Raw genomic sequence first — 57,671 nt, forward strand, 5'->3', positions numbered from 1 at the left:
ACCGGCCAGAGCCAGGACACCGGCGACCACCACGGCCACCGGGCACTCAGACCTGCCCACACCCACACTGACCTGCCGCTATTTACGCGTCAGAGTTTCACTCTCTGGACGGCATGCCACAGTCGCGGCATGCGCGGTGCGGACGGAGTGGTGGACGAGGGTGTCCCGGCACAGTCGGGGACGGGTGCGGAGGGGGCCGGGGCCGAGGGTGGCGCAGCGGTGGTGGGGTGTTGCGCTGGGCGGGGTGTTCCCGGCGCGGTTCTCGGAGCGGGGTGGCGCTATGAGGAGCCGGTGGCGTGCCGTTGTCCGGTCTGCGAGGGGGAGTTGCACGCGCTGCGCAGGCCGTACGAGTCGCAGGGGCGGGTGTACCGGTACGCCGCGCTGGTCTGTCCTGGCTGCCCCACCGCGTTCAGCCTCGCTGACCTGGGGGTGAAGACGTACGACCAGCTCACGGCCGCGTCTTCGGCAGCCGTGTCCGTCCAGCCGGGGCCCTGCCCGAGTGGTCCCGGGGGCAATGTGACCGCGATCCGTGTACCCGGGCAGTTCTCCGGGGCGACGCGCGGGGGACATCCTCCGGCGTGGCCGGACGACCTGGCCGTGCCGGAGCAGGCCGAGCCTCGTGTCCTGTTGTGGTGCAAGGTGACCGATCCGGCGTGGCGCCCGGCCGAGGAGGCGGTCGCGGCGGCCGACGATGTGCGGGTGATTCTGCCCGAGGGCCCGGGGTACGACGCGTCGCGGACGTGGCTCACGGAGCGCGGTGTCCCGTACCGGGTCGGCCGCTACTGGGAAGAGGCCGAAGGGATCGGCACGGTCAATGAGTTGGGCGGCCGTACGGATCTGGTCGTGGCCGGTCCGGGTGGCGCTGTCCCGACGGCGGGTCCCTGGGCGGTGGCGGCCCGGGACGCCTTCGCCGCGCAGTGGGACGCGTTGGAGGAGTTGCCGGAGGACGGACGGGGACGCCTACGTACCCGTGGAGAAGCTGGTGCCCGCCGAGTGGGCCGCGCTGCTGCCGCATCCGTCGTTCAACCCGGCCCAGGCGACTGCCGTTCCCGTCGTACGGGAGGGCACCGGGCATCTGGTGGTGGTGGCGCCCACCGGCGCGGGCAAGACCCCGATCGGTATGGTCGCGGTGCTGGACGCGCACGCCCGGGGCAAGAAGGCCGCCTGGCTGGTGCCGCAGCGCTCGCTCACCGACGAACTCCACCGGGAGCTCCAGTTGTGGCGGAGCCGGGGGCTGCGCGTGGTGCGCCTGACCGGTGAGGCCGCCGTGGACACCGAGCCGACCCGGGCGGCCGATGTGTGGGTGGCGACGACGGAGAAGTTCGAGGCGATCTGCCGGGCGGGATCGCTGCGCGACGCGCTCGCCGAGGTCGGCTGCCTGGTCGTCGACGAGATCCATCTCCTCGGCGATCCGGTCCGTGGCGCCGTACTGGAAGCGTTGCTCGCCCGCGTGCGGGAGGACGGTACGGGCGCACGGATCGTCGGGCTGTCGGCGACGGTCGCCAACGCGGACGAGGTGGCCGAGTGGCTGAGGGCCCGCCTGTTCCGCACCGCCTGGCGGCCCACCCGGCTGACCTGGCAGCTGCCCGTCCTGCCGGCGGCGGACGAGGCGGACTGGGCGGCGCGGGCAGCCGTCCGCACCGAGGCCGCCGTACGGATCGCCCGCGGGGTCGGTGCGGACGGCGGCAGTGTGCTGGTCTTCTGCGGCAGCAAGCGCCGGGTGCGGGCCACCGCGCTGGCGCTCGCCGCCGACCGTGGTGTGCCGACCGCGGGCGTGGACGCGGACGACGTCGAAGTCGTCGAGCGGCTGTGCACCAAGGCCGGGGTGCGGCTGCACTACCGGGACTGGCCCTACAAGCGGGAGGCCGAGCAGGCCTTCCGTACCCGTGAGGCGGACGTCCTGGTCGCCACCTCCACCGTCGCCGCCGGGGTCAGCCTCCCTGCCCGGGCCGTGATCGTCGCCGACACCACCATCGGTCTGGACCGCATCGAGGTGTCCATGGTCCAGCAGATGTTCGGGCGGGCCGGGCGGATCGGTGCCGGGGAGCGCGAGGGCTGGGCGTTCCTGCTCGCCGACCCGGCGGAACGGGCGCACTGGCAGGCCCGGCCGGCCGCCGGATACACGGTACGGTCGCGGCTGGGCGACCATCTGCCCGGCCACCTTCTTGCCGAGGTCGTCCAGGAACGGGTGACCGGTGTCGAGGAGGCGGAGCGGTGGTGGGTGGGGACACTGGCCGCGCACCAGGGACACGCCGGTGTCGAGCCCCTGCGCGAGGCGGCGCCGTTCCTCACCACGTCGGGCTGTCTGCGCGCCACAGCCGACGAGGGCCGCTGGGGGACGCGTCCGCTGGGCAGGCTGACCGGCCGCTTCATGGTGGACGCCTTCACCGCCGACGAACTGGCCACCGCGGTACGGGAGTCCCCGGTACCTGAGGACGCCTTCACCGCCGAGCGGTCCCTGGCGGCCCTGCTCAGCACCCACCTCCCGGTGCTGGAACAGGCACCGTTCACCGACCGGGCCCGCACGGCGCTGCGTCGCGTCCTGCGCGAGGCGGAGCAGGAGCACGAGGAGCCGGAGGAGAACGGGGAGCCCGCGGAGGGCGAGCCGAAGCCGGAGGCCGGAGACATCGCCCGGGCGGTCCTGCATCTCGTCGCCGACCGCCCGACCCTCTTCCGCGGCCGTCCTGGCTACGTCCTCGGTATCCCCGTCGACTCCATGGCCGGCATCCTGGAGGAGGCCCAGCGCTACCTGGCCTGGCTCGGCGTGCAGGGCCCCCTCGGCACGGTCCACCCGTGGGTGGCCGTGGTCGCCGGTGACCTGGCCCAGCGCATCCGTTGGCGCACGCTCGGGCCGGGAAGAGGGGCGGGACGCCTGTTGTGGATGTGCGAGCGGATGGCCACCGCCCCGCTCGCACCCGACCTCGTGCCCCGGATGCGGCGCGCGGCCCGTGCCCGTGGCGTCGACGCCCCGAATGGGGTGGGGCGGCCCCGCCGAACGGCTGCGCCCTGACCCCGGACCGCTACCGCTCGCTGCTAGCGGAGCGCGCCACCGGCGTCCCCCTGGACCTGCGGGAGGACCGGGTCCGGGTGATGGCCCCGCCCGGTTCGGTGGTCCGGCTGTGGAGCGGTGCGACCACCACCCTGGACAGCGGCGACGGTGAGGAGACCACCCTGCTCCTGCCGCCCGACGACCCGTCGGACAACCCGGCGGGCAACAGCGGGGCGGCCGTCTTCACCAGGGGTGGTGACCGGCTGGGGACGGTGTGGCTCGGGGCGTACGCGGCGATCCGCCGCTGAGTCGGCCGCAGGGTGGGTCCCTACGGCGGCGACCGCCCGGTAGGGAGCGTGAAGCGGGCGCACGGTAGCACAAGAGGCATGGGCGGAGGAGCGGCTCACACGCACCGGTTGGGGTGCGGCAGACTGGGGCGGGTCCGCTGGTACACCTCCGCCCGGACGTGTATCCAGCCGAAACAGGGGAGAAGGGAAGCCCACAGCTCCGTGAGTGAAGAGTTCGACGCCCCGGTACCCCAGGTCCCGGCCCCCGTCGACGAGGGCGCGTTCGGTATCGACGCGTTCTCCCTCGACGACCGGCTGCGGCTGTTCCACTTCGCCGCCGCCGAGAAGCGCCACGAGTACCTGTGGCTGCTGCGGGCCTTCGATCGCGGACGTGCCAACTACCAGGTGCTGCTGCACACTTCGGACGCGGTGGGTCTGCTGGAGCGGCTCGCCGCCGACCATCCGGCCGCCGGTGCCGTGGGCGGGGCGGCCGGTGTGCAGCCGCTGCTCGACGTGCTCGCGGAGTGGCAGGTCCTGGACCGGTCGTACGACGGGACCCGCGCCGCGAATCTCGCCGAGTACCGCAACCGGCACTACGTGTACCAGTTCACCCAAGCCGGGTACCGGGCGTACCGGGCGGTGGAGGACGTGCTCGGCGCGAGCCTGGAGGACGCCCAGCTCTCCCGACTCGTCTTCCCCGACATCCTCGGCGACCTGCGCGCGCTGGCCGATGCCAACACCGCGGGAGACGGCGAGGAGGTGTACCGCAAGCTCGGCCGGCTCGACTCCGTGCTGAACGAGATGGCGCAGCGTGCCGCTCGTTTCTACCTCATGCTGGGCGACCTGGCGCGCACCAACGACACCCGGCCCGAGGTGTTCCTCGCCCACAAGGACGCGCTCCTCTCGCACATGCGGGAGTTCACCGCCGAGCTCGGGCGCTACGCCCCGCTGCTCGCCGAGGCGGTGGAGAAGGCCGCGGCCACCGGTGTGGACCGGATGATCGAGTACGCGGCCGAGGCCGACGAGCGGCTCTTCCGCAGCCCCGGCGAGCGCTTGGCGGACTGGCGGCACCGGTGGGACGGCATCGTCCACTGGTTCGCGGAGCGCGAGCACAGCGAGACCGAGCGGCTGCAGGACGCCACCGTCACCGCGATCCGCTCCGTCCTCGCCCTGCTGCGCCGCGTCACCGAGGCGCGCCGGGGCGGGGTGAGCCGGGAGAGCCAACTGCGCCATCTCGCCCAGTGGTTCACCTCCTGCGAGAGCGACGAGGACGCGCACGCCCTGTTCCAGGCGGTGTTCGGGCTCGGCGCGCCGCGTCACGTCGCCGTCCCGTACGCCGACCCCGAGCGGATCCCGTCCCGTACGTCCTGGTGGGAGGCCGAACCGGTCGAACTCGCCCGCACCCTGGTCCAGTCCGGCCGCACCCCCGCCCTGCACGGCCCCGGCCGCATCGAACGCGACGACGAGCGGCGGGCGCTGCTGCGCGCCGAGCAGCTCAAGGAGCAGGCCGAGCGCCGCGGTGCCGCGAACTCCCTCGCCTCGGACGGCGTGTACGGCCGGACCCTCGACGAGCCCGAGACGCGCGCTCTGCTCGCCCTCCTGGACGTGGCCCTCGCCGCCCGTGTCCCCGCCAGCCGTCGGGTCACCGCGGCCTCCGGCTCCGTACACGGGGTACGGCTCACGCTCACCCCCGCTGAGGGCTCCACCACCGTCGACACCGTGCGCGGCCGCCTCCACCTCGACGGGCTGCGCCTGGAGGTCACCGCATGAGCGAGGTCGTCGTATGAGCCGCGTCGCCGAGGGCGTCTCCCTGCTCGAACTCGCCGACTACCAGAAGGCGGTACGGCTCGTCCTGCGGCACCCGCTGGTCACGCCCGGGTACCCGGACAAGGCCGCGCTGGCGACCGTGCGCCGCTGGGCCGACCAGCTGCGCACGGACCTGATGGACGTGCTCGGCTACCGGCTCGTCACCACTGCCGGCACCGCCCGGCTCCAGCGCGCCCAGGACGGCCTGGACGCCACCCGCCCGGCCCTCACCCGCGCGGGACGCCCCTTCGACCGCCGGCGCTACGCCTACCTCGTCCTCACCCTCGCGGCCCTGGGCCGCCACGGCGCACAGGTGGCGCTGGGGGAACTGGCCGACGCGGTCGCCGCCGACGCCGTACGCATCGACGGACTCGGCCTCGACACCGCCCGCAAACCCGACCGGGACGCCTTCGTCGACGCCGTCACCTGGCTCACCGAACGCGGCGCGCTCACCCTCGCCGACGGCTCCGCCACCGCCTGGGCCGGCGACCCCGAGCGCGCCGAGGCCCTGTACGACATCGACCGGGAGATCCTCCTCGCCGTCCACCACCCGACCCGGGTTCTGCAGCACCTGACCTCCGTCACCGCGCTGCTGGACACCTCCGGCGCGCTGGGCCTGTCCGCCGGACGTGCCGCCCAGCGCCGCGACCAGGCACGCCGGGCCCGCCGCCTGGTGCTGGAGAACCCGGTCGCTTACTACGCCGACGCCGACAGCGAACTCCTGGGCCAGTTGCGGGCCCCCGCCCTCGCCGAGGACCTGGAGCGGCTGACCGGGCTGACGGTGGAGCGGCGGGCCGAGGGTGTGGCGCTCGTCGACACCTCCGGCAGACTGTCCGACATCCGTTTCCCCGGTGGCGGTACCGTTGCGCAGGCCGCGCTGCTGCTGGCCGCGCGGATCAGTGCCGCCGTGCAGCGTTCCGGACGGCACGCCCTCGAACTGCTGCCCGCGCCCACCGCCGCCGAACGCCTCGCGGCGCGCGCCCGGCGTATCGACGCGGCTCAGCCGTCGCGCCGGCTGGTCACCGAACTTGCCGAACTCGCGCTACCCGACGAGGAGCCGGCGTACGAGGTACCCGGCGCCGAGGGGCAGGAGCCGGGCGAGATCCGGTACCCCTTCGTCACCGACTCCTGGCTGCGGGGCAGGCTCAAGGAGATCACCGCCGAGTACGGCGCGGGCTTCGCCGCCGATCTGCGCGGCGATCCGGACCGGCTGCTCGGCCAGGCCCTCGACCTGCTGGCCGCCATGTCCGTCATCGTCCGGGTCGACGGCGGAGCTCTCGCGCTGCCCCTGCTTGCCCGGTACCGCGGGGTCACCGCTCGGGTGAAGACCCGTACGGCAGCACAACCACCCGCTCAGACCGCCCTGTTCGCCGCCGACACCGCCGCCGACACCAGCGAGGACCCGACTCCGTGAGCACCCCCGCTCCCACCCGCTCAGCCCGGTTCATCCCCACTCGCGCCGGAATCATCAACCTCTGGGACTACCGGGACGAGGAGTTCCTCTTCGCGGGTGGCTGGCTGGTGCTGCGCGGCCCCAACGGATCGGGCAAGACGAAGGCCCTCGAAGTCCTCTTCCCCTTCGTGCTCGACGGCCGTATCGATCCCAAGCGGCTGAACCCGTTCGCCGCCGAGGACCGGACGATGAAGTCCAACCTGCTCTTCCGCGGGCAGGACAGCGCGCTCGGCTATGTGTGGATCGAGTTCACCCACCGGGAGACGGGCGAGGCCGTCACCTGCGGCATCGGGCTGCACGCCCAGCGGCACCGGGACACGCCCGCCCGCTGGCACTTCATCGCGGAGGGCCGCGTCGGCGAGGACTTCTCCCTCCTCACCGACGACGACCGGCCGATGACGAAGAAGCAACTCGCGGCCGAACTCGGACGCGAGCTGATCGCCTCCACGTCCGACTACCGCGCGGCCGTCGACCAGCGTCTGTTCGGCCTCGGCCCGGAGCGGTACGAGCAACTGCTCACCCTGATCCTCACCCTGCGCCGTCCGCAGCTCGCCAAGAACCTCGACCCGGCCAAGCTCTCCGACACCCTTACCGCCGGTCTGCGCCCGCTCGACGACGACCTGATCGCCGAGGCGGCCCGCTCCTTCGACGACATGGAGTCCGTGCAGCGCACGTTGGAGGGGCTGGCCGCCGCCGACGACGCCACCCGTGTCTTCCTCGCGAGCTACTCCACCTACCTGCGGGTGCACGCCCGCGCCGCCGCGGACCGGCTGACCGCCCGCCGTACCGAGACCGCCGAGCGCGCCGCCGCGCTGCGTGCCGCCACCGCGGACCTGGCGGAGGCACGCGAGCGGCGGGCCGCTGCCGAGACGCGTGCCGAGTCCGCCGATGCGGCGCTCGCTGCCCAGCGTGCCCGTCTCGACCAGCTGCGCTCCTCCGCCGCCTACCAGGCCGTCGAGCAACTGGCCGACCTGGAACGCCTGGTACGCACCTGCGAGCAAACCGCCCGGCAGGCGAGCGCCGAACGCGAACGCCGCAGTGTCGCCACCGGCCGCGCCCGCGCCGAGGCCGAGCACGCCGCCCGGCTCGCCGCCGAACTCGACGCCGCCGTCTCCCGGGACGCCGCCGCCGTCGCCGACCACGCCCGCACCGCGGGCCTGCCCTGGACCCCGCCCGACGCCGAGCCCGCCCACCTCACCGAACGCTCTGCCGCACTCGCCGCCGCCCGTCACGAGGGCGTCCGGGCCGTGCGTGCCGCCCAGCAGACGGTACGCGGCGCCGAGCAGACCCGTGACCTCGCCAGGGTCTCGCTCGACCGTGCGCAGGAGGCCGTCGCCGCGGCCGAAACCGCCGAAACCGCCGCCGAATCGGGCCTTGAGTCCGCCCGCGAACAGGCCCGTACGGCACTCGGCCAGTGGACGCGGACGCATGGCGAGCTCCTGTCCGAGGAGGGGCGCGGGCGGCTCACCGAAACCCTCGAACTCACCGGCGAGGCCGAGGCCGTCACGCTCGCCGACACCTTCACCGAGGCCACCGCCCCCGCCGTACAGGAACTGCGCGACATCCTCGCCGCCCTGCGCGCCCGGCGCACCGACGTCGAGCGCCGCCGCGCCGAGACGGAGGCCGAACGCGACCGGATCGCCGCCGAGCACGACGACGCCCCGCCCCCGGCCCGTGGCCGCACCGCCGAGAGGGCACCCGGCGACGGAGTTCCGCTGTGGCGTCTCGTCGACTTCGACGACGGACTGACGGACCGTCAACGGGCGGACCTGGAAGCCGCCCTGGAGGCTTCCGGCCTCCTCGACGCCCTGGTCACCGCCGAGGAAACCCCTGTGCCGGCCGGGCACAGCGAGGGCTACCTCCGGGTCGGCGTCCCGGTGAGCGGACCCAGCCTCGCAGACCTCCTGCGCCCCGAGGTCCCCGGGACCGGCGGCGCGATCCCGACCGCCGCCCGGATCACCGCCGTGCTGCGCTCGGTCGCCGTCACCGGCGACCTCGACACGGGAATCCCCCAGATCGTCCCCGACGGCCGGTACGCGGCCGGTGTCCTGGTCGGCGCCCACACCAAGGAGCACGCCGAGTACGTCGGCGCCGGCGCCCGCGCCCGGCGGCGAGCCGCCCGGATCGCGGCCTGCGAGACACTGCTGGCCGAACTCTCCAGCCAGCTCGACGAGTTGGGGCGCGCGCAGGCCCGTACGGACGCCGCCCTCGACGCGTACGCCGCCGCCCGCGCCGCCCTTCCCCGCAGCACCGGCATCACGCAGGCGCTGCGTGAACTCGACCGGGCCGCGGCCAGGCTGCGCGCTACCCGCGACGCTGCCGACTCCGCTCAGGGCGCGTACGACGAGTCGGTGGCCGCCTGCTCGGTCGCCGAGCGCGCCCTGCGCCGCACCGCCGCCGAGCACGCCATCGAGACCGAACACGTCGACGCCGTCGAGACCGCCACCCGCGCCTTCGAGACGGCGGTCCGCGAACTCGCCGCCCGCCGCCGCGAACACGCCCGCCAGACCGAGGCCTCACAGGCAGCCGCCGAACGGCTCACCGCCGCCGCCGAGGACGAGGAGGCCGCGGCGGACACCGAGCGCGCCGCGCGCCGCCGGCACACCGAGGAGGCCGCGGGACTCGAGGCTCTCCAAGACGCCGTCGGAGCCGAGGCACAGGAGGTGATGCGCCAGGTCCAGGAGACCGAGGACGGCATCGACGCCCTGGTGGTGGAGGCCGAGGCGGCCCGCACCGCCCAGCACGGCGCGATCGCGGGCACCGCAGCGGCCGAGGCCCGCCGTACGGCCGCCGCCGAGGCCGGAGCGGTCGCCGCGGCGGAGGAGAAGGACACCGCCCGCTCCCTGCGCCCGTACGCCGCCCGGGAACTCCTCGACATCCTGCGCTGCCCGCCCGGCCTCGCCTGGCCCGGCCAGGAGGCCGACTGGGCCGGCGAGACGCTTCCGCCTGCCGTGGCCGCCGTACACGAGGCGATCCTCGCCGCGACCCGCGACCTCACCCCCACCGAGACCAGCCTCAAGCAGTCCGTCACCCGGCTCACCAAGGCCCTGGAGGACCTCCAGGCGCAGCTCGCCGCCGCCGGACAGGACTACCGGCCCGAATGGGACGGCTCCGACGGGGTCATCCTCGTCCGCGTGGCCGACGAGGAGGGCCCGCTGCCGGTGGCGGCCTTCGCGCACAAGATCTCCGCACACCGCCGTGACCAGGCCGAACTGCTCTCCGAGTCCGAGCAGCGCATCCTGGAGGACGCCCTGCTCACCCGGCTCGCCCAGCAGATCCACGACCGCACGGTCGACGCCCGCGACCTGATCCGGCGGATGAACACCGACATGCGCCGGCGCACGATGTCCTCGGGGACGACGGTCGGGGTGAGCTGGCTGCTCGCCGACCATCTAGACGACGAGCAGCGCGCCGTCTGCGGCCTCCTCGACGCCGACGCCGCCCGCCTCGGCCCGGAGGGGCTGGCCCGGGTGCGTGTCCACTTCGCCGCGCAGATCAAGACCGCCCGCGCCCGTCACCGCGACCAGCCCTACCGCGAACTGCTCGCCGAGGTCCTCGACTACCGGCGCTGGCGGCAGTTCGCCTTCCAGCTCGTACGCCCGGACAAGAGCGAGGAGCGGCTCACCCGCGCCCGGCACAGCCGTCTGTCCGGCGGTGAGCAGTCCGTGTCACTGCACCTGCCGCTGTTCGCCGCCGCGCACGCCATGCTCAACTCCGCCCACCCGTACGCCCCGCGTCTGCTGGCCCTGGACGAGGCCTTCGCCGGCGTGGACGACACCGGGCGCGGTGAACTCATGTCGCTGGCCGCACAGTTCGACCTCGACCTGTTCATGACCGGCTACGACCTGTGGGCCGCCCACGCCTCCGTGTCCGCCGCCGCCCACTACGACCTCGCGCACAGCGCAGTCGACCACACCGTCTCCGCGCTGCTGCTCGTTTGGGACGGCACTCGGCTCCTCGCCGACGACACCGGCGACCTCACCACCGCCCTCGGCTCGCCCGGCACCCGGCGCGTCCCGACGCCGGAGGAGGCCCCGGTTGCCGGCTGAGCGTGAGCCGTCGGCGTACGACGAGCTGCGGGGCGAGGGATGGACGCGGCTGCTCGCCGCCGCCCGCCGCAGACTGGAGCGGACCGGCGGCGCGCTCGACGGCGACATCGGGCTGACGGGGCCCAGCGAGGCCGAGCGCCGCACGGTCATCGGCATCACCGGCCGCTACCGGCCCGAGACCGCCAAGCGTCTCGCCGTACCCCTGCGCGATCTCGACACGTATCTGTACGACCGCTGCGGCACCGGTCTCCTGACGACCCTCGGCCTTCTCCACGGCCCGTTGCGCGACCGGCCCGCCGAACGGGCCGACGAGGAAACGCGCCGTGACCAGGCCCTGAAGTCCGCTCACTCCAGCCGACTTGCCGGGCAGGTATGGTTCGCCGCCTGGCTGGAGCGGATCGCAGCCGATGGCACCCTCACCCGTCTCGTACGCCGGGGGGACGCACCGCTCCTCGACGCGGCGGTGCGTGTCCTGGAGAGACTCGTCGGCGAATCGGTTCCCGGGGCCTTGGCCGGTGTCCTGCCGCTTCCCGTCCTCGCCGAGTGGGCCACCGGCGACACCAAGGCCCTTGTTCCCGGCACCCCGCTCGAACAGCTCGTCCTGCGCGCCCTCGCCCGGCGTGCAGGCGACGGCCGCGCCGTACCGCGCGCGCGGGCGGGGCGGCGCGCCCTGTGGGAGAGCGCCGGAGCCATCGCGGACGACCTCGCCAGCCAGGTACTCGTCCTCAATGTCGGGGCCGAGGGCGACACCGTCGTCTGCGACTGGCTGCGGGACGCCGCCGGCTTCGGCATCCCCTTCCGGCTCACCCTCCACCAGCTCGCCACCGACCCCGTCGTCCCCTCCGCCCGCGCCATCTACATCTGCGAGAACCCGGCCGTCCTGCGCGCCGCCGCAGGCGAACTCCAGGAAACGGCCGCCGCCCTCGTGTGCACCGAGGGCGTTCCGTCCGCCGCCTGCCACAAACTGCTCGGCGACGCCGTACGCGCGGGAGCCCGGCTGCACTGGCGCGCCGACTTCGACTGGGCCGGCCTGCGCATCACCACGGACGCGGTGGCCCGCCACGGAGCCCGTCCCTGGCGGATGACAGCCGCCGACTACACCGCGGCGCTCGGCGAGGGCGAGTCCACACCGCTCGCGGGACCGCCCGCGACCAGCCCCTGGGATCCCGGACTGGCCCGTGCCATGCGGGAGTCGGGCAGCGCGGTCATGGAGGAACGCCTCCTGCCCGCACTGCTGTCCGACCTGACCCGGCCGGAGTCCTCTCAGTGAGTGCCGGCTTCCGGCTCCGGTCGGGGGAGCTCGTCGAGGTCAAGGGTGAAGGTGCGGCCGTCGGCCAGCGGGACGGGGAGCTTGCCGGTGCCGTACGCGCGCTTGAGCGCCGTGCTGTAGCCGTTCGCGGTGGGCTCGGTGTGCAGGACGACTTCCTGGGCGTAGGGGTCCACGATCAGGTAGATCGGGATGCTGTAGCGCCCGTACTTGGCGGTGCAGTCGTCGTAGTCCTTGCGGGCGGAGGAGGTGGAGACGACCTCGGAGATCAGCAGGACGTCCTCGAAGCTGTAGCGCTTGCCCTCCTTGCGCGCGTCCTCGCGCAGGATCGCCAGGTCGGGGGCGGAGTTCTCGTCGGCGGGGAAGTCGATGTAGACGTCCGAGGGTGTCTTCGCGTGCCGTCCGAGCGACAGGATCGTGTCGTACTGCATCGACTTGATCGTGCTGGAGTGCTCTTCGCTCTGCGGCGTCATGATGATCTTTCCGTCGGCGCCGAAGAAGACCACGTATCCTTCGGGGAACTCGGTGTGCACGATCGCGTCGACACTCATGGACAGTGCTCCTTCCCGTGTGTCGTCATGATACGGCCGATGGCGCCGTCCCATGGGTGGACTCCTGTGGTGTGCGAGCAGGCCGCAGGGGCGGAACCGTCCGCACGGGGGCGCTGTGGTGCAGGGTGCGTGAGCAGGGCCCGTAGTTGTTCGGATCCAACAGATCCCGTGGGGGGGTGCCCCTATCTGTTTGGTCAAGCCGGGTGAGGATGGGTCGGCATGACGGATCGGGATCGGCTGGATCGGACCGCGGTGCACTATGCGGCTGCCGGCGGGGACGTGGATGGCCTGAGGGCGCTGCTGGCTGAGGGCGCTGACCCGGGAGCTGTCGATGCCGAGGGTTGGACTCCGCTGCATTTTGCTGCCCAGGCGCAAGCTTCCTCGGTCGTCGAAGTGTTGCTGGCCGCGGGGGCGGCGGTCGATGTCGTCGACCGTCATGGCAACACGTCGTTGTGGAGGGCGGTGTTCTGTTCGCGCGGCGAAGGCGGGACGATTCGGCTCCTTCTGGAAGCCGGTGCTGACCCTGACCGGGACAACGCTCATGGCCTGAGCCCGAGGGTGCTGGCGGGACGGATCGCCAACTATGACGTGGCTGCTCACTTTCCGGGCGGGGACGGGACTTCCTCCCAGAGGCCGTCTGTCGTGGCTGGCTGGGGTTCGTAGAAGGTGCCGTCGCGGAGCATGGCGAAAAGGACGTCGGCCCGTCGTCGGGCGAGACAGAGCAGGGCTTGGGTGTGGTGCTTGCCCTGGGCGATCTTCTTGTCGTAGTAGGCCCGGGATGCCGGGTCGCTCAGGGCGGCGAACGCGGAGAGGAAGAAGGCCCGTTTGAGCTGCTTGTTTCCTCGTCGGGAGGGTTGTTCGCCGCGGATCGAGGAACCCGAGCTCCGGGTCGCGGGGGCGAGACCAGCGTAGGCGGCGAGGTGGCCAGCGGTCGGGAATTCGTGGTGCGTGACACGTGGTCGGCGTCCTGCTCGGCCCGTGAGGTGCAGTTGTGGCGTACGAAGGGCATCTCGTCGTCGACCACCTGGAACTCGCTCCTACGGCCGCCGCCTGACCACCACCGACCTCACCGCGAACGTCGCGATCACCGGCACCGGCAAGCCCAACCGCACGGCCCGCAAGGACGGCCGTACGACGACCACCGCCTACAGCCCCGCCAGCGGCTTCCCCACCAAGCTCACCGAGACGTCCCCGCCAGCCACCGCAGGCGCCGCTTCGACGGCGCAGTCCACGGTGACGGAGTTCGAGGCACTGCGTGGCCGGCCGTCCGCCCAGCTCGACCCCAACGGCAAGCGCGCCGAGTTCACCTATGACGCGCTCGGCCGTTCCAGCAGGATCTGGCTGCCCGACCGGCGCACCAGCCAGACCCCGAACTACGCGTTCGACTACCTCACCGACGAGGGCAAGCCGGTCGCGATCCGCACCCGCACCCTCGACAACAACGGCGGGCAGCGCACCTCGTACGTCATCTACGACGGCTTTCTGCGCGAGCGTCAGACCCAGGAACCGGGCCCGGACGGCGGCCGTGTCCTCACGGACGTCTTCTACGACGAGCGTGGTCTGACGACGAAGACGTTCGCGCCGTACTACAACGACCAGTCCGCTCCGAACCGCGCCTTGTTCAAGCCGGCCGACGCGCTCACCGTGGAGACCCGGACCCGGCACACCTACGACGGGCTCGGCCGGGAGACCGAGACCCGGGACATCGCCGGCAACGGTGACGGCGGCACCGTTCTCGATATCACCAGGAAGATCTACGGCGGTGACCGCACCACGGTGATCCCGCCGGAGGGGGCCACCGCCACCACCGCGATCGCCAACGCGCGCGGCCTGGTCACGGAACTGCGCCGGCACCACGCCCGCAGCGCCGAGGCCGCCTACGACGTCACCAAGTACGGTTACACGGCCAGGGGGCAGCTGGAGAAGGTCACCGATCCGGCCGGCAACACCTGGCGCTACGAGTACGACCAGCGTGGCCGTGAGACCCGGATGGACGACCCCGACCGGGGCACCACGATCCGCACCTACGACGACCGCGGACTGCTCACCACCACGAAGGACGCCCGCGGCACCGTCCTCGCGCACGTCTACGACGGCCTCGACCGCCAGACCGAGCTGCGCGAGGGGTCCACGACGGGCACACTCCGCGCGAAGTGGACGTACGACACGGTCAGTGGCGCCAAGGGCCTGCTCGCCGAGTCCACGCGCTACGTCGACGGCGCCGCCTACAGCACGAAGATCACCCAGTACGACCGTCTCTACCGGCCGACGCGGACCGCGGTGGTCGTCCCCGAGAAGGAGGGGGCCCTCGCCGGCACCTACCAGACCGGCACCTCCTACCTGCCCTCCGGGCTGGTCAAGGGCGTGAGCTACTCCGCGGCCGGTTCCCTCCCGGGCGGCGGCTACTCGTACACCTACGAGCCGGACACCCTGCGGCCCGTCTCACTTCTGGGTGACGGCTTCAAGTCGGAGACGAACTACTCCAAGACCGGCAAGCCGCTCCAGTACAAGATGTACGGCACGGCCGTCGGCGCCAAGCCGGTCCAGGTGACCAACACCTACGAGTGGGGCACCCAGCGCCTGGCCACCTCACGGGTGGACCGGCAGGGCGTGGCCGGAGTCGACCGGTACGACACCTACCACTACGACCAGGCGGGCAACGTCCTGTCCGTCTCGGACACCTCCCGCTCCGGCACCGACAACCAGTGCTTCGGCTACGACCACCTCCAGCGGCTGACCGAGGCATGGACGCAGGGCGACAAGACCTGCGCCGACGCCCCATCCGGCACCGCGGTGGGTGGCCCGGCTCCGTACTGGCAGTCCTTCACCTACGACAAGACCGGCAACCGCCTCACCGAAACCCTGCACGACCCCTCGGGGGACAGCGGCAAGGACACCGAGCGGACCTACCACTATCCGGCGCCGGGCAGCGCCCAGCCGCACACCCTGACGTCGGTCACCACCCGCCGCCCTGGCGGCACCACCGAGCAGTCGTACGACTACGACGAGATCGGCGACACCACCGAACGGGGGGACCAGAAGCTCGACTGGGACGCCGAAGGCCACCTGGCCAAGGTCACCGAGTTGGGGAAGAACACCGAGTACCTCTACGACGCCGACGGAAGCCGGCTGATCAGCCGCACCGACTCGGCAGCCACGCTCTACCTCGGCCACACCGAGGTCACCCTCACCAAGGGGGCCGACAAGGCGAAGGCGACCCGCTACACCCCGCTGGGCGGCGGCCACCAGGCCGTCAGGTCCGACGACGGCAGCGTCACCTTCGCCCTCGCCGACCACCAGGGCACCGGTCAACTCGCGGTCGACGCGGCCACCCAGCGGCTGACCCAGCGCCGCACCCAGCCCTTCGGAGGGCTCCGGGGCACGCCACCGACGGCCTGGGCCGGCAGCAAGGGCTTCGTCGGTGGCACGGACGACACCGCCGACACCGGCCTGACCCACCTAGGCGCCCGCGAGTACGACCCCACCACGGGCCGATTCCTCAGCGTCGACCCGGTGATGGACCTCACCGATCCGCAGCAGCTGAACGGCTACGCCTACGCCGAGAACTCGCCGGTCACCTACAGCGACTCCACCGGCCAGTGGAAGTGGTGGGACAAGGTCACCAACAAGGTCAGCAAGGCGGCGAGCGGCTTCAAGAACGGCGTCGTCGACGGCTACTACGACCTCGCCGAGGGCTTCTACTCGTTCACCGACACCATGGGCTGGACCTCAGGCAACGCCCAGAAGATCAGGGACGACCGCGCCGGCAAGGGCCTCGTCAGCGTCTACAAGACCGTCCGGGGCCCGGACCAGGGCGGCGCCTGGTACAACATCTCGTACTGGATCGGCAAGTTCCTCGTCCCCTTCATGCCGGGCGCCGGCGGGGTCGGCGTGGAAGCCAAGGCGGTGTCGAAGTCCGGCACGGTCGCGAGAGTGGTACGGGGCGCGCTCGGCAGACTGTTCTCGGGCGCGGCCAGAAAAGTGGAACAGCCCAAGGTCGCCGAGAGGCTCGCCGTTCGGGTGCCTCGCGTCGCCACACCCAAGTCCCTTTTGGACGACGGGCTCCCGACGTCGGGCGGAGCCACGAGAACGAATGCGGCCTATCGCGGCGACGGTGAAGTGGCTTTTCATGGACACGGCAGCTACCACAGCTCGAACGGGACGGTGCGGATTCCGGAAGGAACGGCACTGGCGTTCTACGGACCGCATGGAAAGCCCATCACTGATCTTCACGGCCTCCGGATCACCGGACCCGGTGGACCCGGTATGGAGCCCTCGGAAATCGCCTGGCCGGGGGATGAGATTCCGAATTACACGCTGGCGCCGCTAGGTGAAGGATTCACCTTCCGTCACGGTTCGACTGTGGTCGATGAAAGGACTCAGCTCAGTGATCTGCTGACGGAGGATATGGGCATGTGCCACTGGGCCGCCTGTCGCAGTGTGAGAGGATAAGTCAGTCGGTGGCTGGTTTCGGGTGGCTTCGGTCTGTGGCTGGAGCCACCCTCTTCTTCTGAACAAGCAATTGGGGTACGACGATGGAACACCTCGATCTGTCACCTTATGATTATGCGGATTCGCCGCTTCCCTTGCTTTGTGTCGGATGGCTCGGGAAGCAGCACGGAATTCAACAGTGGGATCATCCGGCCATGTCCCGGAAGGTCCTCGATGCATTCGAGCGGGCGTCCCGCCGGGCGGTCAGCCGCACACTGGGCGAGCACGACTGCGATTTCTGCACCGAAGAGCCCGTCGCGACGGGGAATGGGGAATACCGATATTACTCTCACAGTGGCGTGACTTACACAGCGCCAGTGCTCGTCAAACACTATGTGCGCGACCACGGATATCGGCTCCCCTCTCCCTTGCAGGAAAGCCTGCTCGATCCCCGGCCGCTTCCTTGGGACGCACGAGCGGAACGTCTTGCCGCCCTCGTCGCGGACCCGGCAGAAGACATCGGCGCGCGGTGCTGGGCCGTCGCGGACCTGCCTCACTGGCAGGACCGTCGAGCGATAGATGCCCTGGAGCTGGCTGCTCTCGACGAGGAACTGGTCGACCTGGCGGGACGGGACATCGGACGATCACTGAGCCAGGTCCTCATCGCCGTGCCTGGAGAACGGTTGAGCGTCCCCGAGAGTGATCTCCCCTTCGAAGTACGGGCGGGCATCACGGCCGACCGGGCAGTCGGCTGAGTTGAACGCCATAGAGTTGGAGATCGGTCTGTACGACTGGTCCGTGTTTCCCTGCTGCAGTTGCAGATCTGCGGACCACGTCCCTGGTGAACTGCTGCGGATGGCCCGCTCGCAGACACTGGACGAGGCCAAGCCGAGAGACATCGAGTTCCACGTGCTTCAGGAGAATTGGGCGACGCCGACTGTGGTCCCTGTCGCCCGGGTACTGATGGCTGGGCTCGCGAACCGGAACATCTCGTCGGCGGCCCGGAATCAGTTCCTGGACCTGCTCTGGTCGTTCGTCATCGTGGACGACGACCTCGCCGAGGCATGCAAGGACGCCGTACGGGCTGGAATCTGGTCGCTGTACGAGGAAGTTCTGTCCGGAGCGTCCAAGGGAAGTGCTCTCCTCGCCTACTGGCTCGTGAAGGAGGCGGAGACGGTTCCGGCCCGGGTGGAGCGGCTCCTCCAGATGGCGCGGCACATGTTGCCGGAGGACCCGTACGAGGACGACCAGCCGCGTACTGACCGACGACTGAGCGGGCAGGACTCACGCCGAGAACGCGAAGTCCTGCCCGCTTCGCGTGCACGGAAGCCGTCTGATCTCCTGCGCCGGTTCGACGACCACACATGGTCTCGTAATGCGTAGGTCTCGGGTTCGAATCCCGAAGGCGGCTCCAGAAAGTCAGGTCCAAGACCTGAAGGCCCTCCATGACCGGATGGAGGGCCTTGTCCGTGCTCGGACGGGAACACCCCGGGAGCGGCCAGACCGGGCACATCGCCCGACGACCGTGCGCGGCCCGTTGACGGCAGCCTCGTACGTGACGAGCGTCATCGAGCTTGCCTTCCCCGTTCGCCCGGCTGCCCCCGCGGGCCTGGCCGATCTCGCGAAGCCTGTGATCGCGAGCCCGTCGCGGGAGGAGATCACGATCCGTGGCCGTGCCCAGGCCCCGGGCTTCGGGAGAGCCAGAGGTCCCGGTTGCCCGCGATCAGCACCCGCCCGTCCGCGAGGGTGACGGCTGTTTTCGGGGGGTCCTCGCTGCAGCCGAGGCTGCCGCGTTTCCAGCCCGTGGGCGTTCCGTTGCCGGTCCAGACGACACCGCACAGCACCGTGCGGGTGTTCGGCTTGGACTTGGGCTGGGGGGACGAGCCGACCAGGACCGGGTGGCCCGCGGAGTCGACGGTCGCGGCGGTGATCTCACCGGTGCCCATGCCCGCCGTGTCCATCCGGGTCCAGTGGGTGCCGTCCTGGCTGGTGAGAACGAGCGGGAGGGAGTCGTAGAAGGCACCGGCCCTGGCACGGCCGCCCACGGCGAACCAGTGGCCCGACGCGTACAGGACGCGGCGCACCCGCGTGCCGGGTGGCATCCCGGCGATGTCGCCGGAGGTCCAGTGCCCGCCGCCGTCCGTGCTGCGCCAGAACGGGATCGTGCCCGAGGGGTGGAAGTCGTAGGCGTTGGTCGCCGCCGCGCCGAAGGCGACGACCTCCGTGCCGTTGACGCCGAAGTCGCCCACGGGTGTGGACGGTTGCCGGCCGTGGATCGTCGGCAGCGGCACGCGACGTACGGTCTCGCCCCCGTCGTCGGAGGCGAACACGAACGGAGACCCCACCCGGTCGACGGTCTGGCCGCCGCCGATCAGCAGGACCGAGCCGACCTTCACCGCGGTGTTCACCGAGGCGTCGTCCGCGGTCTCCTGCTCGGGGTGGGTGTTGAACGTCAGGGGCAGGGTGGCGAGCCGGGACTGCTCGCCGTCCGGCGTCCGGCGGGTCAACGTGGCACCGACCCCGATCAGCGAGCCGTCGTCCCACGGCACCACCACGTCGCCCGGCAGGCCGCCGCCGGGCCAGCCGCCACGCATGGAGTACGGCACGTCGGCCTCCTTGTCGGCACCCGGCTTCGGGGTGATCGAGAACTTCGTACAGCCTCCGGAACCGGTCCAGTTGACGTTCACGTAGTGGTACCCGTTGGCGTACGTCCCCTCGCCGAGGGCGCAGTCGCCCAGCGACACCAGCTGGCGCAGGCCCTCGCCGGGGGCCACGTACCCCTTGTTGTGCGGGCCGGTCACCGACGGGTAGTCCACCGCGCCCGCATACCTCTTGAACCCGAGTTCCGCCGCGCTCGTGCCCTCCGTGCTCGTGTCCCCGGCGCCGGTGTCCCCTGCGTTGATCCGGCCGCATCCGCCCAGTACCAGGGCCGCGCCGGCTGCCAGACTCGCGACGACTGCGAGCCTCCCCCCGCGTGTTGTCATCGCTCCACGCTACTGAACCCGAACCGACGCAGCGGATCCGGGCTCATGACGCTCCGTCGCCTGCGCCGCGGTCCGCACCGGGCACCGGGCACGAGCGCAGGGCACCGGGCACCGAGCACCGGGCACCGGGCACCGGGCACCGGGCACCGGGCACCGGGCACCGAGCTCAGGATCTGGGCCGGAGTCGTGTGCTCGTGTCCTGCCTGTCCCCACGGCGCTGAACGTGGTTGTTTGGAGGCATGCTCAGCAAGGTTCGCGCCCTGGTCCTGCCGGCCTCTCAGCGCCGCTCGTTGGACGAACTGACCCAGGACCTGGTCCTGTCGTCCGGGGACAGCACGTCCAAGCGTTCGGCCTTCTGGACGATGCTGACGCTGTCTTCGGTCATCGCGGCCGGCGGGGTGCTCACGGACTCGACGGCGACCGTGATCGGCGCCATGATCATCGCGCCGCTCTCCACGCCGATCATGGGCATCGCCCTCGGGTCGGTGCAGCGCCGCCGCACCGGATCGGTCCTGGTCGTCCTCCTCGCGTGCCTGCTGGTGATCGCGGTCGGGATGGTCATGTCGCCGGTCCTCCCCAGTGACTACGACCTGTTGTCCAACAGCCAGATCTCGTCACGCACATCGCCGGGACTGATGGACCTGATCGCCGCCCTCGCGACCGGCCTGGCCGGCGCGGTCGCGCTGGCCCGTCGGGACGTCGCCGCCGTGCTGCCCGGAGTCGCGATCGCCATCTCGCTCGTCCCGCCCCTGGTGGTGGCGGGGGTGTGCCTGGGAAAGCTGTCGGGATGGCTGGCGCTGGGCGCGCTTGCGCTGTTCGTGTCGAACCTCTTCGCCCTCGTCTTCGCCGGCATGCTGGTGTTCGCCTCGCTCGGTTACGCAAAGGAGGCCGACAAGGCGGCCGGGCGCCCCGCCGGCAGGGCATCCGCCGCCATGGCCCTGCTGTTCGTGGTCGTGCTCGTTCCGCTGACGGCCAACACGGTGACCACGTTGCTGCTCAACGCGTGGACCGGCCGGACCAAGGACGCGGCGCAGCAGTGGCTCGCCGACGATCCGGGCGCGTCCGTCACGAGTGTCGACGCGAAATCCCGGACGATGTACATCCACGTGCGTACCCCAGGAGAACTTCCGCCGGTGCAGTCCCTGCTCGACCTGCTCGAGGGACGGATCCCGGACGGCATCCCGGTCGTGGTGGATGCCTCGCGGGGCCGGCGCATCGACGTCGGAGAGGTCGGCGGCTGAGCCTCGCGTCCGTGTCACCGTGCGGGCGCGGCCCAGCTGTCGAGGTCGATCGCCGGCCGCGCGCGACCCGGGCCGGACACCCAGGGGTCAGGGCAGCCCCGTCCTCGCCCGCCGCGAGGGCGTTCCCGAGACCGATATGGTCCACGAATCGGCATCCTCAGGCGGTCCTTACCGTTAACGGCTAGCATCGCGGCCGGAATTGACGGCGGCCGGGATGAGGTGAGGGCATGGGGGACCTGCGAACGCCGAGGATCGCCGTAGCGGTGGTGACCATGGGAAACCGGCCCGACGAGGTCGACGCCCTGCTGGAGTCCGTGGCCAAGCAGGACGTCGCCCCCGCGCGGATCGTGGTCGTCGGCAACGGCTGCCCGCTGCCCGACTTCGCCGAGCGGCTGTCGCTGCCCGGTGAGGTCACCCTCCTCGAACTCGACGAGAACCTCGGCTGCCCGGGCGGACGCAACCAGGCGCTGGCCCGGCTGAGGAGCTTCGGGGACATCGACGTCGTCGTGGAGCTGGACGACGACGGCCTGCTCGTCGACGCCGACGTGCTGCGCCGGGTACGGGACCTGTTCGCGGCCGACCCGAAGCTCGGCATCGTCGGCTTCCGCATCGCGGACGAGCACGGTGAGACCCAGCAGCGGCACGTGCCCCGGCTCGGTGCCGCCGACCCCATGCGGGGCGGCTACGTCACCGGGTTCCTCGGCGGTGGCCACGCCCTCAGGTCGGCCATGATCGAGGAGATCGGGGACTGGCCCGCCCAGTTCTTCTTCGCCCATGAGGAGACCGACCTGGCCTGGCGCGCCGCCGACGCCGGCTGGCGCATCCTGTACGCGCCGGAACTGCTGCTCCAGCACCCGAAGACCTCACCGGCCCGGCACGCCATCTACCACCGTGTGACCGCCCGCAACAGGGTCTGGCTGGTCCGCCGCCGCCTCCCGCTCCCGCTGATCCCCGTCCACCTCGGCGTCTGGACGCTGCTCACTCTCGTACGGAGCCGTTCGCGCGCGGGGCTGCGCGCCTGGTTCGGCGGTTTCGTGGAGGGCCTGCGGGAGCCGGCCGGCGAGCGGCGGCCGATGCGGTGGCGGACGGTCTGGCGGCTGTCGCGGCTCGGGCGGCCGCCGGTGGTCTGACCCGGCCTGCGGCCGAGCGGACGCGGGGCGAGGACCTCGGCACGGAAGAGGAGACGCGGGACGAGGACCCCGGCACGGAAGAGGAGAAGAGCAGAAAGGTAAGAAGAGGGGACGAGGGTCCCAGTCGTTCACCTCCGCCGACCGGGACCCTCCGACGTCCCCGGATCCGGCCACGGCGGCGTCACTCCCCCGAGTTGCGCGTCGTACGCGCGCACCCCCGGGCCAGATCCGATGAAGTGATCACATCAGGCCGCACCAACGGATCGCTAACATGTGGCCAACGGTTCTCCCTTCCGGCCATGGCCGATTGGCGCGAAACCGCCGTGACTAGGGCGGATGTCCGCCAGGAACCCGGGAAGGCAGTGGGCGGCGTGGGTCGGTGCGGGCTGCGGTTCGGGCTGCTGGGACCGCCGGTTCTCTACGACGTCGACGAGGCGGCGGGCAACGCCGAGGAGGCCGGTGCCGCCGACGCGGCGGGCAATATCGAGGCGGCGGGCGATACCGACGCGGCGGGCTACACCGACGTTGCCGGTAGCACTGACGCGGCCGGCAACGCCGACGTGCGAACCGTCGGCAGCCCCAAGGTCCGCACCCTGCTCGCCGCCCTGCTCCTCGAAGCCGGCCGCGTCGTCTCGGTCGAGTCGCTCAAGGACGCGCTGTGGGCCGGGGCGCCGCCCGCGTCCGCGCAGGCCTCCCTGCACAACCACGTGGCCCGTCTGCGCAGGCTGCTCGACGATCCGGACCGGCTGCGCGCGGTGCCGCCCGGCTATCTGCTGCGGGTCGAGCAGGGCGAGCTGGACGTCCATGTCTTCGAACGCCACCTCGCCACGGCACGCGGCGCCCACACCACCCGCAACTGGGAGCGCGTCGTCAGGGAGTGCACGTCCGCGCTGGCCCTCTGGCGGGGCACCCCGCTCGACGGTCTTCCCCCGGAGTTCGGCGGCCACGCCCTCACCCGGCGCCTGGGGGAGGCCCGCCTCCTTCTCCTGGAGTGGCGCTACGACGCGGAACTCGCCGTGGGCGACGCCCGACTGGACGGCATCGTCCCCGAACTGTCCGCCCTGACCGCCGAACACCCCCTGCGCGAGTCCTACCACCGCCAGCTGATGCTCGCCCTCCACCGCACCGGCCGCCAGGCAGAAGCGCTGGCGGTGCACCGGGACCTGCGCGCCCGGCTGAGGGAAGAACTGGGTGTGGAACCGGGCCAGTCGGTGAGAGGGGCGCACGCGGAGGTACTGAGGGAAACGGCCCGGCCCGCAGCCGAACCCGTGACCGCCGGCGGCCGGAAGACACCACAGGGGCCACCCCCACCCCACCCCGAAAGCACCACCGGCGACACGGGTGGGCACCCGTCGGGCAACCCGAACCCGTCCGGTAACTCGAACTCGTCGGGCAACTCGAACCCGTCGGGCAACCCGAACCCGTCCGGTAACTCGAACCCGTCGGGCAACCCGAACCCGTCCGGTAACTCGAACCCGTCGGGCAACCCGTACCCGCCCGGCAACTCGAACCCGTCCGGCAACCCGACCCCGGCCGACAGCCGGCCCCCCGCCTCCCACACCACCGCGCTCGCCCAACTTCCCCCACCCCCACCGCACTTCACCGGCAGAGCAGCAGAACAGCCCACCCTGCGGCACACCCTCCTCACCCGCCGGAACCACGTGGTGATCAGCGGGATGGCCGGCGTGGGCAAGAGCGCTCTCGCCCTGCACACCGCCCACCGGATCCGCCCGCACTTCCCCGACGGCCAGCTCTACCTCAACCTGCACGGCGCCACCCCCGGCGTGACCCCCCTCACCCCCGCCCAGTCCCTCACCGCGCTGCTGAGAGACCTGGGCACGGAGCCCCGTCACATCCCCGAACACCCCGACGCCGCGGCCGCGTTGCTGCGCAGCAAACTCGCCCCCACCCGCACCCTCCTGCTCCTCGACGACGCCGCGAACGCCGCGCAGGTGCGCCCCCTGCTGCCGGCCGGCCCCGGCTGCGCCGTGATCATCACGAGCCGCTCGCCCCTGACCACGCTCGACGGCGCCCGCCGTTTTCCGCTCGCGCCGCTGAGTGCCGAGGAGAGCGCGGCGCTGCTGAGAGCGGCCTCCGGCCGCGACGCCCTGGACGCCGCCCACCCGCTCGTCGCCCTCACCGGCCGCCTCCCCCTCGCGCTGCGCATCGTCGCCGCCCGCCTCGCCGCCCGCCACGCGCTCACCCCGGACGTACTGGCCCGCCAACTGGACGCCACCGGCGACCGGTTGCACCACCTCGAATACGACGACCTGAGCGTCCGCCGCTCCCTGGCCGTCGCCCACGACGCACTCGCCGCCTCGGAGCGCGAGGCGGACCGCGACGCGGCCCTCGCCCTGCGGGGCATCGGCACGCTCGACCTGCCCGCCTACGGCGCGCCCCTGCTCGCCCACCTCGTCGGCATCGACGCACGCCGCGCCGAGGCCGCGCTGGACCGGCTCGTCGACGTGGCCCTCCTGGAGGAGACGGCGTACGGCCGCTACGCCCCGCACGACCTGGTCCGCGACTTCGCCCGTGAGCTGGCCCAGGGAACCGGTGACGTCGACTCCGCCCTGCCCTGGTACGCCGCCGTCGCCGAGCTCGTCCTCACCGCGATCGTGGAGCCGGGCCTCGACCGGGACGACCGCCGCCGTCCGACCGCGGCCCAGCTCCCGGACCACGCGGCGCACGTCGCCGCCCTCCCCGGCTTCGAATGCGCCGAACAGGCCTTCGCCTGGGGCGACATGGAGCTGGCGAACATCATCACTCTCGTCGAGCGCCACGTGGACGATGTGGACGACGTGGGGAGAGCCGCCCGCATCTCCGCGCTGATCCGCCTCTTCTTCCCGTACGTGCAGCGCAGCGGCCGTGTCGCCGAGATGGAGGTGCTCGGCCGGGCCGGTCTGCGCGCGGCACGGCGGCTCGGTGACGAGGCCGCCGAGGCGTACGCGCTGGGCGATCTCGCCGGTCTGCACTTCCTGACCGGACAGCAGAGCGAGGCCCTGGCCCTCAACGACCGGGCGCTGACGATCTGGCGCCGGCTCGGCCATGTCTCCCGGCTGCGCCGCTGCCTCAACAACCGCGGCCTGCTGCTCGAAGGACTCGGCCGCTACGAGGAGTCGGGGCGGGCCCTGCGCCAGAGCCTGGAGTACTCACGGCAGTTGAGCGACCCGCAGGGCGAGGCCGTGATCCGCAGCCACCTCGGCAACCTGTACGAGCACACCGACCCGCGGGCCGCGATCGAGCAGCACCGGCGCTCGCTCGCCATCGGCGACGAGATCGGTGCCGTGATCGTGCAGCACTCCGCGCACTGCAACATCGGCTACGCCCACCTCGCCCTCGGTGAACCGGCCGCCGCCGTACCCCACTTCGAGGAGAGCCTGCGCATCCTCGGCGGCCACGGCGACTGGCACGGCGAGTCGCAGACCCGGCTCGGCCTGGTACGGGCGCTACGGCTGCTGGGCCGTACGGAACGGGCCGGCGACGAGTGTGCCGAGCTGCTCCGGCGCGCGGACGTCCGGTCCGACCGCTACACGGGCGGTCTCGCCCGTCACCAGCGCGGGCTCCTGCTGCGGGAGCGGGGGCACGGGGAGGAGGCTTGCGCGGAATGGCGCGGCGCCCTCGACGCCTTGGACGGGACGGACGAGAAGTCCGTGGTGGCGGAGCTGCGGGAGCTGCTGGCCACGGCGGACGCACGCTGACCGCAACCGCAACCGCAACCGCAACCGCAACCGCAACCGCAGTCGGAAACCGGACCCGCCACCGCCGGCGCGGCGCTCCCGTCCCTCACGCCTCCCTCACTCCCTCACTCCCTCACTCCCTCACTCCCTCACTCCCTCACTTCGCGTCGGCGTAGCACTCCACCACCGCGGTCGTGAAGGGGAACCGCACCGGTGTCGGCCCGAACGTCAGCCGGCCCGCCAGCTCCGCCGCCTCCCGGATGGCCTTCACCACGGCCTCGGCCTCCTCCTCGGGGCAGTGCACGATCACCTCGTCGTGCTGGAAGAAGACCAGCTCGGCCGCCATGTCCGCACAGGTCTGCCGCAGTGCGGCGAGCAGCAGCAGAGCCCAGTCGGCCGCGCTGCCCTGGACGACGAAGTTGCGGGCGAAGCGGCCGCGGGCGCGGGTGTTCGTGGAGGCGTAACCCGGCACCCACTCGTCACCGGCGGCGGACTCGGCCGGGTCGTCCTGCGGGATGCCGGCCTCCTCGACCGCGTCACCCGCCCCGGCCGCCGGCGGGCACGTCCGCCCCAGCCAGGTCCGTACGAGCCGTCCCTCCTCGCCCGCGCGCGCCGCGTCGTCCACGTAGGCCACCGCCCGGGGAAACCGGCGTCTGAGCGCGGCGAGGTTCTTCAGGCCGTCGCCCGAGGTCTGGCCGTAGACCGCGCCGAGCACGGCGAGCTTGGCCTGGGCGCGGTCGCCGGAGAAGGCCCGGTCGGAGACGGACTGGTAGAGGTCGGTCTCGCGGCCGGCCACCTCCATCAGCCCCGGGTCGCGGGAGATGGCCGCGAGCACGCGCGGTTCCATCTGGTCGGCGTCCGCGACGACCAGCCGCCAGCCGGGGTCGGCGACCACCGCGCGCCGGATGACCTTGGGGATCTGCAGGGCACCTCCGCCATGGGTGACCCAGCGCCCCGTCACGGTCCCGTGGGCGAGGAACTCGGGCCTGAACCGCCCGTCGCGCACCCAGTCCTGGAGCCAGGACCAGCCGTGGGCGACCCAGATGCGGTACAGCTTCTTGTACTCCAGCAGTGGCTTCACAGCCGGGTGGTCGAGGGACTCGATCTCCCAGCGCCGGGTCGACCTGACCTTGATGCCGGCCCGGGTGAACGCCTTGACGACGTCCGCGGGCAGATCCGGCCGCACCCGGCGGCCGAAGGCGGCGGACACCTCGTCGGCGAGCTCGGCCAGGCGGCGGGGCTCGCCTCCGCCCGCGTACCGCTCGCCGAGCAGTTCGTGCAGCACCCGGCGGTGCACCTCGGCGCTCCACGGCAGCCCCGCGCGGTTCATCTCGGCGGCGACCAGCATGCCCGCCGACTCGGCCGCGGTCAGCAGCCGCATCCGGTCGGGGTGCGTGGTCGTGTCGTGCCGGCGCTGCTGACCGGCGTAGACCTCGACGAGGTCGGGCAGCGGGACGTGCACGGCCTGCGGCTCGAACAGGGAGGACTGCGCGCCTGGTGCGGCGGCCCGCGGAGGCGGGTCGGGCGGTACGGGGCCGCCGCGCAGGCGGGCCAGGGCGGCGGCCGCCGAGCGGGGCTCGCCGTACCTTCCCTCGTGGCCGAGCAGGAGGGTCTCGGCGTCCTCGACGTCGTAGCACCGCTCCACCCGCACCCCCGTGGCGAGCAGACGCGGATACACCTCGGCCGTGGACCGCCACACCCATCGCGCGACGTCCGGCCGCGCCCGCACGGCCGTCGCGAGGTCGGGCTCCCAGCGGACCGCTCCGGCGAGCAGCCCGTCCGGACCGAGGGGGGCGATCTCCACGCCACCGTCCTCGGCCGGAGCGAGCGCCCAGCGGTCGGCCATGCTGCGAGTGTCGCAGGGGGGTCCGACAACGGCGTCAGCCCTGCGTGGGCGGGGGCTGCAGATACCCCTGCAGCGCCTTGGCGAGCTCGGCCTCCACGGGATGCTTCGCCAGACCGACGCCGGACAGGACCCCCGAGCCGTGCTCGAACTCCAGCAGGGCCAGCAGGATGTGCTCGGTGCCGATGTAGTTGTGACCGAGGCGTAGCGCCTCCCGGAAGGTGAGCTCCAGGACCTTCTTGGCGTCGGAGGAGTACGGGACCAGTTCGGGGACCTCCTCGGCGCCCGGCGCGAGCGCGGCGGTCGCGGCCTCGCGCACGGCGTCGAGGGAGACGCCCTGCAGGACCATCGCCTTGGCGGCCAGGCCGTCCGGTTCGGCGAGCAGGCCGATGATCAGGTGGGCCGGGGCGACTTCGGTGTTGCCCGCGGCCCTGGCCTCGTTGTGCGCCGTCATCACCACGTTGCGGGCACGCGGGGTGTAGCGCCCGAAGCCCTGGTTGGGGTCGAGAGCGGTCGACTCCTTGGGCACGAAGCGCTTCTGCGCCGCCTGCCGGGTGACCCCCATGCTCTGGCCGATGTCCGTCCAGGACGCTCCCGAGCGCCGGGCCTGGTCCACGAAGTGGCCGATCAGGTGGTCGGCCACCTCGCCGAGGTGGTCCGCGGCGATGACCGCGTCCTGGAGCTGGTCGAGGGGTGCGGAGTGGACCTTCTTGATGGCCGCGATCAGGTCGTCGAGACGCACGGATGACGTGATGCCGGGATTGGTCTCCATGTGTCAACCTTAGGTTGACACATGGAGGGTGTCAACCGTCGGTTGACACCCTCCATCGCAGCCACGCACGCGTGCGCTCACGCACGCATGCCTGCCGTCACTCGGACGCGCGTGCCTTCACTTCGGTGTGGCCGCCAGCCGCACCGCCAGCCCCGTGAAGACCGTCCCGCTGACGATGTTCAGCCCGCGCGCCACCCGTCGGCTGCGGCGCAGCAGCGCGGAGAGGCGCCCGGAGAGCAGCCCGACCGAGCCGTCCACGCAGAACCCCATGACCGTGATCGTCAGACCGAAGACCAGGAACTGCTCGCGCACATGACCCAGTGAGGGGTCCACGAACTGCGGCAGGAAGGAGACGTTGAAGAGGATCACCTTCGGGTTGAGCAGATTGGTGACGGCCCCCTGCCAGAAGGCGCGCCGCCGGCCCGGCCCGGCCGGCGCCCCCTCCTCCACCGGCACCGCACGGTCCCGGAAGGCCTTGACCGCGAGGTGGAGGAGATAGGCCGCGCCCGCCCAGCGCAGCACGTGGTAGAGCGTCGGCAGCGCCAGGAAGAGCGCCGACAGGCCGAGCGCGGCGGCGACCGTGTGCACCGACATCGCGCAGGCGACGCCGAACGCGGCCAGCACTCCTGTCCTGGGCCCGCCCCGTCCGCCCATCGCCACGATGAACATCATGTCGGGGCCGGGTGTGATGCAGAGCGCGAAGGCGGCCACTAGGAAGGCCGCGTACGAAGACATGTCCACCATGCGGCCATGCTGGAAGGGGCCGGGCGCGGCGGCGACCGAATTTCGGGGAGCGGGACGAGCCGGGGAAAACGGCGTGTGGGGTCCGGGCGTACGGTGATTGACTCGTCTGCCATGACCACGACCACGCCGGCGACCGGCGCCTTTGACGCACCCTCAGCGGCCCCGGCCGCCGTCCCCGACGTTCCCGCGGTCGTCGACGAGACCGTACGGCTCCTGGCCGGGCACTACGTCTTTCCCGAGATCGCCGAGCAGCTGGTCGCGCTGCTGCGCCGGCGGCTGGCGGAGGGCGCCTACGACGTCCGGAGCGCCGAGGAGCTCGGCGACCTGGTCACCGCGGACCTGCAGTCGGTCAACGGCGATCCGCACCTGCGCCTCAAGTACCACCCGGAGCAGGTGCCGCGCGGGCAGGGCGAGGCCGCCCTGGCGGCGATGCGGCGCGACTTCGACGCGTCCCTGGGCGGGGTCCCGCGCGTCCAGCTCCTGGACGGCGGCGCCGCCCTGCTCGAACTGGCCCCGCTGCTCTTCCCGCTCGCCTGGTCCGCCGGGCCGCTGGCCGCCGCCCTCACCCTCGTCGCGCCCGCCGACGCGCTGATCCTCGACCTCAGGTCCAACCGCGGCGGCGACCCGGAGACCGTCGCCTTCGTCTGCAGCTACCTCCTGGAGGAGCGCACCCACCTCAACACGATGTACGCGCGCGAGGGCGACCGGTACGACCAGTCCTGGAGCCTGCCGCACGTCCCAGGCGCCCGCTTCGGCGGCACCAAGCCGGTCCACGTCCTCACCGGCCCGAGCACCTTCTCCGCCGCCGAGGAACTCGCCTACGACCTCCAGCAGCTGGGCCGCGCGACCGTCGTGGGGGAGACCACCCGCGGCGGCGCCCACCCCCGCGAAGGCTGGACGGTCCACCCGAACCTGGAGGCCACGATCCCGGTCGGACGGGCGGTCAACCCGGTCTCCGGCACCAACTGGGAGGGCACCGGCGTCCTTCCCGACGTCCCCTGCCCGGCCCCCGACGCGCTCGACCGGGCGCTGGCCCTGATCCACGGCTGAGCCGGCGTCCGGCCCGGTTGTCGGTGCCGCGTGGCACGATCGACGGGTGAGCAGCACTGCCTCCGGCACCGTCGACAGCGCCTTCGGGACTGCTCTGTACGCCGAGACCGACACCGCCCTCGACACGGGCGCCTCCCTGCTGGCCGCGGACCCGGAGGCCGACGCCGAACTCGCACGGCGCGGCAGGGAGTTCGTGGCGTCGGCCTGGCAGCGCGGCTGGCAGCCCGCCGATGTCGTGCGGATCGTGCGGCGCGAGCTGGACGACGTCCACGTGCGCCTGGCCTCGGCACTGATCCGCGCCCAGGCGCCGCACGACGGCCCGCGCGGCCCCCGCTGGCAGGCGCAGCTGGACGACCTCACCGCCGAGGCCGGGGGAGCCGGGAGCGCCGGGCCGTCCCGGAGCACCGGTGCCGTCACCGCGCCCCCCGGCACCGACCGCTTCACGCACGCGACCGCCGTCCTGGAGCTGTACCGCCTGCTGCTGCGCCTGCCGGCGCTCGAATTCCTCGAGGAGCCCGTGCACCGGTCCGGTCCCGCGCCCGGCCCCGTGTCCGGCCGCGGCACCGAGTCCCGGATGCTCACCCGCATCCGCGCGCTGCTCGCCAAGGCGGAGGCGACCGGCTTCCCGGAGGAGGCGGAGGCGCTGTCCGCCAAGGCCCAGGAGCTGATGGCCCGGCACAGCATCGACGAGGCGCTGCTCGCGGCCCGGGCGCCGTCCCCGTCCGCCCCCGGCGCCTGCCGGATCGGCGTCGAGGCGCCGTACGAACAGGCCAAGGCGGTGCTGCTGGACGCGGTCGCCACCGCCAACCACTGCCGCGCGGTGTGGAACGAACCGCTGGGCTTCTCCACCGTCGTCGGCTTCGAGGCCGACCTGGAGGCGGTCGAGCTGCTCCACACCTCGCTGCTGGTGCAGGCCACGGCCGCCATGACGAAGGCGGAGGCGGCCCAGCGCGCGGGCGGCCGCAAGCGCACCAAGACTTTCCGCCAGTCCTTCCTCGCGGCCTACGCCCACCGGATAGGCACGCGCCTGGCGGCGGCCGCCGAGACGCAGGTGACCGACGACCTGCTTCCGGTGCTGGCCTCCCGCGAGGTCGCGGTCGGCGACCGCACGGACCGCCTGTTCCCGCACACCACCACCAGCCGTCTGCGCGGGGTGAGCGACGCGGCGGGCTGGACCGAGGGCGCGCAGGCCGCGGACCGGGCCCGGGTGGGCACCCGGCCGCGGCTTCCCTGAGCCGTGCGGGGGCGGGCGGGCGTCAGTCGCCGGCCTGCTGGAAGGCGGTCACCGAGGCGTTCGGCCGGTCCGCGCCGTCCGTGAGGGCCACCTCGCCGTACGACCAGGCGATGTCGTGCCCGGCGGAGGAGCCGGGCAGGCCGAACGTGGCCTTCTCGACCGCGAGGCTCCGCTCGCCGCCCGCCTCGCCGCGCACGTAGGTGATCGTGAAGGAGGCGGTCGCCGCCTTGGCGAGGGTCAGCTTGCGGGCCCTGGCCGCCGGGTCCGACGGCACGGTGCTCGTGGTGCCGCCGGCCTGCAGACGCACCGCCGGGAAGCCGTCCAGGGTGCACGTCGAGCCGTGGTTGGTGAGCGTGACGGTCACGTCGCCGGAGTCGCCGGCGGAGGGAGCGGCGCTCGCCGCGACCTGCACGCCCACACCGTCGAGCGTGCAGGCGCCGCCGGACGTGGCGGCCTTGCCGTTGCCGCCGCCGCCGCCGTCACCGCCGCCGGTGCCGCAGGCGGACAGGAGCAGGGCCGCGCAGAGAGCGGCGACGGCGACGGGGGTGGCGCGCATAGGGGTCCTCGGGTGCTCTGCGGCGTGACGCCGGTGATCGCGTGCACCGATCATCACGCACGCGCGCGTGAGGCGCTCGCGCGCCCCCGGCGGCTACTGCCCGAGGCTCGCCGTCGGCAACCCCGTCGGCAGGGTCCCGCCCTTCGACTTGGTGTACGTCTCCTTGCCGACGCTGCCCGACCAGGTGATCCGCATCGCGCTCTTCGACACGGAGTCGACCATGCCCGACGCCCGGCTCTTGTCACCGTTCGCGCAGGTCAGGTGGATCATCCGCATGTCGGCCTCCTTGCCGGCGGTACCGCTGCACACGGTTCCGCCGGTGGAGAAGAGTCCGGCCTGCTTGTCGTTGATCACCAGCGCGACGGCCTTGCCGCCGGTCGTGGCGAGCCAGCTGCCCTGGAGGTCGTCGGACGCGCTCGCGGTCCCGCCGGTGCTTCCACCCGTGTCCGCCGTCGTGGTCGAGGAGGCGGAGGGGCGGGCCGAGGAGTCGTCCTTGGAGCCACCGCCGTCGCTGCACGCGCTCAGCACCAGCGTGCCCACCAGCCCCGCGGCCGCCGCCGCGATCCGCACCTGCCGACGCGACACCCTGCGAGAGGAACGCGTGAACATCGACGAAGTCACTGAAAGCTCCCAAGCTGTAGCAGTAGGTGCCCGGCGCCCCGGCCCACGACCGAAACGCCCGCAGCAAGCTACCAGCAGCACCCAGGGGGCCCAGGGGGAGCGCCTGTGAGGGAGATGTGCACCTCAATGAGTAGGACATTCCCTACGCTTGACTCGTAGGGAAATGCCTACCTATTGTCGATCCCATGAACATCACCCACGCCTCGTTCGTCACCCTCCCCGTCATCGACCAGGACCGTGCCCTGTGCTTCTATCGGGACGTCCTCGGATTCGAGGTCACCGCCGACCTCCGGATGCCGCCGGGCCGATGGCTCCAGGTGGCGCCGAAGGGCGCGCAGACCGTCTTCACGCTCTCCGGGCCGGGGATGGGGGATTTCGATCCCGGATCGACCCGGGGGATCATGTTGGTCACGACCGACGTCGACGCCGACTGCGCCCGGCTCGCCGGGGCCGGCACCGAGGTGCAGGGCCCGGACGACTTCCCGTGGGGGCGGATGGCCTCCTTCCGGGACCCGGACGGCAACGGTCTGATGCTGATCACGGAGGCCCACGAGTAGAAAGGCCGGCCATGCCCGCAGCCGGGGCCCGAGAGGCCGCCGACGACCGCGTCTTCGCCGCGCTCGCGAACGCCACCCGCCGCGAGGTGCTGCGGCTGCTGCGCGAGCGCGGGCCCCAGCCCGTCCAGGCCTTGGCCGACCACTTCGACATGCGCCGCCCGAGCCTCTCGGAGCACCTCAAGGTGCTCCGGGAGGCCGGCCTCGTCTCCGAGCAGCGCTCCGGCCGGCAGCGCATCTACCGGCTCGAGGCGGCCCCGCTCGCCGAGGTGCAGGACTGGCTCCATCCGTACGAGCGGTTCTGGCGCGAGCGGCTGAAGGGCCTCGGCGATCTGCTGGACCGCATGCCCGACGATGACCCGGCATGAGCACCGAACCCACCGACGGCCGCGAGGACGACCCGTCCCACACCGCTCCGTCCCACGGCGATCGGCCCCGCGCCGCTCGGTCCCACGACGATCCGTCCCACGGCGATCGGCCCCGCGCCACTCCGTCCCACGACGATCCGTCCCACGACGATCCGTCCCACGCCGCTCCGTCCCACGACGATCGGCCCCACGACGATCCGTCCCACGCCGACCTGGACGCCGACCTGGACGCCGACCTGGACGACGATCTGAGCGGCGGCGACCTGACCGTCATCCGTGTCGACCACTTCTTCCCCCACCCGCCCGCCAAGGTCTGGCGCGCCCTGACCGAGCCCGAGCTGCTCGTGCAGTGGCAGATGCAGGGGGCCGAGGACTTCCGGCTGGAGGTGGGGCACCGGTATCGCCTGACCTCCGTACCCAGGCCCCGCACCGACTTCTCCGGCGTCGTCGACGTGCGGGTCCTCGCCTACGACATCGGGCGGATGCTCCGCCTCCGCTGGGCCGACGCCGATCCGGCCAATCCCGCGGACTGGACCATCACTTGGACACTGGAACAGGAAGGGCGCGGTACGCGTCTGTTCCTAGTGCACGAGGGATTCGACCCGGACGACCCGGCGCAGCTGATGGCGCGCAGGATCATGGGCGGCGGCTGGCGGTCGCATGTCCTGCGGGCCTTGGGGCAGACGCTCGAAGGGATCGGGTAAAGCGCTCGCCAAAGCTGTAACCGCAGGACCACCCCCCGTGCACGTGCATCTGCTCATGCATCTGCACATGAACACGGCTATGATCCGGACAGTTGACCTTTGCATCAATGGCCACATGGCCACCGCACCACCGGGGAGCGACCTGTGGACCGCGACGCGTACAACGGCATGGCAGCCACGGAGCTGAACGAGGTGGCCTGGCAGAAGAGCCGGCACAGCAACTCGCAGGGCTCCTGCGTGGAGTTCGCGAGACTGCCCGGCGGCGAGGTGGCCGTGCGCAACTCACGTTTCCCCGACGGTCCGGCGCTGGTCTACACGCGCGCGGAGATCGAGGCGATGCTCCTGGGCATCAAGGACGGCGAGTTCGACCACCTGATAGCGGGCTGACCGCTGCCCTGCCCCGGGACAAACCGGGGCAAGCAGCTCTTTACGGGCTGTAACGCGCGTAGAACCCGGGCGTCGAACAACGCCCGGGTTCCCTATTCGGCGGACTGCGGCCGGACCGCGTGCGGCAGCCGGAACAGTGCCCAGACGACCTTGCCGCCCAGCGTCCCCGCCATCGGGTGCCAGCCCCAGCCGTCGGCGAAGGAGTCGACGAGGAAGAGGCCGCGGCCCGACTCGGCCGCGAAGTCGTCCGCCTCGCGTGCGACCGGGCCGGCCTGGCTCGGGTCGCGCACCGCGCACACCAGCCGCTCGGTCCAGCGCATCAGGTGCAGCCGTACGGGCGGGCTCTGGTCCGCGGTGCACAGGGTGCCGTCCGGCAGGCCGTGCCGCAGGGAGTTGGTGACGAGCTCGGAGACCACCAGGCACACGTCGTCGAAGCGCTCGCCTATGTCCCACTGGCCGAGGGTGCTGCGGGTGAAGTTCCGCGCCTCGCGCACCGCTTCGTACCGGGCGGGCAGGGCGCAGGAGGCGGCGTTGGACACGGCCGTGAGATCAAGCGGCGGAAGGCCCTGCCGTAACGGCTCGAGCATGGTCGATCCATTCGTCCCCATGCGAGGCACTCCCGGGAATTCGCGGTCGTTGCGATGCAGCGGTGGCGCGGGACCATGGTTTCGGATGTGCGGTGCAGATGCAAGGTGCAGATGCACGTGCACGTGACCGAATTAGACGTCCCCGTACCGCTTGTGGGGCATTTTTTCCGCCAACTTCTCTCCCTGTGGTTGCCAACTCCTTCCTCTCTCCTGTGCGGAATCTTTGACTTCTTGCCTTCTCTGTAATCGGACGAGTACTGCTCGGAGTGTTTTAGTGGCAGACTCTGGCCTCTGAAGCGGTTGGGGAGGCTGGCGAACGTGAGCGTGGGAGAGCCCGGATCGGTGGTGCGGCGCATGCTGCTCGGCTCGCAACTCAGGCGGCTGCGCGAGGCGCGCGGAATCACCCGCGAGGCAGCGGGTTACTCGATCCGTGCCTCCGAATCCAAGATCAGCAGGATGGAACTGGGCCGCGTGAGTTTCAAGACACGTGACGTGGAAGACCTGTTGACGCTCTACGGCATCACGGACGAGCAGGAGCGCGCGCAGCTCGTCTCCCTGGCCCGCGAGGCCAACGTCGCCGGCTGGTGGCACAGTTACTCCGACGTCCTGCCGACCTGGTTCCCCACCTATGTGGGCCTGGAGGGTGCGGCGCACCTGATCCGCGCCTACGAGGTGCAGTTCGTGCACGGCCTGCTGCAGACCGAGGCGTACGCGCGCGCGGTCGTGAAGCGGGGCATGAAGGGCGCGAGCGCCGCCGACATCGACAAGCGTGTGGCGCTGCGTCTCGAGCGGCAGAAGGGCCTGGTCTCCGAGCACGCCCCCGAGTTCCACGTCGTATTGGACGAGGCCGCCCTGCGCCGGCCCTACGGCGACCGCGAGGTGATGCGCGGCCAGCTCCAGCACCTGATCGAGATCTCCGAGCGGCCCAACGTACGGCTTCAGGTCATGCCGTTCAGCCTCGGCGGTCACTCGGGCGAGAGCGGGGCGTTCACGCTGCTCAGCTTCCCCGAGTCCGACCTGTCGGACGTCGTCTACCTGGAGCAGCTCACCAGCGCGCTCTACCTGGACAAACACGAGGACGTCGTCCAGTACGAGAAGGCGCTCAAGGAGCTTCAGCAGGACAGTCCCGGGCCGGACGAGAGCCGCGATCTGCTGCGGGGTCTCCTCCAGCTTTCCTAGGGTTCTCCCCAGAAGATTGCGGAGCGTCCCCAACTCACCTGCGCCACCAGTACGATGACATGTGATCAGACCGTGACGCCGATCGTCTGTCTGCTAGTGATTTGGGGATCACATGTCGTCCTACTTCACCGACCTGGCCCAGCAGTACATCGACGGTGAGTGGCGCCCGGGTACCGGCTCCTGGGACATCATCGACTTCAATCCGTACAACGGCGAGAAGCTGGCGTCGATCACGATAGCCACGGTCGACGAGGTCGACGAGGCGTACCGCGCGGCCGCCCGCGTCCAGAAGGAATGGGCGAGAACCAACGCCTACGCCCGCCGGGCGGTCCTGGAGAGGGCGCTCAGGCTGATCGAGGAGCGCGAGCAGGAGATCGCCGAGGTGATCATCGCCGAGCTCGGCGGCACCCGGCTGAAGGCCGGCTTCGAACTCCACCTGGCCAAGGAGTTCCTGCGCGAGTCGATCCAGTGGGCGCTGCGCCCCGAGGGCAAGATCCTCCCGTCGCCGGTGGACGGCAAGGAGAACCGCCTCTACCGCGTGCCGGTGGGGGTCGTGGGCGTCATCAGCCCCTTCAACTTCCCCTTCCTGCTGTCCCTGAAGTCGGTCGCCCCGGCCCTCGCGCTCGGCAACGGCGTGGTGCTCAAGCCGCACCAGAACACCCCGATCACCGGCGGTTCGCTGGTCGCGAAGATCTTCGAGGACGCGGGGCTGCCGGGCGGTCTGCTGAATGTCGTCATCACCGACATCGCCGAGATCGGCGACGCCTTCATCGAGCACCCGGTGCCGAAGGTCATCTCGTTCACCGGCTCCGACAAGGTCGGCCGCCATGTGGCCACGGTCTGCGCCGCGCACTTCAAGCGCTCGGTCCTCGAACTCGGCGGCAACAGCGCGATCGTGGTCCTCGACGACGCCGACATCGACTACGCGGTCGACGCCGCGGTCTTCAGCCGGTACGTCCACCAGGGCCAGGTCTGCATGGCGGCCAACCGCGTGCTCGTCGACCGCGTCATCGCCGACGAGTTCACCGAGAAGTTCGTCGCCAAGGTCAGGACGCTCAAGGCCGGGGACCCGAGCGACCCGCAGACCGTCATCGGCCCGGTGATCAACTCCTCGCAGGCGGACGCCATCTCGGCCACCGTCGAGCAGGCGATCGCCGAGGGCGCGACGGCCCTGGTGCACGGCGCGACCACCGAGAACCTGGTCGAGCCCTCGATCCTGACCGACCTGCCCGCCGACTCGGCCCTGCTCCGGCAGGAGGTCTTCGGCCCGGTCGCCTTCCTGATCCCCTTCGACGGTGAGCAGGAGGCGGTCGCCATGGTCAACGACACGCCGTACGGCCTGAGCGGGGCCGTCCACACGGGCGACGTCGAGCGCGGCGTCAACTTCGCCAAGCAGATCGACACCGGCATGTTCCACGTCAACGACGGCACCGTCCACGACGAGCCGCTCGTCCCCTTCGGCGGCGAGAAGAGCTCGGGTGTGGGCCGGCTGAACGGCGAGTCGACCGTCGACTGCTTCACCACGCTGAAATGGATCTCGGTGCAGCACGGCCGGAGCGGCTTCCCCTTCTAGGACGGAACCTGTCCTAGACGACCCGTAGCTTCGTCGGTGTCAGGGGGAGCCCCCGGCTCCCCCTCCCCGCAGCACCCGACGAAAGGCGGCCGGTCATGGTCACTCACGTTTCCGCAGAAGCCCAGGGCGACGAGCGCGGAGCGCTGCTCGCGTTCATCGAGGAACAGCGCGGCGGCATCCGGCGCGCCCTGCTCGGACTGACCGAGGAGCAGGCCGCGAGCAGGCCCAGCGCGAGCGAGCTGTCCCTGTCCGGCCTGCTCAAGCACGTGGCCGAGGTCGAGCAGGGCTGGATCGCGCGGGCCCGGCAGGAGCCGCCGGCCATCCAGCGGGACGCCTCCAACTGGCACGAGACGTTCCAGCTGGTCGAGGGCGAGACCGTGCAGTCGCAGCTCGCCCACTGGGAGAAGGTCGCCGCGGAGACCGAGGCGTACATCCGCTCCGTGCCGAGCCTCGACGACACCTTCCCGCTGCCGGACCAGCCCTGGTTCCCGCCGGAGGGCCGTGTCTCGGTGCGCTGGCTCTGCCTGCACCTGATCCGCGAGACCGCGCGGCACGCCGGGCACGCCGACATCATCCGCGAGTCCCTGGACGGCGCCACCGCCTTCGAGCTGGTCGCCAAGGAGCAGGGCACGAGCGGGGGCTGACGTCAAGGGTCCTACGCTGGCCCCATGTCAGCGATCCGTCTCCTGGTGCTCGGCGCGGTCCGCCGGCACGGGCGGGCCCACGGCTACCAGGTGCGCGGCGACCTGGAGTACTGGGGCGCGCACGAGTGGTCCAACGCCAAGCCCGGCTCGATCTACCACGCGCTCAAGCAGATGGCGAAGCAAGGGCTGCTGCACGGGCACGAGATCGCGCCGTCGACGGCCGGCGGCCCGCCGCGCACGGAGTACGAGATCACCGACCGGGGCACGCGGGAGTACTTCCGGCTGCTGCGTGAGGCGCTGACCTCGTACGACCAGAAGACGGACGTCAAGTCGGCGGCGATCGGCTTCATGGTCGACCTGCCGCGGGCCGAGGTGGTGGCGCTGCTGAAGGAGCGGATCCGGCGCACCGAGGCGTGGCGCTCCTCGGTCACCGAGCACTACGTCCCCGAGGGCGGCCCCGAACAGCTCGGCCACATCGGCGAGATCATGAACCTCTGGGTCCACACGGCCGACGTAGAGGCCGGGTGGACCCAGAAGCTGATCGGGCGGATCGAGGGCGGGGCGTACACCTTCGCGGGGGAGGGAGAGCCGTTCGTCGGTGTCCTGGCGGACGGCGAGGAGAACCCCTACGCGACGGGGGAGCACCACCCCGGGGACGACCGCTGAACACCCGGTGGACCGCTGAACACCCGGTGGACCGCTGAACACCCGGTGCGGGGTCCCCTGAGGGGCGCTGCCCGTCAGTGGTGGAAGCCGGTGGCCGCTCCCTTGTCCTTGGGTGCGGGGTGCGGCTGCTTGCGCAGTTCGGGCAGCAGCCGGGACAGGTCCTCCACGAACAGGTCGGCGAGGTCGCTGGAGAAGCCGTTGCGGCACACCACCCGCAGCACGGACAGGTCCTCCCGGTTCGGCGGGAAGGTGTACGCGGGCAGCAGCCAGCCGCTCTCCCGCATCCGCCGGGACACGTCGAAGACGTCGTACGCGCTCACGCCGTCCGCGGTGGTGAACGCGAAGACGGGCAGCTGGTCGCCCCTCGTCAGCAGCCGGAAGTCGCCGAGCGCCTCGACCCGGTCGGCGAGGGACACGGCCACGTCCCGGGTGGTCTGCTGCACGGCGCGATAGCCCTCGTGGCCCAGCCGCAGGAACGTGTAGTACTGCGCGACCACCTGGGCGCCCGGGCGGGAGAAGTTGAGGGCGAAGGTCGGCATGTCGCCGCCCAGGTAGTTGACGCGGAAGACCAGCTCCTCGGGCAGCGCCTCCTTGTCGCGCCACAGGGCCCAGCCGACGCCCGGGTAGACGAGGCCGTACTTGTGCCCCGAGGTGTTGATGGACGCCACGCGCGGGAGGCGGAAGTCCCACACCAGGTCCTCGTCGAGGAACGGCGCGATCATGCCGCCGGACGCGCCGTCGACGTGCACGGGGATGTCGAGGCCGGTGCGCTCCTGGAGGGCGTCGAGGGCCGCGCACAGGTCGGCGATGGGCTCGTAGGAGCCGTCGAAGGTGGAGCCGAGGATGCCCACGACCCCGATGGTGTTCTCGTCGCACAGGTCGACGGCGGCCTGCGGGTCGAGGTGGAAGCGCTCACCCTCCATGGGCACGAGGCGCGCCTCGACCTCCCAGAAGTTGCAGAACTTCTCCCAGCACACCTGGACGTTGACCCCCATGATCAGGTTGGGGCGCGCCCCGGGGGCGGGGTTCCGCTTGCTCCAGCGCCGTTTCAGGGCCATCCCGGCGAGCATGCACGCCTCGCTGGACCCGGTCGTGGAACAGCCGACGGCGGCCGCCGGATCCGGCGCGTTCCACAGGTCGGCGAGCATCGCCACGCAGCGCCGCTCCAGCTCGGCGGTGCGCGGGTACTCATCCTTGTCGATCATGTTCTTGTCCCGGCACTCCGCCATCAGGACACCGGCCTGCGGTTCCATCCAGGTGGTGACGAACGTGGCGAGGTTCAGCCGGGAGTTGCCGTCCAGCATCAGCTCGTCGTGCACCAGCTGATACGCCGTCATGGGCGGCAGCGGACTGTCCGGGAGCCGGTGCCTGGGCGGAGCGCCGGTCATGCCGGCGACCGGATTGGCCTCCCCGAAGAAGGGGTTGACCGACACCGGACGCTCGTCGTGCTTCTGCGGGCCTTTGTGGAGGGCCATGGCCTTGTCTCCCTTGTGTCAATCGAGGAACGGGTGTCAGTGGACCGGAGTTCCGTCGTCCCGCAGCTGCATCTGGGGCCGGCCGGTCACCAGCAGCCAGGCGGGCAGCGAGGCGAAGCAGAGCAGGGCGATGATCGAGGGTTCGGACACCAGCACCGCGGCCGTGAACAGGCTCACCCAGCCCTGGCGGGTGATGGCGAGGAGTATGCCCAGGACGCCCGCGGCGACGCCGACCGCCGGGTGAACGGCCGGAACCAAGGCGTGCGCGCCCAGCCCGAAGGCGGCCCCGACGAACACCGACGGGAAGATGCGGCCGCCCCGGAAGCCGCAGGACGCGGCGACGAGCAGCGCGGCCAGCTTCACCACGGCCATCCCCACGAACTGCCCGGCCGACCAGCCGTCCGGGTTCTTCGCCAGGTCGGCGACCTCGTCCAGGCCCTTGAAGAGTGTCAGATGCCCGCCCAGGGCGCCCAGCAGCCCCAGCACGAGCCCGCCGGCCGGCAGAGCCAGCATGGGGTGGTCGAGGCGCGCGAAGGCGCGGTGGAGGTACGGGAAGGCGTAGACGGCGCACATGCCGAGCACCGCCGCCAGCGACGCGACCACCAGGACGGACAGCAGATCGGCCCAGCCGGGCCGGCCGAAGGGCGGCAGCCGCAGGTCGAAGCTCGGCCGCGCCACCAGCGAGGTGGTCAGGGAGCCCGCCCCGGCGGCCACCAGGGGCCCGAACACGTTGTCCCAGAGCAGCCCCCTCATCTGCCGGCCGGCGAGCGCCTCGGAGATGACCAGCGCCGCCGCCACGGGCGTCCCGAACAGGGCGCCGATCGTCGCCGCCTCGGCGAGCGCCGGCCACAGGTGTCCGGGGGCCCGGCTGATCAGCCGGCTCCCCAGCCAGTAGGCGAGTGCCACGTTCACCGCGATGATCGGGTTCTCCGGCCCGAGGCTCGGCCCGCCCGCGAGCATCAGCGCGGTCGCCAGCACCAGGCCGGGCAGCACGGAGAGCGGCAGGACGGGGGCGTTCAGGCTCAGGGTCGCCGGATCCGGGCCCGCGTGCCCGGGCACCTTCCACACCACCAGGCCGACCGCGATGCCGGTCGTGGTCAGCACGACGAGAATCCACGGGACGGAGTACCGGCCCACCCCGAGGGCGTCCGGCAGGTTGTTCCAGAGCACGTGCTGGAGCCGGCCCGCCGCCGCGCTCACGCCCACGAGCAGAAGGCTCGCCCCCACTCCCACGACCAGAGCGGGGATGATCAACGGCACCAGCGTGCGCGCCGGTGTCGCCGGGACCGCGGGCGCCCGCTGGGCGGAATCGTGGGCCACGGGCTCACCATAAGCGGACGAAAGGCAGGAAACATCCGGAGGGCGGGCGACACCCGGGCATCCGCCGGTGAACCGACTTGCACCTCACGTGGCGTGAGGGTTCAGCGTGGAGTGCGTACCGAGAAGGGAGCGGACGAAGTGAGTTACTCCGTGGGACAGGTCGCGGGCTTCGCGGGCGTCACGGTGCGCACCTTGCACCACTACGACGACATCGGCCTGCTCGCCCCCGGCGAGCGCAGCCGTGCGGGACACCGGCGCTACAGCGACGCCGACCTCGACCGGCTGCAGCGCATCCTGTTCTACCGGGAGCTCGGCTTCCCGCTCGACGAGGTCGCCGCCCTGCTCGACGATCCGGCCGCGGACCCGCGCGCGCACCTGCGCCGCCGGCACGAGCTGCTGATCGCCCGGATCGAGCGGCTCCAGAAGATGGCGGCGGCCGTCGAACACGCCATGGAGGCACGCAAGATGGGGATCAACCTCACACCCGAGGAGCGCTTCGAGGTCTTCGGGGACAACGACCCCGCGCAGTACGCCGAGGAGACCGAGCAGCGCTGGGGGAACACGGAGGCGTACGCCGAGTCGCAGCGCCGCGCGGCCGCCTACACCAAGGAGGACTGGAAGCGCCTGCAGGCCGAGGCCGACGCCTGGGCCGAGCGGTACACCGCGCTGGTGGCCGCGGGCGAGCCGGCGGCCGGGGAGGCGGCGACGGACCTGGCCGAGGAGCACCGGCAGCACATCAGCAGGTGGTTCTACGCGTGCCCGTACGACATGCACCGCTGTCTCGCCGAGATGTACGTCGCCGACGAGCGCTTCAAGGCGTTCTACGACGCCATGCGCCCGGGCCTGGCCGAGCACCTGAGGGACGCGATCCTGGCGAACGCCGACCGTCGCACCGCATAGCGCACCCGGTCCGGGAGCCCGCTCCCGGGCCGGGACCACCGCGGCCGGTTCCCGGTCCTGTCCCCTCCCGTGGCTCACAGCTTTGTGCCAGGCCGCGCACAGTGCATCCTGGAGGCACCGGTGGAACCTGGGGCGGACACATTGCGTTGATAGCTTTGTGCGCCCGCGGAAGGACGCCGTACCTTCTCTCACCCCCTCAGGGAGCCCGGAACCGTGACGACGCTTGCCCTCGGCCCGAGCTGGCTGGATCCGAACCATCTGCTCGACACGTTCGGCATCTGGGGCCTGCTCCTGATCGTCTTCGCCGAGTCGGGCCTGCTCATCGGCTTCTTCCTGCCGGGTGACTCGCTGCTGTTCACCTGCGGCCTGCTGATCACCGCCGGCACCATGGACTTCCCGCTGTGGGCGGCGGTCCTGCTCATCTGCCTCGCCGCGATCGCCGGCGACCAGGCGGGCTACCTCTTCGGCAAGAAGGTCGGCCCCTCGCTCTTCAGCCGCCCCGACTCCCGCCTGTTCAAGCAGGAGAACGTGGCCAAGGCGCACGAGTTCTTCGAGAAGTACGGCCCCAAGTCCCTGGTCCTGGCCCGCTTCGTGCCCATCGTGCGCACGTTCACGCCGATCATCGCGGGCGTCAGCGGCATGCGGTACCGCTCCTTCCTCACCTTCAACGTCATCGGCGGCGTGCTGTGGGGCGCGGGCGTGACCCTGCTGGGCTCCTGGCTCGGCAACGTGGACGTCGTCCACAAGAACATCGAGGCGATCCTGGTCCTGATCGTCCTGGTCTCGGTGGTCCCGATCGCCATCGAGTTCCTGCGCGCCCGCGGCAGGGCCAGGAAGAACGCCGAGGCCCCCGCTGCGGCGCCGGAGCAGCACCGGCCCCCGGTCATGGACGACGCGACGACCCGGCTGCGCCGCGTCCCGGCGGCGGACGACCGCGGCCACCATCGGCCGCAGCAGTACCAGCAGCAGTACTCCCAGCAGCAGTACTCCCAGCAGCAGTACCCGCAGCACTCTCCGCAGCAGCAGTACCCGCAGCAGCACTCCCCGCAGCAGTACCCCCAGCCGTACCCGCAGCAGTACGCGCCGCAGCAGCAGCCGTACGACCCGGACCGGTCCTCCGCACCGAACCAGCCGTACGACCCGGACCGCCAGCCGTACGACCCCGACCGGCAGTACGCCCCGCAGTATCCGTACCAGCAGCAGTACGACGACCCGCACCACGGACAGCCTCCGCGCGGCTAGGGCCGTTCGACGCGCCCTAGAACCCTCGGGTCCGCTTGGCGGCCCGGCGGCCGGCCGCGCTCGCCGCGCCCGGTACCCGCAGGAACAGCCGTGAGATCTCGGAGCCGAGGTTGACCCCGATGGCGATGGCCATGGCCAGGGAGACGGCCGTGGCCAGGGCGACCAGCCCCTTGTCGACCTCGTTCTGGGCGATCGCCAGCAGCCCGAAGTAGGTGGCGGAGCCCGGCAGCAGGGGCCCGATCGCCGCCGTCGTGTAGGGCAGGGCGGACGCGAACCGGTAGCGCGACAGCAGCTGGCCGAACAGGCCCACCAGGCCCGCCGCCACCGCGGTGGAGGCGACGGGCGAGAGCCCGCCGGGGTAGTGCAGCGCGCCGTAGACCACCCAGGCGACGCCGCCGTTCAGCGTCACCCACAGCACGGTGGCCCGCTCCTGCTGGAGCAGCACGGCGAAGGTCAGGGACAGCAGCATCGACGCACAGATCTGCACGACGGGCTGCGTGGAGTTGCCCAGGGCCGCGTCCGGGTTGAGCTTGGCGCCCAGGTTCACCCCGAAGTACAGGACGACCAGCACGCCCGTGACGATGCCGACGAAGAGGTACATGACCTCCAGCAGCCGCGCCGACGCGGTGATGTAGAAGCCGGTGAGGCCGTCCTGCACGCCCGCCACCAGCGCCCGTCCGGGCAGCAGCGCGAACAGGCCACCGGTGATGACGGCGGACGCCTTGACGTCGACGTGCGCGACGGTGAGCGCGACCCCGAGGGCGGCGGGCGGCATCGCGGCCACCGTGAACTGGTAGAACTCCGGCAGCCCGCGCCCGGCGCACAGCCACGCCAGCCGGTCGCCGAGCATCGCGCCCAGCGCGGCCGCCAGGAACACGAACGGTCCACCGCCGACGAGCACGGAGGCCGCGCCCGCGAGCAGGCCGCTCGCCCCGGTCAGCACCCACCCCGGGTAGGGGTGCCGGTTGCGCCGTATCTCGGCGAGCCGCCGGTAGGCCTCCTCCAGGGAGAGGTGATGCTCCGCGTCGCTGAGGTCGAACACCAGCTGGAACACGGCGGCCAGCCGCGTGTAGTCGACGGCTCGGCGCCGCACGGTCCGCGAGGCCGTCACCGGGTCCTCGACGAGGGACGGCTGGTAGGAGATCGACAGCAGCGTGAAGGTGACGTTCGGCTCGCAGCGGTCTAGGCCGTAGGAGCGGCAGACCGCGAACATCGCGGCCTCCACGTCCTCGGCGCCCTCGCCGCCGGCCAGCAGCAGCTCGCCGATACGCAGGGTCAGGTCGAGCACGCGCGGGACGGCGGGACCGCCGTCCTCCGCCTTCGGCCCCGGCTCCGGCGAGGGCCGCTCGGCCACCGGCATCCGCAGCATCGTGCGCATCCGGTCCTGCCAGGGCGCTTCCTTGGTCAGGCTGACCACGGGGACGCCGGCCGCCGGCGTGAAGGCGGCGGGGGCCTGCCCGGCGTTGTAGGTGCGCGGAGGGCTGAACGCCGACCCCCCGGGCTCCGGGCCGTTCGCCTGGGGGACGTCCAGGCCCACGGGGACCTCGAACTCCGACGTGGTCTCCGGTTCGACGAGACCCGCGGGGGCGGCGAAGCCCGCGGGAAGGGCGAACTCGGATGTGATCTCCGGGTCGAACGTGGTCCTGGCCTCGTCCGACTGCGGCTTGCGGTCCTCCGCCTCCGTCACGTTTGTGGCGCTCCCTGTACGACGCGTGCAGCAAGGCCAGTATGCGCACAGAAAACCAAACGGGCCGCACGCGTGTGCGTGCAGCCCGTCGCAGGACTCAGGCCTCAGTGGCCACCCTGCTCCTTGAACCGCTTGTAGGACCGCTCGATCTCCAGCTCGGCGTCCGTGCGGCCGACCCAGTTGGCGCCCTCGACGGACTTGCCGGGCTCCAGGTCCTTGTAGACCTCGAAGAAGTGCTGGATCTCCAGGCGGTCGAACTCGGAAACGTGGTGGATGTCACGCAGATGCTCCACCCGCGGGTCCGTGGCGGGCACGCACAGCAGCTTGTCGTCGCCGCCGGCCTCGTCCGTCATCCGGAACATGCCGATCGCGCGGCACTTGATCAGGCAGCCCGGGAAGGTCGGCTCGTCCAGGATGACCAGCGCGTCCAGCGGGTCGCCGTCCTCGCCGAGGGTGTTCTCGACGAAGCCGTAGTCGGTCGGGTAGGCGGTCGAGGTGAAGAGCCGACGGTCCAGGCGGATCCGACCGGTCTCGTGGTCCACCTCGTACTTGTTCCGCGAACCCTTCGGGATCTCGATCGTGACGTCGAACTCCACCGGTGGCTCCTCCATGATCAGCACATAGTTCTGGTGGTTAAGTGTCCCTCACGCAGGTGTGTGATCGCGAAAGGGGCTGGTGGTCGTGCCCGAGTTGAGGCCTTGGCGAGTTGCGAGACCGCATGTGACGCGGGTCGCGAACGCCGTACGACCGCGTCTGGCACAGGCCGCCGGTACCGTACGCCCGCGTCTCGAACGAGCCGCGAACGCAGTGCGGCCGGGCCTTCGACGGGCCACGGCCGCTGCGAAACCGCAGCTCGCGCGCGTGCGGACCGTACGGTTCACGCGGCCGAAGTCCGTCGGCACACGGGGGTTCACCGCGGGCGCCGCGGTCGCCGGTCTGGCGCTCGCGGTCACCGTGGCGACCGCCGCCGGTCCCTGGGACTCCACCGGTCAGCGTACGGCCGAGGAGGACCGCGCAGTCGCCCTGGAACGCACGGGTGGCACAGATCACGGCCGTAATTCCGATACGCCCGGTTCGTCCGGCGCGGTGGCCGGAGCGCCCCGGCCGGCTCCCAGCGCCGCGTCCGTCCTGGTCGGCCTGGGACGCGCCACGACCGCCGTGCGGCCGTCCCCGACCGGCACGGCCCTCGCCGGCGTCCTGGACCCCCTGCTGGACGACGCGGCGCTCGGCGCCCACCACTCCGCCGTGGTCGTCGACGTCGCCACCGGCAGGCGCCTGTACGGCACCGGCGCCGGCGACGCGCTGACCCCCGCCTCCACGACGAAGATCGCCACCGCGACCGCCGCCCTGTCGGCGATGGGGGCCGACCACCGGCTGACCACCCGGACCGTCCTGGAGCCGGGCAGCAGGAAGCTCGTCCTGGTCGGCGGCGGCGACCCCACCCTGACGGCCCGTGTGCGGGACGGGGGCACCTCCCGATCGGGCGGAGCCGGGGACGGGCCGGCCTGGGCCAGCCTGAAGGATCTGGCCGACGGGACGGCGAAGGCGCTGAAGAAGCGCGGCCTGCGGGAGGTGACCCTCTCCTACGACGCGAGCCTGTTCGCCGGCCCCGCGCTGCACCCCATCGGCGTCAACGGCAACCTCGCGCCGGTGAGCGCCCTGGTGGCCGACGAGGGCCGTACCGACGACTCGACGAGCGGTCCGGTCACCCGCGTGACGGACCCGGCGGCGGACGCGGCCCGCAAGTTCGCGGCCTTCCTGGAGGACGACGGCGTCAAGGCCTCGTCCCCCGGCCCGTCCAGGGCGACGAGCGAGGCCGAGAACGTCGCCGCCGTCTCCTCGCCCCCGCTGTCGGCCGTGGTCGAGCGGATGCTGACCAACAGCGACAACGACATCGCCGAGGCCCTGGCCCGCCAGACGGCCGTCGCGACGGGGAGGCCGGCGAGCTTCGACGGTGGCGCGGCCGCGATCGCCGCCCAGCTCAAGAAGCTCGAACTCCCCCTCAAGGGCGCCCAGTTCCATGACGGCAGCGGCCTCGACCGCAACGACCGGCTGACGGCCGACCTGCTCACCGCCCTGCTGGTCGAGGCGGGCGACCCGGCCCGTCCCGAACTCCGCCCGATCCTCACGGGCCTGCCGGTGGCCGCCTTCACCGGAACCCTGACCGGCCGCTACCACGACGGAGCGAGCGGGCTCGTACGGGCGAAGACCGGCACCCTGACGGGCGTGAACACCCTTGCGGGCACCGTGGTCGACCAGGACGGCCGCCTGCTGGCCTTCGCGTTCCTCGCCTCGGGCACGACGAATCCGGCGGCGGCCCAGTCGGCCCTGGACCGCACGGCGACGGCCCTGGCCGGGTGCGGCTGCCGCTGACGCCGGCGGTCACCTCGCGCCGGGCCGCCCGCGCGGCCTGCCCCAAGTGGTGACGCTCACGTACCGTTGACGCATGACGAGCATCGGTGGTGCCGAGATGGTCGACTGGAATCTCGCGGTGGCGACCGCGACCCGCCTCGTACGGCCGGGCCCCGACGTGAGCCGCGACGAGGCCCGAGAGGTCGTCGCGGAACTGCGCCGGCACGCCAAGGCCTCGGAGGAGCACGTCCGCGGCTTCACCCAGATGGGTACGGGAGAGGTCCACGACACCCCCGTCCTCGTCGTCGACCGCCCCGGCTGGGTGCGGGCGAACGTCGCCGGCTTCCGGGAGATCCTCAAGCCGCTCCTCGACAAGATGCAGGAGCGGCGCGGCAGCAGCCCCGGCGGCGCGGTCCTCGGCGCCGTCGGCGGCAAGGTCACCGGTGTCGAGCTGGGCATGCTGCTGTCGTTCCTGGCCTCCCGCGTCCTCGGCCAGTACGAGACGTTCGCCCCGGCCACCCGCGAGCTCCCGGCCGGGGAGGGCGGCGGTGGCCGGCTGCTCCTCGTCGCCCCGAACATCGTGCACGTCGAGCGTGAACTCGACGTGCAGCCCCACGACTTCCGCCTCTGGGTCTGCCTGCACGAGGAGACGCACCGCACGCAGTTCAGCGCGGTGCCCTGGCTGCGCGACCACCTTGAGGGTGAAATCCAGTCTTTCTTGGGGGAGACCGACGTCGACCCCATGACGGTCCTGGAGCGCATCCGCGAGGCCGCCCAGTCCCTCTCGGGCGGACGCCCCGAGGGCGAGGAGGAGGACGGCGGACGGTCCTTCGTCGAGATCGTGCAGACGCCCGCGCAGCGGGAGATCCTCGGGCGCCTCACCGCCGTGATGTCCCTCCTGGAGGGCCACGCCGACTTCGTGATGGACGGCGTGGGCCCGCAGGTCGTGCCCTCCGTCGCCGAGATCCGCGAGAAGTTCCAGCAGCGCCGCGCGAAGGGCGCCTCCCGGCTGGACATGGCCCTGCGCAAGCTGCTGGGCCTGGACGCCAAGCTCCGGCAGTACCGCGACGGCGAGCGGTTCGTGCGAGCCGTCGTCGACCAGGTGGGCATGGACGGCTTCAACCGGGTGTGGACCTCCCCCAACACCCTCCCGACCAAGGCGGAGATCGCCAAACCGGCGGACTGGATCGCGCGGGTGCACCGCAAGAGCGAGTCGTGAACCCCGGGGAAGGGCGTGAAGGAATCCGGCCGACGGCAGGCGAACGCCCCTCCAATCACCCGTCCGAGGGACCGTGAGCGATGGGTAGGCGTGCGATGCTCGGGGAACGGCCCGGTTCTGTCACCATCTACACACTCTGAGTGACCAACCTGGGTTCAACCCCCCGAAAACTTCATGAAGGGAACCGGACATGGGTCCCCATCCAGCGGTCGCGGCGATACGCCTGGCGGTCCGCCACGTCCTCCACGACATCCTCAACGAGCAGCAGACCGCCCCCAAGGGCCCACGGCTCTTCGAGCAGTCCCCGCACGAGCGCCGGTCGTCGCCGCTCGTGCTCGTGGCATGCTCCGGCGGCGCCGACTCCATGGCCCTCGCCTCCGCCCTCGCCTTCGAGGCCCCCAAGCTCGGCATCCGCGCCGGTGCCGTCACCGTCGACCACGGGCTGCAGGCCGGGTCCGACCTGCGGGCCGAGGAAGTCGCCCTGCGCCTGCGCGAACTGGGTCTCGACCCGGTCGACTCCGTGGCCGTGACCGTCGGCCGCGAAGGCGGCCCCGAGGCCGCCGCCCGCGACGCGCGCTACGCCGCCCTCGACGCCGCCGCCCTCCGGCACGCGGCCACCGCGATCCTGCTCGGCCACACCCGCGACGACCAGGCCGAGACGGTCCTGCTGGGACTCGCCCGCGGCTCCGGCATCCGCTCGCTGTCCGGCATGGCCGCGGTCTCGGGGGCCGACGGCCGTTACCGGCGCCCCTTCCTCCAGGTCGACCGGCAGACCGCCCGCAAGGCCTGCATGGTCCAGTCCCTGTCCGTCTGGGACGACCCGCACAACGCCGATCCCGCGTACACCCGCTCCCGGCTGCGCCACGAGGGTCTGCCGGCCCTGGAGAAGGCGCTCGGCAAGGGCGTCGTCGAGGCACTGGCCCGCACCGCCCAGCTCTCCCGTGACGACGCCGACGCCCTCGACGCCTGGGCCGGCCAGGCCGAGTCCTCCGTGCGCGACGCGGCCGGTCTCCTGGAGTGCGCCAAGCTCTACGGCCTGCCGCCCGCCGTGCGCCGCCGCATCCTGCGCAAGGCCGCCATCGAGGCCGGGGCGCCCGCGGGTTCGCTGTTCGCCCGCCACATCGAGGAAGTCGACCGGCTGATCACCGGCTGGCGCGGCCAGGGAGTCATCAATCTCCCGGGCAAAGTCGTCGCCCAGCGCCAGGGTGGCAGACTGGTGATTCGGCAAGGCTGAAACCTTGCCCCCCTTTGGGGGGTGATGGGCGGCCGGTGGGACGACCGAAAGTGATGCGGGTGGACGCGAAAGACATGGGTGCCGACCTCAAGCAGGTGCTCATCACCAAGGAAGAGATCGACGCGAAGCTGGCCGAGCTGGCCGCGAAGATCGACGCGGAGTACGCGGGCAAGGACCTGCTGATCGTCGGCGTCCTCAAGGGCGCGGTGATGGTCATGGCGGACCTCGCCCGGTCGCTGTCCACCCCCGTCACCATGGACTGGATGGCCGTGTCCTCCTACGGCGCGGGCACCCAGTCCTCCGGCGTGGTGCGGATCCTCAAGGACCTCGACACCGACATCAAGGGCAGGCACGTCCTGATCGTCGAGGACATCATCGACTCCGGGCTGACCCTGTCCTGGCTGCTGTCCAACCTCGGCTCCCGCGAGCCCGAGTCGCTCAAGGTGTGCACGCTGCTGCGCAAGCCGGACGCCGCCAAGGTCGCCATCGACGTGGAATGGGTCGGATTCGACATCCCGAACGAGTTCGTCGTGGGATACGGCCTGGACTACGCCGAGAAGTACCGCAATCTCCCGTTCGTGGGTACGCTCGCGCCCCACGTCTACGGCGGCTGAGCCAGCGAGGCCGTCCTTGTAGGACGATCGGGAACCCCAGCGGGTTTCGCGCCGTTGGAGCATGCAGACGGGCTTGCCAGCCCTCCCGTGCGGCTTCGCGCGACAAAGCTGGGGTACCGTCAGAAGAACTGTCTTATCAAACTCACTATGGCAGGAGGGACGGGGCGACACCGCTCCGTATGGATGGACGTGAAGCGATACTTCCGTGGGCCGGTCATGTGGATCGTGCTGGCCGTCCTTGCCGTGGTCGTGTTGATGCAGGTCGTCGGCTCGTCCGGCGGCTACAAGACGGTGGACACCGGCCAGGTCGTGGCAGCGATCAACAACGACAAGGTGCAGTCGGCCAAGCTGACCACCGGTGACGAGCAGACCGTCAAGGTCCAGCTCAAGGACGGCGACAAGGTCGAGGGCAGCTCGAAGATCCAGGCGAGCTACATCGGCGACCAGGGCGTGACCATCGCCAACACGCTGCAGACCAAGTACCAGAACAAGCAGATCCCGGACGGCTACACGGTGTCGCCGTCCAAGCAGAATCCCTTCCTGGGCATCCTGCTCTCCCTGCTCCCCTTCGTTCTGATCGTGGTCGTCTTCCTGTTCCTGATGAATCAGATGCAGGGCGGCGGCTCCCGGGTCATGAACTTCGGGAAGTCCAAGGCGAAGCTCATCACCAAGGACACACCCAAGACGACGTTCACGGACGTCGCGGGCTGTGACGAGGCCGTCGAGGAGCTCCACGAGATCAAGGAGTTCCTGCAGGAGCCGGCCAAGTTCCAGGCCGTCGGCGCCAAGATCCCCAAGGGTGTGCTGCTCTACGGCCGTCCCGGTACCGGCAAGACGCTCCTCGCGCGCGCCGTGGCCGGCGAGGCCGGAGTGCCCTTCTACTCGATCTCCGGTTCCGACTTCGTCGAGATGTTCGTCGGTGTCGGTGCCTCCCGTGTCCGTGACCTGTTCGAGCAGGCCAAGGCGAACGCCCCGGCGATCGTCTTCGTCGACGAGATCGACGCGGTCGGCCGCCACCGCGGCGCCGGCCTCGGCGGCGGTCACGACGAGCGCGAGCAGACGCTGAACCAGCTGCTCGTCGAGATGGACGGCTTCGACGTCAAGGGCGGTGTGATTCTCATCGCCGCCACGAACCGGCCGGACATCCTCGACCCGGCGCTGCTGCGCCCGGGCCGCTTCGACCGTCAGATCGCGGTCGACCCGCCGGACCTCCAGGGGCGCCTGGAGATCCTCAAGGTCCACCAGAAGGGCAAGCCGGTCGCTCCGGACGTCGACCTCGCGGCCGTCGCCCGCCGTACCCCGGGCTTCACCGGCGCCGACCTGAGCAACGTCCTGAACGAGGCGGCGCTCCTGACGGCCCGCAGCGACAAGAAGCTGATCGACAACTCCATGCTGGACGAGGCGATCGACCGCGTGGTGGCGGGCCCGCAGAAGCGGACCCGGATCATGTCGGACAAGGAGAAGAAGATCACCGCGTACCACGAGGGCGGTCACGCCCTGGTCGCGGCGGCGTCTCCCAACTCCGACCCGGTCCACAAGATCACGATCCTGTCGAGAGGCCGGGCCCTCGGCTACACGATGGTGCTGCCGGACGAGGACAAGTACTCCACGACCCGCAACGAGATGCTGGACCAGCTGGCCTACATGCTGGGCGGCCGCGCGGCCGAGGAGCTCGTCTTCCACGACCCGACCACGGGTGCCGCGAACGACATCGAGAAGGCCACCACCACGGCCCGCGCGATGGTCACGCAGTACGGCATGACCGAGCGGCTGGGCGCCATCAAGTTCGGTGGCGACAACACCGAGCCGTTCCTCGGGCGTGAGATGGCTCACCAGCGCGACTACTCGGAAGAGGTTGCCGCGCTGGTGGACGAGGAAGTCAAGAAGCTCATCGAGAACGCGCACAACGAGGCCTGGGAGATCCTGGTCGAGAACCGCGACGTCCTCGACAACCTCGTCCTTCAGCTGCTGGAGCGGGAGACGCTGGGCAAGGAGGAGATCGCCGAGATCTTCGCCCCCATCGTCAAGCGTCCGCCGCGTCCGGCGTGGACGGGCTCCTCCCGGCGCACGCCGTCCACCCGTCCGCCGGTGCTCTCCCCGAAGGAGCTCGCACTGACGAACGGCGCGAACGGCGCGACCCCGGCGATCTCCACCGTCAAGGCCACCGCCACGGAGTCGGCCCCGGTGGCCGAGCCCGCTCCGGAGGACCGTCCGGAGAGCTGACCACCGCTCCTCCGGCGGCCGCGACCGGCCCGGAATGAACGCCGCGCCCCCCAGGTTTTAGCCTGGGGGGCGCGGCATTTCGCCATGTCCGCAGCTGAGACGCGTGGTCCGCACGCGTGACCCCGCAATGGAACGAGGCACCACATGACCGACCCCGTGACGCTGGACGGCGAGGGCTCGATCGGCGAGTTCGACGAGAAGCGCGCCGAGAACGCCGTCCGCGAACTGCTGATCGCGGTCGGCGAGGACCCCGACCGGGAGGGGCTCAAGGAGACGCCGGCCCGGGTCGCGCGGGCGTACCGGGAGATCTTCGCGGGGCTGTGGCAGAAGCCCGAGGACGTGCTGACGACGACGTTCGACCTGGGCCACGACGAGATGGTGCTCGTGAAGGACATCGAGGTGCTGAGCTCCTGCGAGCATCACCTGGTGCCCTTCGTCGGCGTCGCCCACGTCGGGTACATCCCGTCCAGCGACGGCAAGATCACGGGGCTGTCGAAGCTGGCCCGGCTCGTGGACGTCTTCGCCCGGCGGCCGCAGGTGCAGGAACGACTCACCACGCAGATCGCCGACTCGCTGATGGAGATCCTCGAACCGCGCGGCGTGATCGTCGTCGTCGAGTGCGAGCACATGTGCATGTCGATGCGCGGCGTCCGCAAGCCGGGGGCGAAGACCATAACGTCGGCCGTGCGTGGTCAGCTGCGTGACCCGGCCACCCGCAACGAGGCGATGAGCCTGATCATGGCGCGCTGACGGCGCCCTGCGGGACCGCCGTCAGGCGGGGGACGCCGCGCCGTTGTTGTCCTCGTCGTCCTCCGGGAGCCGGCACACGCGCTCCAGGAAGATGGCCGCCACTATGACGGCGATGCCCGCCACGACGGAGAAGCCGGCGTAGATGGCCTGGTCGCGGCGGGCGGGCATGTCGAGGAGCTCCAGCAGGAAGACGCCCGTGCCGCCGTACATCCCGGCGACGAGGGCGGCCACGAGTGCGCTGGCCTGCCCGAAGACGACCGCGCGGGCCGCCATCAGGGGATCGACGCCCTTGGCCTCGGGGCGGCGCTCCCGCTGGGCCTTGAAGCGGGCGCGCAGGGACAGCGCCGTGGCGAGCAGGACCACCGCGATCAGGGCGAGCACGATGGGGGCGGCCAGGGGGACGCTGGGAAGGGTCCCGATCGCGTTCCAGAGGCGGGCGCCCGCCCAGGACAGGATCGCGGCCACGACGAACACGCCGACCAGCACCCTGATGCGCAGCTCTCTCACGGTGTCCCTTCAACTCCCCCAGGTCCTCGCGGACCGTACCGCAGACAGTGGTCGTCCTGACCTTAACGACTACTCGGGCAGGTGGAGTTCCAGGTCCGCGCGCGGTGTCACGCCCGCGCGCGTGACGGCGCCCAGGAGATCGGCGACGGAACCGCGGCCGGGCAGCAGGGCGTCGGGATCGAGGTCGTGCCAGGGGGCCAGGACGAAGGCGCGCTCGTGGGCCCGGGGGTGGGGGAGCGTGAGGTGCGGGTCGTCGGCGACGAGGTCGGCGTAGGCGACGATGTCGACGTCGAGGGTGCGGGCGCCCCAGCGCTCGTCCCGGACCCGGTGGAACGCCTCCTCCACCGCGTGGGCCCGCTCCAGGAGCGAGGACGGCGGGAGGGTGGTCTTCAGCACGACGACCGCGTTGAAGTACGACGGCTGGCTGCCGGGCTCCACGCCCCAGGGCTCGGTCTCGTAGACCGGCGAGACGCCCTTGACGCGGACGCCGGGGGTGTCCTCCAGCGCGTCGATGGCGCCCTGCAGGGTCTCCAGGCGGTTGCCGAGGTTCGAGCCGAGGGAGATCACCGCCCGTTTCGGGTTGTGCAGCGTCGTGTCGGCGGCATCCACCTGTGCCACGACGGAGGCGGGTACCGGCTGTACGGTCGGGTCGCTCTGACCCGCGGTGAAGGACGCGGTCATACTCGGCTCCGGGTGATGGTGACGGTCACGTCGTCGAAGGGGACGGTGATCGGTGCGTCCGGCTTGTGGACGCAGACCTCGACCTCCTGGACCCCCTCGTGCTTCAGACAGGCCTGGGCGATGCGCTCGGCGAGCGTCTCGACGAGGTCGACGGGCTCGCCCTGGACGACGGCGACGACCTCCTCCGCCACGATGCCGTAGTGCACGGTCTTCGCCAGGTCGTCGTCGGCGGCGGCCGGACGGGTGTCCAGGCCGAGGGCGAGGTCCACGATGAAGGTCTGGCCCTCCTCGCGCTCCCTGGGGAACACGCCGTGGTACCCGCGGGCCCTCAGGCCGCGCAACGCGACACGATCCACGCGAATCACTCCTGCAATCGTCGGTGACGGCCGGTACGTACCGTGTGCGGGCGGCACACCGGCCTCGAACGAATCTACCTGCGGGCACTGACAGGACCGGGCCGCGGGGGCATGGCCTGAGCCGGAACCAGGAGTTTCATCGCGTGTTTCCCCTGGGGAACCCGGCGGCTCACGGGTTGGTAGCCGCCCCTACCCATGGGGCTGTGATTCCAACCACGTGTTGGTCCCTGCGGGGCGCGTACCCACTCAGGTGGGGGTCTCGTCCTCCTCGGCCTCGTCGTTCTCCGCCATGACGGGCGAGGCGTGGTGGGACCAGAGCTTCCAGCCCTCGGGGGTGCGGCAGAAGAGGTTCGAGGCGACCACCAGCTGACCGACGAGCGGCCCGAGCTCGTCGCCGCCCTCGGGCGCCGGGCCGCCGCTGAGGATGTTCTCGGTGCAGGTCACCAGGGCGGTGTCGCCGGTCACGGAGACGTGCACGTCGGTGAGGAAGAACTGGATGTAGTCGGTGTTCGCCATGATCAGCGCATACGACCGCAGGACCTCGCCGCGGCCCGTGAGCACGGGCCAGCCGGGATGCACGCAGGAGATCACACCGACGTCGGCCGGGTCGTGGAACTCCTCGTCGACGCCCAGGTCGGACGGGGCCAGCCAGAGCTCGGAGACCGCCTCGAAGTCACCGCGCTCCATGGCCTCGTAGAAGGCGGTGTTGGCGGCTTCGACCTGCTCGACGTCGGTGTGGGGGGCGCTCACCGGACTCCTTCGGTGCCGGGTGCGCCCGGCGCGTGTCCCGCGGAGCGCGCTCCTTCCACGGCGCGCGCCACGCGGACGGCGTCCGCCGTCGCGCGCACCTGGTGCACGCGCACCGCCCACGCGCCCGCCTGGGCCGCCAGCGCGGAGACGGCGGCCGTCGCGGCGTCGCGTTCGCGGGCGGGCGGCGGCGCGCCCTCGGGCCCGGCGAGCACGCGCCCGAGGAACCGCTTGCGGGAGGCCGCGACCAGCAGCGGGTGGCCGAGGGTGAGCAGGCGGTCGAGGTGGGCGAGCAGCACCAGGTCGTGCTCGGCGTCCTTGGAGAAGCCGAGGCCCGGGTCGACCACGACGCGGTCGGGGGCGATGCCGCCGGCCAGGACGGCCTCCACGCGCGCGTGCAGTTCGTCCACCACCTCCGCGACGACGTCGGCGTAGACGCCCTTGACGTTGCCGCCCTCCAGGAAGCCGCGCCAGTGCATGACCACGAAGGGGGCGCCCGTCTGCGCCACCACCGGGATCATCGCCGGGTCGGCGAGGCCGCCGCTGACGTCGTTGACAAGGGCGGCGCCGGCCGCGAGGGACTGCTCGGCGACACAGGCGCGCATGGTGTCCACCGAGACCGTGACGCCCTCGGAGACGAGCCCCCGGACGACCGGGATGACGCGCTTGAGCTCTTCGGCCTCGTCGACGCGGGTGGCGCCGGGCCGGGTGGACTCGCCGCCGACGTCCACCAGGTCGGCGCCCTCGGCGATCAGGTCGAGTCCGTGCTTGACGGCCGCCGTGGTGTCGAAGAAGCGGCCGCCGTCGGAGAAGGAGTCGGGTGTGACGTTCACGACCCCCATGACCGCGCAGCGGTCCCACTCCGGGAGGCCGGCGACGCGGCCACGTCCGTTCTGCTTGCTCATACGTTCAGCCTAGTGCTGTGGCCGGCAAATCTTTCCGGCCGCAGCACCGGGCCCCGGGTGCGGTGCGAAGACGCCGCGGCCCGGACGGAAGCCCTCCCCGGGCCGGAGGGGC

General features: G+C 71.7%; 47 protein-coding genes and 2 pseudogenes. 31 read left to right on the forward strand and 18 right to left on the reverse strand.

Annotated elements, in window-relative coordinates; genetic code table 11:
- The first annotated feature begins 970 nt into the window (after positions 1-970).
- The 6 genes from ACIRPX_RS31740 to ACIRPX_RS31765 all read left to right on the forward strand — a co-directional run bounded on the left by ACIRPX_RS31740 (position 971) and on the right by ACIRPX_RS31765 (position 11,854).
- On the forward strand, positions 971-3,010 hold the full coding sequence (locus ACIRPX_RS31740; protein ID WP_404201683.1) for a DEAD/DEAH box helicase: 2,040 nt from the start codon (positions 971-973) through the stop codon (positions 3,008-3,010).
- A 77-nt stretch (positions 3,011-3,087) separates the two neighbouring features.
- Entirely contained in the window at positions 3,088-3,297 is a 210-nt protein-coding gene (locus tag ACIRPX_RS31745) for a hypothetical protein (protein WP_404201685.1), read from the forward strand.
- A gap of 201 nt (positions 3,298-3,498) precedes the next feature.
- A complete protein-coding gene (locus ACIRPX_RS31750) occupies positions 3,499-5,046 on the forward strand; it encodes a TIGR02677 family protein (protein ID WP_404201686.1) in 1,548 nt (515 codons plus the stop codon).
- 13 nt (positions 5,047-5,059) lie between these two features.
- Entirely contained in the window at positions 5,060-6,496 is a 1,437-nt protein-coding gene (locus tag ACIRPX_RS31755) for a TIGR02678 family protein (protein WP_404201688.1), read from the forward strand.
- Complete coding sequence (locus tag ACIRPX_RS31760) at positions 6,493-10,584, forward strand: TIGR02680 family protein (protein ID WP_404201690.1); 4,092 nt, start codon at positions 6,493-6,495, stop codon at positions 10,582-10,584. The genes ACIRPX_RS31755 and ACIRPX_RS31760 overlap by 4 nt, the downstream gene beginning before the upstream one ends.
- On the forward strand, positions 10,574-11,854 hold the full coding sequence (locus tag ACIRPX_RS31765; protein ID WP_404201692.1) for a TIGR02679 family protein: 1,281 nt from the start codon (positions 10,574-10,576) through the stop codon (positions 11,852-11,854). The genes ACIRPX_RS31760 and ACIRPX_RS31765 overlap by 11 nt, the downstream gene beginning before the upstream one ends.
- Here the strand turns inward: ACIRPX_RS31765 and ACIRPX_RS31770 are convergent.
- On the reverse strand, positions 11,848-12,402 hold the full coding sequence (locus ACIRPX_RS31770; RefSeq protein ID WP_404201694.1) for a Uma2 family endonuclease: 555 nt from the start codon (positions 12,400-12,402) through the stop codon (positions 11,848-11,850). The two genes, ACIRPX_RS31765 and ACIRPX_RS31770, sit on opposite strands and share 7 nt — an antisense overlap.
- 219 nt (positions 12,403-12,621) lie before the next feature.
- Between ACIRPX_RS31770 and ACIRPX_RS31775 the strand changes: the two genes are divergently transcribed.
- Positions 12,622-13,065, forward strand: a complete 444-nt coding sequence (locus tag ACIRPX_RS31775; RefSeq protein ID WP_404201696.1) for an ankyrin repeat domain-containing protein — start codon at positions 12,622-12,624, stop codon at positions 13,063-13,065.
- Here ACIRPX_RS31775 and ACIRPX_RS31780 read toward each other — a convergent pair.
- Positions 12,999-13,340, reverse strand: a pseudogene (locus tag ACIRPX_RS31780) (transposase); the annotation flags it as partial. The gene ACIRPX_RS31775 and the pseudogene ACIRPX_RS31780 sit on opposite strands and share 67 nt — an antisense overlap.
- A 97-nt stretch (positions 13,341-13,437) precedes the next feature.
- Here ACIRPX_RS31780 and ACIRPX_RS31785 point away from each other — a divergent pair.
- The 3 genes and pseudogenes from ACIRPX_RS31785 to ACIRPX_RS31795 form a co-directional block, all read left to right on the forward strand.
- Positions 13,438-16,854 (forward strand): annotated as a pseudogene (locus tag ACIRPX_RS31785) (RHS repeat domain-containing protein); the annotation flags it as partial.
- An 83-nt stretch (positions 16,855-16,937) separates the two neighbouring features.
- Positions 16,938-17,588 carry a hypothetical protein gene (locus ACIRPX_RS31790; RefSeq protein ID WP_404201698.1) on the forward strand — a complete coding sequence of 217 codons (651 nt, stop codon included), beginning with the start codon at positions 16,938-16,940 and terminating at the stop codon, positions 17,586-17,588.
- Position 17,589: 1 nt separating this feature from the next.
- Positions 17,590-18,216: a hypothetical protein gene (locus tag ACIRPX_RS31795; RefSeq protein WP_404201699.1), complete on the forward strand. Its 627-nt coding sequence runs from the start codon at positions 17,590-17,592 to the stop codon at positions 18,214-18,216.
- Positions 18,217-18,491: 275 nt separating this feature from the next.
- Here the strand turns inward: ACIRPX_RS31795 and ACIRPX_RS31800 are convergent, their stop codons facing one another.
- Positions 18,492-19,817, reverse strand: coding sequence for a hypothetical protein (locus ACIRPX_RS31800; protein ID WP_404201701.1), 1,326 nt, complete (start codon positions 19,815-19,817; stop codon positions 18,492-18,494).
- A gap of 239 nt (positions 19,818-20,056) precedes the next feature.
- Here ACIRPX_RS31800 and ACIRPX_RS31805 point away from each other — a divergent pair, with 239 nt between their 5' ends.
- The 3 genes from ACIRPX_RS31805 to ACIRPX_RS31815 all read left to right on the forward strand — a co-directional run bounded on the left by ACIRPX_RS31805 (position 20,057) and on the right by ACIRPX_RS31815 (position 25,886).
- The gene (locus ACIRPX_RS31805) at positions 20,057-21,058 is read left to right on the forward strand and encodes a DUF389 domain-containing protein (protein WP_404201703.1); all 1,002 of its coding nucleotides are present in this window, start codon (positions 20,057-20,059) and stop codon (positions 21,056-21,058) included.
- A 236-nt stretch (positions 21,059-21,294) separates the two neighbouring features.
- The gene (locus tag ACIRPX_RS31810; RefSeq protein ID WP_404201852.1) at positions 21,295-22,188 is read left to right on the forward strand and encodes a glycosyltransferase family 2 protein; all 894 of its coding nucleotides are present in this window, start codon (positions 21,295-21,297) and stop codon (positions 22,186-22,188) included.
- A 362-nt stretch (positions 22,189-22,550) separates the two neighbouring features.
- Complete coding sequence (locus ACIRPX_RS31815) at positions 22,551-25,886, forward strand: BTAD domain-containing putative transcriptional regulator (RefSeq protein ID WP_404201705.1); 3,336 nt, start codon at positions 22,551-22,553, stop codon at positions 25,884-25,886.
- A 136-nt stretch (positions 25,887-26,022) separates the two neighbouring features.
- On the opposite strand, the gene ACIRPX_RS31820 is transcribed toward ACIRPX_RS31815, so the two are convergent.
- The 3 genes from ACIRPX_RS31820 to ACIRPX_RS31830 all read right to left on the reverse strand — a co-directional run bounded on the left by ACIRPX_RS31820 (position 26,023) and on the right by ACIRPX_RS31830 (position 29,224).
- Entirely contained in the window at positions 26,023-27,711 is a 1,689-nt protein-coding gene (locus ACIRPX_RS31820) for a bifunctional 3'-5' exonuclease/DNA polymerase (protein WP_404201707.1), read from the reverse strand.
- A 34-nt stretch (positions 27,712-27,745) separates the two neighbouring features.
- Positions 27,746-28,480 carry a Clp protease N-terminal domain-containing protein gene (locus tag ACIRPX_RS31825; RefSeq protein ID WP_404201708.1) on the reverse strand — a complete coding sequence of 245 codons (735 nt, stop codon included), beginning with the start codon at positions 28,478-28,480 and terminating at the stop codon, positions 27,746-27,748.
- Positions 28,481-28,597: 117 nt separating this feature from the next.
- Positions 28,598-29,224: a LysE family translocator gene (locus tag ACIRPX_RS31830; protein ID WP_404201710.1), complete on the reverse strand. Its 627-nt coding sequence runs from the start codon at positions 29,222-29,224 to the stop codon at positions 28,598-28,600.
- 111 nt (positions 29,225-29,335) lie between these two features.
- On the opposite strand from ACIRPX_RS31830, the gene ACIRPX_RS31835 reads away from it, so the two are divergent.
- Complete coding sequence (locus tag ACIRPX_RS31835; RefSeq protein WP_404201712.1) at positions 29,336-30,274, forward strand: S41 family peptidase; 939 nt, start codon at positions 29,336-29,338, stop codon at positions 30,272-30,274.
- 46 nt (positions 30,275-30,320) lie between these two features.
- Positions 30,321-31,508, forward strand: coding sequence for a DUF2786 domain-containing protein (locus ACIRPX_RS31840; protein ID WP_404201714.1), 1,188 nt, complete (start codon positions 30,321-30,323; stop codon positions 31,506-31,508).
- Positions 31,509-31,530: 22 nt separating this feature from the next.
- Here ACIRPX_RS31840 and ACIRPX_RS31845 read toward each other — a convergent pair whose 3' ends face one another.
- Entirely contained in the window at positions 31,531-32,064 is a 534-nt protein-coding gene (locus ACIRPX_RS31845; RefSeq protein WP_404201716.1) for a DUF4232 domain-containing protein, read from the reverse strand.
- A gap of 93 nt (positions 32,065-32,157) precedes the next feature.
- Positions 32,158-32,685 (reverse strand): hypothetical protein, encoded by a 528-nt coding sequence (locus ACIRPX_RS31850; RefSeq protein WP_404201718.1) that lies wholly within the window; start codon positions 32,683-32,685, stop codon positions 32,158-32,160.
- Between the two features lie 185 nt (positions 32,686-32,870).
- Between ACIRPX_RS31850 and ACIRPX_RS31855 the strand changes: the two genes are divergently transcribed.
- The 4 genes from ACIRPX_RS31855 to ACIRPX_RS31870 all read left to right on the forward strand — a co-directional run bounded on the left by ACIRPX_RS31855 (position 32,871) and on the right by ACIRPX_RS31870 (position 34,698).
- Positions 32,871-33,242 (forward strand): VOC family protein, encoded by a 372-nt coding sequence (locus ACIRPX_RS31855; RefSeq protein ID WP_404201720.1) that lies wholly within the window; start codon positions 32,871-32,873, stop codon positions 33,240-33,242.
- Between the two features lie 11 nt (positions 33,243-33,253).
- Positions 33,254-33,607 (forward strand): ArsR/SmtB family transcription factor, encoded by a 354-nt coding sequence (locus ACIRPX_RS31860; RefSeq protein ID WP_404201722.1) that lies wholly within the window; start codon positions 33,254-33,256, stop codon positions 33,605-33,607.
- 236 nt (positions 33,608-33,843) lie between these two features.
- A complete protein-coding gene (locus tag ACIRPX_RS31865) occupies positions 33,844-34,311 on the forward strand; it encodes an SRPBCC domain-containing protein (RefSeq protein WP_404201854.1) in 468 nt (155 codons plus the stop codon).
- A 168-nt stretch (positions 34,312-34,479) separates the two neighbouring features.
- Entirely contained in the window at positions 34,480-34,698 is a 219-nt protein-coding gene (locus tag ACIRPX_RS31870; RefSeq protein ID WP_404201856.1) for a DUF397 domain-containing protein, read from the forward strand.
- 92 nt (positions 34,699-34,790) lie between these two features.
- On the opposite strand, the gene ACIRPX_RS31875 is transcribed toward ACIRPX_RS31870, so the two are convergent.
- Complete coding sequence (locus ACIRPX_RS31875) at positions 34,791-35,306, reverse strand: ATP-binding protein (RefSeq protein WP_404201724.1); 516 nt, start codon at positions 35,304-35,306, stop codon at positions 34,791-34,793.
- 333 nt (positions 35,307-35,639) lie between these two features.
- Between ACIRPX_RS31875 and ACIRPX_RS31880 the strand changes: the two genes are divergently transcribed.
- From ACIRPX_RS31880 to ACIRPX_RS31895, 4 genes are all read left to right on the forward strand, one after another.
- Positions 35,640-36,464: a helix-turn-helix domain-containing protein gene (locus ACIRPX_RS31880; protein ID WP_404201858.1), complete on the forward strand. Its 825-nt coding sequence runs from the start codon at positions 35,640-35,642 to the stop codon at positions 36,462-36,464.
- Positions 36,465-36,576: 112 nt separating this feature from the next.
- The gene (locus ACIRPX_RS31885; protein WP_404201726.1) at positions 36,577-38,037 is read left to right on the forward strand and encodes an aldehyde dehydrogenase family protein; all 1,461 of its coding nucleotides are present in this window, start codon (positions 36,577-36,579) and stop codon (positions 38,035-38,037) included.
- Between the two features lie 95 nt (positions 38,038-38,132).
- Positions 38,133-38,681 (forward strand): DinB family protein, encoded by a 549-nt coding sequence (locus tag ACIRPX_RS31890; protein ID WP_404201728.1) that lies wholly within the window; start codon positions 38,133-38,135, stop codon positions 38,679-38,681.
- A gap of 24 nt (positions 38,682-38,705) precedes the next feature.
- A complete protein-coding gene (locus ACIRPX_RS31895; RefSeq protein WP_404201730.1) occupies positions 38,706-39,347 on the forward strand; it encodes a PadR family transcriptional regulator in 642 nt (213 codons plus the stop codon).
- A 74-nt stretch (positions 39,348-39,421) separates the two neighbouring features.
- Here ACIRPX_RS31895 and ACIRPX_RS31900 read toward each other — a convergent pair whose 3' ends face one another.
- The gene (locus tag ACIRPX_RS31900; RefSeq protein WP_404201732.1) at positions 39,422-40,822 is read right to left on the reverse strand and encodes a glutamate decarboxylase; all 1,401 of its coding nucleotides are present in this window, start codon (positions 40,820-40,822) and stop codon (positions 39,422-39,424) included.
- A gap of 36 nt (positions 40,823-40,858) precedes the next feature.
- Positions 40,859-42,142 carry an ion channel protein gene (locus ACIRPX_RS31905; RefSeq protein WP_404201734.1) on the reverse strand — a complete coding sequence of 428 codons (1,284 nt, stop codon included), beginning with the start codon at positions 42,140-42,142 and terminating at the stop codon, positions 40,859-40,861.
- Positions 42,143-42,280: 138 nt separating this feature from the next.
- Between ACIRPX_RS31905 and ACIRPX_RS31910 the strand changes: the two genes are divergently transcribed.
- Both ACIRPX_RS31910 and ACIRPX_RS31915 read left to right on the forward strand, forming a co-directional pair.
- Positions 42,281-43,042, forward strand: coding sequence for a MerR family transcriptional regulator (locus ACIRPX_RS31910; RefSeq protein ID WP_404201735.1), 762 nt, complete (start codon positions 42,281-42,283; stop codon positions 43,040-43,042).
- Between the two features lie 213 nt (positions 43,043-43,255).
- Positions 43,256-44,284 carry a DedA family protein gene (locus ACIRPX_RS31915; RefSeq protein WP_404201737.1) on the forward strand — a complete coding sequence of 343 codons (1,029 nt, stop codon included), beginning with the start codon at positions 43,256-43,258 and terminating at the stop codon, positions 44,282-44,284.
- 16 nt (positions 44,285-44,300) lie between these two features.
- Here the strand turns inward: ACIRPX_RS31915 and ACIRPX_RS31920 are convergent, their stop codons facing one another.
- Both ACIRPX_RS31920 and ACIRPX_RS31925 read right to left on the reverse strand, forming a co-directional pair.
- On the reverse strand, positions 44,301-45,971 hold the full coding sequence (locus tag ACIRPX_RS31920) for a threonine/serine exporter ThrE family protein (protein ID WP_404201738.1): 1,671 nt from the start codon (positions 45,969-45,971) through the stop codon (positions 44,301-44,303).
- Between the two features lie 104 nt (positions 45,972-46,075).
- Complete coding sequence (locus tag ACIRPX_RS31925; RefSeq protein WP_404201740.1) at positions 46,076-46,567, reverse strand: inorganic diphosphatase; 492 nt, start codon at positions 46,565-46,567, stop codon at positions 46,076-46,078.
- Between the two features lie 124 nt (positions 46,568-46,691).
- Between ACIRPX_RS31925 and dacB the strand changes: the two genes are divergently transcribed.
- From dacB to folE, 6 genes are all read left to right on the forward strand, one after another.
- Positions 46,692-48,344: a D-alanyl-D-alanine carboxypeptidase/D-alanyl-D-alanine-endopeptidase gene (dacB, locus tag ACIRPX_RS31930; RefSeq protein WP_404201742.1), complete on the forward strand. Its 1,653-nt coding sequence runs from the start codon at positions 46,692-46,694 to the stop codon at positions 48,342-48,344.
- Positions 48,345-48,417: 73 nt separating this feature from the next.
- Positions 48,418-49,542, forward strand: a complete 1,125-nt coding sequence (locus ACIRPX_RS31935; protein WP_404201744.1) for a zinc-dependent metalloprotease — start codon at positions 48,418-48,420, stop codon at positions 49,540-49,542.
- A 190-nt stretch (positions 49,543-49,732) separates the two neighbouring features.
- Entirely contained in the window at positions 49,733-50,776 is a 1,044-nt protein-coding gene (tilS, locus tag ACIRPX_RS31940) for a tRNA lysidine(34) synthetase TilS (protein ID WP_404201746.1), read from the forward strand.
- Between the two features lie 53 nt (positions 50,777-50,829).
- Positions 50,830-51,390 (forward strand): hypoxanthine phosphoribosyltransferase, encoded by a 561-nt coding sequence (gene hpt, locus ACIRPX_RS31945; protein ID WP_399138215.1) that lies wholly within the window; start codon positions 50,830-50,832, stop codon positions 51,388-51,390.
- 183 nt (positions 51,391-51,573) lie between these two features.
- Positions 51,574-53,613, forward strand: coding sequence for an ATP-dependent zinc metalloprotease FtsH (ftsH, locus tag ACIRPX_RS31950; protein ID WP_404201748.1), 2,040 nt, complete (start codon positions 51,574-51,576; stop codon positions 53,611-53,613).
- Between the two features lie 144 nt (positions 53,614-53,757).
- On the forward strand, positions 53,758-54,363 hold the full coding sequence (folE, locus tag ACIRPX_RS31955; protein WP_404201750.1) for a GTP cyclohydrolase I FolE: 606 nt from the start codon (positions 53,758-53,760) through the stop codon (positions 54,361-54,363).
- A 21-nt stretch (positions 54,364-54,384) separates the two neighbouring features.
- Here folE and ACIRPX_RS31960 read toward each other — a convergent pair whose 3' ends face one another.
- The 5 genes from ACIRPX_RS31960 to folP all read right to left on the reverse strand — a co-directional run bounded on the left by ACIRPX_RS31960 (position 54,385) and on the right by folP (position 57,559).
- Positions 54,385-54,870 carry a DUF3180 domain-containing protein gene (locus ACIRPX_RS31960; RefSeq protein WP_404201752.1) on the reverse strand — a complete coding sequence of 162 codons (486 nt, stop codon included), beginning with the start codon at positions 54,868-54,870 and terminating at the stop codon, positions 54,385-54,387.
- Between the two features lie 69 nt (positions 54,871-54,939).
- Positions 54,940-55,551 (reverse strand): 2-amino-4-hydroxy-6-hydroxymethyldihydropteridine diphosphokinase, encoded by a 612-nt coding sequence (folK, locus tag ACIRPX_RS31965; protein ID WP_404201754.1) that lies wholly within the window; start codon positions 55,549-55,551, stop codon positions 54,940-54,942.
- Positions 55,548-55,907 (reverse strand): dihydroneopterin aldolase, encoded by a 360-nt coding sequence (gene folB / locus ACIRPX_RS31970; RefSeq protein WP_404201756.1) that lies wholly within the window; start codon positions 55,905-55,907, stop codon positions 55,548-55,550. The genes folK and folB overlap by 4 nt, the downstream gene beginning before the upstream one ends.
- 246 nt (positions 55,908-56,153) lie before the next feature.
- Positions 56,154-56,657, reverse strand: coding sequence for a nuclear transport factor 2 family protein (locus ACIRPX_RS31975; RefSeq protein ID WP_404201758.1), 504 nt, complete (start codon positions 56,655-56,657; stop codon positions 56,154-56,156).
- Positions 56,654-57,559, reverse strand: coding sequence for a dihydropteroate synthase (folP, locus tag ACIRPX_RS31980; protein ID WP_404201760.1), 906 nt, complete (start codon positions 57,557-57,559; stop codon positions 56,654-56,656). Before folP ends, ACIRPX_RS31975 begins: the two co-directional genes overlap by 4 nt.
- Positions 57,560-57,671 lie beyond the last annotated feature (112 nt).

The sequence above is a fragment of the Streptomyces sp. NPDC101225 genome (assembly GCF_044767585.1).
Lineage (GTDB): Bacteria > Actinomycetota > Actinomycetes > Streptomycetales > Streptomycetaceae > Streptomyces.

Excerpts from the sequence above, each read along its gene's own strand:
- ACIRPX_RS31770 (WP_404201694.1), bottom strand. The coding sequence starts at position 12,402 with ATGAGTGTCGACGCGATCGTGCACACCGAGTTCCCCGAAGGATACGTG.
- ACIRPX_RS31885 (WP_404201726.1), top strand. The coding sequence starts at position 36,577 with ATGTCGTCCTACTTCACCGACCTGGCCCAGCAGTACATCGACGGTGAG.
- ACIRPX_RS31835 (WP_404201712.1), top strand. The coding sequence starts at position 29,336 with ATGACCACGACCACGCCGGCGACCGGCGCCTTTGACGCACCCTCAGCG.
- ACIRPX_RS31755 (WP_404201688.1), top strand. The coding sequence starts at position 5,060 with ATGAGCCGCGTCGCCGAGGGCGTCTCCCTGCTCGAACTCGCCGACTAC.
- ACIRPX_RS31895 (WP_404201730.1), top strand. The coding sequence starts at position 38,706 with ATGTCAGCGATCCGTCTCCTGGTGCTCGGCGCGGTCCGCCGGCACGGG.
- ACIRPX_RS31890 (WP_404201728.1), top strand. The coding sequence starts at position 38,133 with ATGGTCACTCACGTTTCCGCAGAAGCCCAGGGCGACGAGCGCGGAGCG.
- ACIRPX_RS31845 (WP_404201716.1), bottom strand. The coding sequence starts at position 32,064 with ATGCGCGCCACCCCCGTCGCCGTCGCCGCTCTCTGCGCGGCCCTGCTC.
- folP (WP_404201760.1), bottom strand. The coding sequence starts at position 57,559 with ATGAGCAAGCAGAACGGACGTGGCCGCGTCGCCGGCCTCCCGGAGTGG.
- ACIRPX_RS31790 (WP_404201698.1), top strand. The coding sequence starts at position 16,938 with ATGGAACACCTCGATCTGTCACCTTATGATTATGCGGATTCGCCGCTT.
- ACIRPX_RS31875 (WP_404201724.1), bottom strand. The coding sequence starts at position 35,306 with ATGGGGACGAATGGATCGACCATGCTCGAGCCGTTACGGCAGGGCCTT.
- ACIRPX_RS31800 (WP_404201701.1), bottom strand. The coding sequence starts at position 19,817 with ATGACAACACGCGGGGGGAGGCTCGCAGTCGTCGCGAGTCTGGCAGCC.
- ACIRPX_RS31805 (WP_404201703.1), top strand. The coding sequence starts at position 20,057 with ATGCTCAGCAAGGTTCGCGCCCTGGTCCTGCCGGCCTCTCAGCGCCGC.
- tilS (WP_404201746.1), top strand. The coding sequence starts at position 49,733 with ATGGGTCCCCATCCAGCGGTCGCGGCGATACGCCTGGCGGTCCGCCAC.
- ACIRPX_RS31860 (WP_404201722.1), top strand. The coding sequence starts at position 33,254 with ATGCCCGCAGCCGGGGCCCGAGAGGCCGCCGACGACCGCGTCTTCGCC.
- ACIRPX_RS31825 (WP_404201708.1), bottom strand. The coding sequence starts at position 28,480 with ATGGAGACCAATCCCGGCATCACGTCATCCGTGCGTCTCGACGACCTG.
- ACIRPX_RS31775 (WP_404201696.1), top strand. The coding sequence starts at position 12,622 with ATGACGGATCGGGATCGGCTGGATCGGACCGCGGTGCACTATGCGGCT.
- ACIRPX_RS31880 (WP_404201858.1), top strand. The coding sequence starts at position 35,640 with ATGCTGCTCGGCTCGCAACTCAGGCGGCTGCGCGAGGCGCGCGGAATC.
- ftsH (WP_404201748.1), top strand. The coding sequence starts at position 51,574 with ATGGACGTGAAGCGATACTTCCGTGGGCCGGTCATGTGGATCGTGCTG.
- folK (WP_404201754.1), bottom strand. The coding sequence starts at position 55,551 with ATGACCGCGTCCTTCACCGCGGGTCAGAGCGACCCGACCGTACAGCCG.
- ACIRPX_RS31900 (WP_404201732.1), bottom strand. The coding sequence starts at position 40,822 with ATGGCCCTCCACAAAGGCCCGCAGAAGCACGACGAGCGTCCGGTGTCG.
- ACIRPX_RS31820 (WP_404201707.1), bottom strand. The coding sequence starts at position 27,711 with ATGGCCGACCGCTGGGCGCTCGCTCCGGCCGAGGACGGTGGCGTGGAG.
- ACIRPX_RS31935 (WP_404201744.1), top strand. The coding sequence starts at position 48,418 with ATGACGAGCATCGGTGGTGCCGAGATGGTCGACTGGAATCTCGCGGTG.
- hpt (WP_399138215.1), top strand. The coding sequence starts at position 50,830 with ATGCGGGTGGACGCGAAAGACATGGGTGCCGACCTCAAGCAGGTGCTC.
- folE (WP_404201750.1), top strand. The coding sequence starts at position 53,758 with ATGACCGACCCCGTGACGCTGGACGGCGAGGGCTCGATCGGCGAGTTC.
- ACIRPX_RS31870 (WP_404201856.1), top strand. The coding sequence starts at position 34,480 with ATGGCAGCCACGGAGCTGAACGAGGTGGCCTGGCAGAAGAGCCGGCAC.
- ACIRPX_RS31830 (WP_404201710.1), bottom strand. The coding sequence starts at position 29,224 with ATGGTGGACATGTCTTCGTACGCGGCCTTCCTAGTGGCCGCCTTCGCG.
- ACIRPX_RS31855 (WP_404201720.1), top strand. The coding sequence starts at position 32,871 with ATGAACATCACCCACGCCTCGTTCGTCACCCTCCCCGTCATCGACCAG.